Origin of the sequence: Flagellimonas amoyensis (assembly GCF_003058265.1) — a bacterium.
In the GTDB taxonomy this organism is placed as follows: domain Bacteria; phylum Bacteroidota; class Bacteroidia; order Flavobacteriales; family Flavobacteriaceae; genus Flagellimonas; species Flagellimonas amoyensis.
Genome location: NZ_QBUK01000005.1, coordinates 230,687 through 288,357, shown reverse-complemented (window position 1 = coordinate 288,357; position 57,671 = coordinate 230,687). Strand labels below are relative to the sequence as shown.

The 57,671-nt window shown below is 44.6% G+C and carries 54 protein-coding genes, 1 tRNA gene and 1 riboswitch (2 of these 56 running past the window's edge); of the genes, 23 read left to right on the top strand and 32 right to left on the bottom strand.

Annotated elements, in window-relative coordinates; all coding sequences use genetic code 11:
- From DB398_RS09225 to DB398_RS09200, 6 genes are all read left to right on the top strand, one after another.
- Nucleotides 1-314: the end of a PorP/SprF family type IX secretion system membrane protein gene (locus DB398_RS09225; RefSeq protein WP_108424103.1), read on the top strand. Its footprint begins 637 nt before the window's first position; only the last 314 of its 951 coding nucleotides appear in the window; its start codon lies off the left edge, out of view; its stop codon occupies nucleotides 312-314.
- 11 nt (nucleotides 315-325) lie between these two features.
- Nucleotides 326-1,339 (top strand): dienelactone hydrolase family protein, encoded by a 1,014-nt coding sequence (locus DB398_RS09220; protein WP_159076381.1) that lies wholly within the window; start codon nucleotides 326-328, stop codon nucleotides 1,337-1,339.
- Between the two features lie 189 nt (nucleotides 1,340-1,528).
- Nucleotides 1,529-1,915, top strand: a complete 387-nt coding sequence (locus DB398_RS09215; protein WP_108424101.1) for a hypothetical protein — start codon at nucleotides 1,529-1,531, stop codon at nucleotides 1,913-1,915.
- 284 nt (nucleotides 1,916-2,199) lie between these two features.
- The gene (locus tag DB398_RS09210; RefSeq protein ID WP_108424100.1) at nucleotides 2,200-2,877 is read left to right on the top strand and encodes a hypothetical protein; all 678 of its coding nucleotides are present in this window, start codon (nucleotides 2,200-2,202) and stop codon (nucleotides 2,875-2,877) included.
- Between the two features lie 1,069 nt (nucleotides 2,878-3,946).
- A complete protein-coding gene (locus DB398_RS09205; RefSeq protein ID WP_159076380.1) occupies nucleotides 3,947-5,731 on the top strand; it encodes a sensor histidine kinase in 1,785 nt (594 codons plus the stop codon).
- A 10-nt stretch (nucleotides 5,732-5,741) separates the two neighbouring features.
- Nucleotides 5,742-6,494 (top strand): LytR/AlgR family response regulator transcription factor, encoded by a 753-nt coding sequence (locus tag DB398_RS09200; RefSeq protein ID WP_108424098.1) that lies wholly within the window; start codon nucleotides 5,742-5,744, stop codon nucleotides 6,492-6,494.
- Between the two features lie 14 nt (nucleotides 6,495-6,508).
- Here the strand turns inward: DB398_RS09200 and DB398_RS09195 are convergent, their stop codons facing one another.
- From DB398_RS09195 to DB398_RS09150, 12 genes are all read right to left on the bottom strand, one after another.
- Nucleotides 6,509-7,090 carry a precorrin-2 dehydrogenase/sirohydrochlorin ferrochelatase family protein gene (locus tag DB398_RS09195; RefSeq protein WP_108424097.1) on the bottom strand — a complete coding sequence of 194 codons (582 nt, stop codon included), beginning with the start codon at nucleotides 7,088-7,090 and terminating at the stop codon, nucleotides 6,509-6,511.
- A gap of 66 nt (nucleotides 7,091-7,156) precedes the next feature.
- Nucleotides 7,157-8,089, bottom strand: a complete 933-nt coding sequence (locus DB398_RS09190) for a PorP/SprF family type IX secretion system membrane protein (protein WP_108424096.1) — start codon at nucleotides 8,087-8,089, stop codon at nucleotides 7,157-7,159.
- 7 nt (nucleotides 8,090-8,096) lie between these two features.
- Nucleotides 8,097-12,200 (bottom strand): T9SS type B sorting domain-containing protein, encoded by a 4,104-nt coding sequence (locus DB398_RS09185; protein ID WP_159076379.1) that lies wholly within the window; start codon nucleotides 12,198-12,200, stop codon nucleotides 8,097-8,099.
- 438 nt (nucleotides 12,201-12,638) lie between these two features.
- Complete coding sequence (locus DB398_RS09180; RefSeq protein ID WP_108424094.1) at nucleotides 12,639-13,013, bottom strand: Ig-like domain-containing protein; 375 nt, start codon at nucleotides 13,011-13,013, stop codon at nucleotides 12,639-12,641.
- 192 nt (nucleotides 13,014-13,205) lie between these two features.
- On the bottom strand, nucleotides 13,206-14,030 hold the full coding sequence (locus DB398_RS09175) for a hypothetical protein (RefSeq protein ID WP_159076378.1): 825 nt from the start codon (nucleotides 14,028-14,030) through the stop codon (nucleotides 13,206-13,208).
- Nucleotides 14,031-14,077: 47 nt separating this feature from the next.
- Complete coding sequence (locus DB398_RS09170) at nucleotides 14,078-15,280, bottom strand: ammonium transporter (RefSeq protein ID WP_108424092.1); 1,203 nt, start codon at nucleotides 15,278-15,280, stop codon at nucleotides 14,078-14,080.
- 86 nt (nucleotides 15,281-15,366) lie between these two features.
- The gene (locus DB398_RS18735) at nucleotides 15,367-15,552 is read right to left on the bottom strand and encodes an ankyrin repeat domain-containing protein (RefSeq protein WP_417935548.1); all 186 of its coding nucleotides are present in this window, start codon (nucleotides 15,550-15,552) and stop codon (nucleotides 15,367-15,369) included.
- A complete protein-coding gene (locus DB398_RS18320; RefSeq protein ID WP_159076377.1) occupies nucleotides 15,515-15,730 on the bottom strand; it encodes a hypothetical protein in 216 nt (71 codons plus the stop codon). The genes DB398_RS18735 and DB398_RS18320 overlap by 38 nt, the downstream gene beginning before the upstream one ends.
- A 63-nt stretch (nucleotides 15,731-15,793) precedes the next feature.
- Nucleotides 15,794-15,934, bottom strand: coding sequence for a hypothetical protein (locus tag DB398_RS18315; protein WP_159076376.1), 141 nt, complete (start codon nucleotides 15,932-15,934; stop codon nucleotides 15,794-15,796).
- A 194-nt stretch (nucleotides 15,935-16,128) separates the two neighbouring features.
- Entirely contained in the window at nucleotides 16,129-16,362 is a 234-nt protein-coding gene (locus DB398_RS09160) for a hypothetical protein (protein ID WP_108424091.1), read from the bottom strand.
- Nucleotides 16,363-16,579: 217 nt separating this feature from the next.
- The gene (locus tag DB398_RS09155; protein ID WP_108424090.1) at nucleotides 16,580-18,250 is read right to left on the bottom strand and encodes an alpha/beta fold hydrolase; all 1,671 of its coding nucleotides are present in this window, start codon (nucleotides 18,248-18,250) and stop codon (nucleotides 16,580-16,582) included.
- Between the two features lie 172 nt (nucleotides 18,251-18,422).
- Nucleotides 18,423-18,800 carry a Fur family transcriptional regulator gene (locus tag DB398_RS09150; protein ID WP_108424089.1) on the bottom strand — a complete coding sequence of 126 codons (378 nt, stop codon included), beginning with the start codon at nucleotides 18,798-18,800 and terminating at the stop codon, nucleotides 18,423-18,425.
- Between the two features lie 78 nt (nucleotides 18,801-18,878).
- On the opposite strand from DB398_RS09150, the gene DB398_RS09145 reads away from it, so the two are divergent.
- The 5 genes from DB398_RS09145 (at nucleotide 18,879) to DB398_RS09125 (ending at nucleotide 24,233) form a co-directional block, all read left to right on the top strand.
- Nucleotides 18,879-19,790, top strand: coding sequence for an NAD(P)/FAD-dependent oxidoreductase (locus tag DB398_RS09145; RefSeq protein WP_108424088.1), 912 nt, complete (start codon nucleotides 18,879-18,881; stop codon nucleotides 19,788-19,790).
- A gap of 96 nt (nucleotides 19,791-19,886) precedes the next feature.
- Nucleotides 19,887-20,192 (top strand): hypothetical protein, encoded by a 306-nt coding sequence (locus tag DB398_RS09140; RefSeq protein WP_108424087.1) that lies wholly within the window; start codon nucleotides 19,887-19,889, stop codon nucleotides 20,190-20,192.
- Nucleotides 20,193-20,406: 214 nt separating this feature from the next.
- Complete coding sequence (locus DB398_RS09135) at nucleotides 20,407-22,764, top strand: TonB-dependent receptor (RefSeq protein ID WP_108424137.1); 2,358 nt, start codon at nucleotides 20,407-20,409, stop codon at nucleotides 22,762-22,764.
- Between the two features lie 42 nt (nucleotides 22,765-22,806).
- Nucleotides 22,807-23,586 carry a DUF4625 domain-containing protein gene (locus tag DB398_RS09130; RefSeq protein WP_108424136.1) on the top strand — a complete coding sequence of 260 codons (780 nt, stop codon included), beginning with the start codon at nucleotides 22,807-22,809 and terminating at the stop codon, nucleotides 23,584-23,586.
- 170 nt (nucleotides 23,587-23,756) lie between these two features.
- A complete protein-coding gene (locus DB398_RS09125) occupies nucleotides 23,757-24,233 on the top strand; it encodes a DUF4625 domain-containing protein (RefSeq protein ID WP_108424086.1) in 477 nt (158 codons plus the stop codon).
- Nucleotides 24,234-24,312: 79 nt separating this feature from the next.
- On the opposite strand, the gene DB398_RS09120 is transcribed toward DB398_RS09125, so the two are convergent.
- On the bottom strand, nucleotides 24,313-26,103 hold the full coding sequence (locus DB398_RS09120) for a ribonucleoside-diphosphate reductase subunit alpha (RefSeq protein WP_108424085.1): 1,791 nt from the start codon (nucleotides 26,101-26,103) through the stop codon (nucleotides 24,313-24,315).
- Between the two features lie 3 nt (nucleotides 26,104-26,106).
- A complete protein-coding gene (locus DB398_RS09115; protein ID WP_108424135.1) occupies nucleotides 26,107-27,381 on the bottom strand; it encodes a ribonucleotide-diphosphate reductase subunit beta in 1,275 nt (424 codons plus the stop codon).
- A 275-nt stretch (nucleotides 27,382-27,656) separates the two neighbouring features.
- Nucleotides 27,657-27,855: riboswitch (cobalamin riboswitch) on the top strand.
- A 162-nt stretch (nucleotides 27,856-28,017) separates the two neighbouring features.
- On the opposite strand from DB398_RS09115, the gene metE reads away from it, so the two are divergent.
- From metE to DB398_RS09085, 6 genes are all read left to right on the top strand, one after another.
- A complete protein-coding gene (metE, locus tag DB398_RS09110; RefSeq protein ID WP_108424084.1) occupies nucleotides 28,018-30,339 on the top strand; it encodes a 5-methyltetrahydropteroyltriglutamate--homocysteine S-methyltransferase in 2,322 nt (773 codons plus the stop codon).
- Between the two features lie 54 nt (nucleotides 30,340-30,393).
- Nucleotides 30,394-30,885, top strand: coding sequence for a PAS domain-containing protein (locus DB398_RS09105; RefSeq protein WP_108424083.1), 492 nt, complete (start codon nucleotides 30,394-30,396; stop codon nucleotides 30,883-30,885).
- A gap of 101 nt (nucleotides 30,886-30,986) precedes the next feature.
- Nucleotides 30,987-31,355, top strand: coding sequence for a hypothetical protein (locus DB398_RS18535; RefSeq protein ID WP_234416169.1), 369 nt, complete (start codon nucleotides 30,987-30,989; stop codon nucleotides 31,353-31,355).
- Nucleotides 31,356-31,536: 181 nt separating this feature from the next.
- Nucleotides 31,537-32,337: an MbnP family protein gene (locus DB398_RS09095; protein WP_108424082.1), complete on the top strand. Its 801-nt coding sequence runs from the start codon at nucleotides 31,537-31,539 to the stop codon at nucleotides 32,335-32,337.
- 60 nt (nucleotides 32,338-32,397) lie between these two features.
- Complete coding sequence (locus tag DB398_RS09090; RefSeq protein WP_108424081.1) at nucleotides 32,398-33,444, top strand: cytochrome-c peroxidase; 1,047 nt, start codon at nucleotides 32,398-32,400, stop codon at nucleotides 33,442-33,444.
- Between the two features lie 26 nt (nucleotides 33,445-33,470).
- Nucleotides 33,471-34,451, top strand: coding sequence for a transporter family protein (locus tag DB398_RS09085; protein ID WP_159076375.1), 981 nt, complete (start codon nucleotides 33,471-33,473; stop codon nucleotides 34,449-34,451).
- 141 nt (nucleotides 34,452-34,592) lie between these two features.
- Here DB398_RS09085 and DB398_RS09080 read toward each other — a convergent pair whose 3' ends face one another.
- The 4 genes from DB398_RS09080 to DB398_RS09065 all read right to left on the bottom strand — a co-directional run bounded on the left by DB398_RS09080 (nucleotide 34,593) and on the right by DB398_RS09065 (nucleotide 38,830).
- Nucleotides 34,593-35,459, bottom strand: coding sequence for a sigma-70 family RNA polymerase sigma factor (locus DB398_RS09080; protein WP_108424079.1), 867 nt, complete (start codon nucleotides 35,457-35,459; stop codon nucleotides 34,593-34,595).
- 11 nt (nucleotides 35,460-35,470) lie between these two features.
- Entirely contained in the window at nucleotides 35,471-36,208 is a 738-nt protein-coding gene (locus tag DB398_RS09075; RefSeq protein ID WP_108424078.1) for an NYN domain-containing protein, read from the bottom strand.
- A 4-nt stretch (nucleotides 36,209-36,212) separates the two neighbouring features.
- Entirely contained in the window at nucleotides 36,213-36,407 is a 195-nt protein-coding gene (locus DB398_RS09070) for a small ribosomal subunit protein bS21 (RefSeq protein WP_108424077.1), read from the bottom strand.
- A 530-nt stretch (nucleotides 36,408-36,937) separates the two neighbouring features.
- On the bottom strand, nucleotides 36,938-38,830 hold the full coding sequence (locus DB398_RS09065) for a hypothetical protein (RefSeq protein WP_159076374.1): 1,893 nt from the start codon (nucleotides 38,828-38,830) through the stop codon (nucleotides 36,938-36,940).
- 901 nt (nucleotides 38,831-39,731) lie between these two features.
- On the opposite strand from DB398_RS09065, the gene DB398_RS09060 reads away from it, so the two are divergent.
- The gene (locus DB398_RS09060) at nucleotides 39,732-40,796 is read left to right on the top strand and encodes a site-specific integrase (RefSeq protein WP_108424075.1); all 1,065 of its coding nucleotides are present in this window, start codon (nucleotides 39,732-39,734) and stop codon (nucleotides 40,794-40,796) included.
- Nucleotides 40,797-40,829: 33 nt separating this feature from the next.
- On the opposite strand, the gene DB398_RS09055 is transcribed toward DB398_RS09060, so the two are convergent.
- The 5 genes from DB398_RS09055 to DB398_RS09035 all read right to left on the bottom strand — a co-directional run bounded on the left by DB398_RS09055 (nucleotide 40,830) and on the right by DB398_RS09035 (nucleotide 45,880).
- The gene (locus DB398_RS09055; RefSeq protein WP_159076373.1) at nucleotides 40,830-42,077 is read right to left on the bottom strand and encodes a hypothetical protein; all 1,248 of its coding nucleotides are present in this window, start codon (nucleotides 42,075-42,077) and stop codon (nucleotides 40,830-40,832) included.
- Between the two features lie 4 nt (nucleotides 42,078-42,081).
- Entirely contained in the window at nucleotides 42,082-43,269 is a 1,188-nt protein-coding gene (locus DB398_RS09050; protein ID WP_159076372.1) for a hypothetical protein, read from the bottom strand.
- A 16-nt stretch (nucleotides 43,270-43,285) separates the two neighbouring features.
- On the bottom strand, nucleotides 43,286-44,254 hold the full coding sequence (locus tag DB398_RS09045; protein ID WP_108424072.1) for a hypothetical protein: 969 nt from the start codon (nucleotides 44,252-44,254) through the stop codon (nucleotides 43,286-43,288).
- Nucleotides 44,255-44,320: 66 nt separating this feature from the next.
- The gene (locus tag DB398_RS09040; protein ID WP_159076371.1) at nucleotides 44,321-45,331 is read right to left on the bottom strand and encodes a hypothetical protein; all 1,011 of its coding nucleotides are present in this window, start codon (nucleotides 45,329-45,331) and stop codon (nucleotides 44,321-44,323) included.
- Nucleotides 45,332-45,349: 18 nt separating this feature from the next.
- A complete protein-coding gene (locus DB398_RS09035) occupies nucleotides 45,350-45,880 on the bottom strand; it encodes a hypothetical protein (RefSeq protein WP_159076370.1) in 531 nt (176 codons plus the stop codon).
- 199 nt (nucleotides 45,881-46,079) lie between these two features.
- On the opposite strand from DB398_RS09035, the gene DB398_RS09030 reads away from it, so the two are divergent.
- Both DB398_RS09030 and DB398_RS09025 read left to right on the top strand, forming a co-directional pair.
- On the top strand, nucleotides 46,080-47,870 hold the full coding sequence (locus DB398_RS09030; RefSeq protein WP_108424069.1) for a tetratricopeptide repeat-containing sensor histidine kinase: 1,791 nt from the start codon (nucleotides 46,080-46,082) through the stop codon (nucleotides 47,868-47,870).
- A 7-nt stretch (nucleotides 47,871-47,877) separates the two neighbouring features.
- The gene (locus DB398_RS09025; protein ID WP_108424068.1) at nucleotides 47,878-48,630 is read left to right on the top strand and encodes a LytR/AlgR family response regulator transcription factor; all 753 of its coding nucleotides are present in this window, start codon (nucleotides 47,878-47,880) and stop codon (nucleotides 48,628-48,630) included.
- A gap of 139 nt (nucleotides 48,631-48,769) precedes the next feature.
- Here the strand turns inward: DB398_RS09025 and DB398_RS09020 are convergent, their stop codons facing one another.
- From DB398_RS09020 to DB398_RS08990, 7 genes are all read right to left on the bottom strand, one after another.
- On the bottom strand, nucleotides 48,770-49,225 hold the full coding sequence (locus DB398_RS09020) for a DUF6730 family protein (RefSeq protein ID WP_108424067.1): 456 nt from the start codon (nucleotides 49,223-49,225) through the stop codon (nucleotides 48,770-48,772).
- Between the two features lie 10 nt (nucleotides 49,226-49,235).
- Nucleotides 49,236-50,096, bottom strand: coding sequence for a relaxase/mobilization nuclease domain-containing protein (locus DB398_RS09015; protein WP_234416160.1), 861 nt, complete (start codon nucleotides 50,094-50,096; stop codon nucleotides 49,236-49,238).
- 5 nt (nucleotides 50,097-50,101) lie between these two features.
- Nucleotides 50,102-50,398: a mobilization protein MbpA gene (gene mbpA, locus DB398_RS09010; RefSeq protein WP_108424065.1), complete on the bottom strand. Its 297-nt coding sequence runs from the start codon at nucleotides 50,396-50,398 to the stop codon at nucleotides 50,102-50,104.
- A gap of 45 nt (nucleotides 50,399-50,443) precedes the next feature.
- A complete protein-coding gene (locus DB398_RS09005; protein ID WP_108424064.1) occupies nucleotides 50,444-51,355 on the bottom strand; it encodes a CHC2 zinc finger domain-containing protein in 912 nt (303 codons plus the stop codon).
- Between the two features lie 207 nt (nucleotides 51,356-51,562).
- Nucleotides 51,563-52,771, bottom strand: a complete 1,209-nt coding sequence (locus DB398_RS09000) for a virulence-associated E family protein (RefSeq protein WP_108424063.1) — start codon at nucleotides 52,769-52,771, stop codon at nucleotides 51,563-51,565.
- On the bottom strand, nucleotides 52,771-53,055 hold the full coding sequence (locus DB398_RS08995) for a helix-turn-helix domain-containing protein (protein WP_108424062.1): 285 nt from the start codon (nucleotides 53,053-53,055) through the stop codon (nucleotides 52,771-52,773). The genes DB398_RS09000 and DB398_RS08995 overlap by 1 nt, the downstream gene beginning before the upstream one ends.
- 484 nt (nucleotides 53,056-53,539) lie before the next feature.
- Nucleotides 53,540-53,621: transfer RNA gene (locus DB398_RS08990), tRNA-Leu, on the bottom strand.
- Nucleotides 53,622-53,780: 159 nt separating this feature from the next.
- Here DB398_RS08990 and DB398_RS08985 point away from each other — a divergent pair.
- From DB398_RS08985 to pth, 3 genes are all read left to right on the top strand, one after another.
- Nucleotides 53,781-54,722, top strand: coding sequence for a ribose-phosphate pyrophosphokinase (locus DB398_RS08985; protein WP_108424061.1), 942 nt, complete (start codon nucleotides 53,781-53,783; stop codon nucleotides 54,720-54,722).
- A gap of 79 nt (nucleotides 54,723-54,801) precedes the next feature.
- Nucleotides 54,802-55,446: a 50S ribosomal protein L25/general stress protein Ctc gene (locus DB398_RS08980; protein WP_108424060.1), complete on the top strand. Its 645-nt coding sequence runs from the start codon at nucleotides 54,802-54,804 to the stop codon at nucleotides 55,444-55,446.
- 265 nt (nucleotides 55,447-55,711) lie between these two features.
- Nucleotides 55,712-56,341, top strand: a complete 630-nt coding sequence (gene pth, locus DB398_RS08975) for an aminoacyl-tRNA hydrolase (RefSeq protein WP_108424059.1) — start codon at nucleotides 55,712-55,714, stop codon at nucleotides 56,339-56,341.
- A gap of 1 nt (nucleotide 56,342) precedes the next feature.
- Here the strand turns inward: pth and DB398_RS08970 are convergent, their stop codons facing one another.
- On the bottom strand, nucleotides 56,343-57,029 hold the full coding sequence (locus DB398_RS08970) for a hypothetical protein (RefSeq protein ID WP_108424058.1): 687 nt from the start codon (nucleotides 57,027-57,029) through the stop codon (nucleotides 56,343-56,345).
- A protein-coding gene (locus DB398_RS08965) for a zinc-dependent metalloprotease (RefSeq protein ID WP_234416159.1) crosses the window boundary here: on the bottom strand, nucleotides 57,026-57,671 show its final stretch. It continues 3,011 nt past the right edge of the window; 646 of the gene's 3,657 nt are visible here — the last part of the coding sequence; its start codon lies off the right edge, out of view — the gene reads right to left on this strand; its stop codon occupies nucleotides 57,026-57,028. Before DB398_RS08965 ends, DB398_RS08970 begins: the two co-directional genes overlap by 4 nt.

The following is a 57,671-nucleotide window of genomic DNA, read 5'->3' as shown; positions in this document are numbered from 1 at the left end:
AAGTGGAACCATCTGTTTTCTTCCAATATTTTGAAAATGATGGCAGATCGGTAACAGATGTGAACACCAAGTTCAAATGGTTTGATTTTGAAGACTATTACTACGCCGGTTTTACCTACAGGTTCCTGAACGATCAATTGGGTTCCCCTTTGTATGTAGCCCCTATCATGGGGCTAAAAAAGGGGGATTTCTACTTTGGATATTCCTACCAAGTCATCATGAATGAAATATTGGGCTATTCCAAAGGAACCCATGTGGTCACCTTGGGATTGGACCTTTTCCAAGGTATTTCGAATTGCACATGCACTTATTAAAAAGAGAAACTATGAAAACAATTTCCAAATCATTGCACAAAATCAACCTACTCCTTGCTTGTGGACTTTTATTCCTCTCCTATTCCTGTAGTGAAGACAAGGACTTCCTAGATCTGGTGGAAATAGACGAGATTGTTATCCCCAAGGGCACAAAGGATACCATTGTACATGTTGTTCTGGACCACGTGAAGGTTCCTGTATACCTTTCCATTCCCCAGGAATGTGGCAACTCCCCTTCCCTACCGGCAGTGGTGGTGCTACATGGATCGGATGGAATGTGGACCAACCACGACCCAAATACGGGAACCATGTCCGGACAGTTCAATGAATGGCGCGAACTGTTTGATGAGCATTGCATTATCGGCGCTTTTGTGGACAGTTATTCCGGGCGCGGGGTTTTAACACGGACAGGAAAATGGACCACGGCCCCCGATAATTTTAAGATAAGCTCACAATTTGTGCGCCCGCGTGATGCCAATGCAGCCTTAAAATTGCTCCAAAAACTAAAAAACAGCACTGGAAGGAACTTCGTTCGCCCCTCAGACATAGGTATTCTAGGGTTTTCGGATGGTGCCACTGCCGTTGCCTCCACATTATACGACACCGGTGCAACTCCAAATGATTGGGCTTGGACACAAACTTTCAATGGAAAGAAATATGACGAATCCTCTGGAGTTCTGGCTCCTGAACCAAGACCAAATATCGGCTTTGCAGCTGGAGTGTTTTACTATGGAGGCTCCGGAGGGTATGATTATTGGGGTTCCGCCATATGTGGCCCCAACGCCATGGGAGGTAACATCTATAGGGTATATGCTCCAATGCTGTACCATGTTGCCGGAACAGATGAGTTGACCGAAAATACATTGTGCATGTTCAACATTCTCAAGCAAAAAGGGGATTCCGTGGAACTCAACCTATATGAAGGAGCCGGACATGGATTCGATTTTGATGACAGTAATCAAAGTGCTTTGGCACGGGAAAGAACCATGACTTGGTTCAAGGAAAAACTGCATATGGAAAAATAAGTTTTTAGAACCATATCGACCTCTATAAACATGGCTCCTCAGGAGCGCATCATACCCTGAACACCAATACCCCATTCCCACTTTTGTCCCGGGAGGTTAACAGGAAACCAATTTTCATCCTCAAAAGCATTGAACCAAAAAACCCGGAAACGGGCCCAAATCAGAACACCTAAATAAAATTAATCGACGATGAAAGGAAATTTTCTTGAAAAATGGATTTTGGATCTTGTAAAATCTGAATATGAATATGGAAAGATCCCCAAACAGGCCACTTACAAACTTAGGGAAAGGATGGATGACTTCATAGAGGTCACCATAGAATGGATGGACCCTGAGAACAACAGTCACAAGATTGTTTATCATGCTAGATCGTATGGCAAAATGAAAGCGGACGAAAGTCTTGAAATTATGAAGGACCCCATTTTTGAGCTCGAAAACTACTATACCCTGGAAATCCACACCTATATCAACCATATCAAAAGGAATTATAGTACCCGGAAAATTGCAAACTATGATGTGATGGCGGTGATAGGCCAATTGGAAAACGTGAATGGAGGAAAAAAGACAAAGGCCTAAATGTTCCATTACCGATCAAAGTGAACCGATTTTTGGTCATTCAAGACCAAAATGTCTTCATAACCTAGGTCAAAAATGTGTGGCTAACTTGGATTTCCATGAAAAACAACACAAAATGAGGTTCAAACCGTGTTTTTCACCGATGAAAATTTGCACTTGGTCGTTCATTTTTCATCCGTCAATTGAGAGCCCACATCCGTCAATTGGACAACATTGGCGTCATTTTAATTTGTTATTTAGATCATGTTTAAAAGTTCCCAAATTTTAATCTAAACAAATCAATCATGCTGTCTTTGACCATTTTATGGACCCTTATCTGTGCCACTATCATCATTGGCTACCCCATTTACCTCTTCAATAAGTCCTCTTCCATAACGGATAGGGACTCGGACCTTAAGCATACCATGCCAACCAATACGGTGGAGTTATTGTCTTTTGATATTCGGGAACAGCTTCCGGGTTGGTCCTTCACTTTGGATGTTCCACAAATCACCGAGGAAGTACTGTATAACAATCCTATTTTGTTCTACTTGGAATCGGAGAACAGTTGTCTGAAACTACCCTTGAACAATTCCCAATTGGGATACAGGGCAAGTGTATATAAAAATGTAGGAAAGATCTATGTCACATTCAAGTCCCTTAGTGATGGTGTTTCCAACTTCTACGTGCCCGCTTGGCATTTGAGCAAACTCAAAATCCTGATCATAAAATCCAAGGACAAAAGAATATATGGGGACTGGACCGAAAAAACCAATGCATCCCCAATCCACAAGGGCTTGTCCAAAGCAGGAATAAACATCCATGACTATGAGGATATGCTAGGGTACTTCAGCAATATTGCGACGATAGACTTCAAAGGGCATTTTATAGCCAAAGGCAAGATCAAAAGGCCAAGAAAAGTTCACCAAAAAACATTATCCCCCGTATCCAGCCATGGCCATGAGCTCCGTTCCGTTGGATAAAACTTAATGTGTCTTTAGTGTTCATGTTAGTCAAAGTGGGATAAATCCCTTGTGGAAATCCCACTTTATGTTCTAATTTTTTGACCCTGAAAACATCATCCGTAAACCCAAAAGGGCCATCCGTAAACCCAAACCCCAGCTACGTCAAATGGTCCCCTAAATATTCATTGAACCAAAGTAGATTTAACACGGAATAAAGAAAAAGGGATTGGACTGCATACGGACCATAAGTCCACTTCTTCAGTTCTGGCTATGAAGATTGTGCAGTCCCATAGTTTTGGATTACAGATTCTGAATGGAATCATGAATCCTAGTTATTGAATAGAATACTCACCATGAGTAATTCCAAGAAAGCTGAGAGCTAGTATGGGGTTATGCTGCACACAGTTGTATAATGGGATAAAAGTGGTGAGTTAATTTAATGCATTAAAGACATTCACTTTGAATTTGTTCAAAGTGCAAAAAACTGAATTTATGATAACCCCATCCCACTGGCCCCGTTTTATCAGAAAACACTTCGAGCCAAATACATCAACAAACTTCCCCCCAAAAATAGATTATAACTCAATCCATCAAGGAACCAACCTTCTTCTTGAAGGTGATTCTATGGATTACCATCGGAATTTTGTGGATTACCATGGACAAAAATCAAATTGTTGATCTATGTCCAAAGAAAATGGTCATCTAGAAATTATACCATTTCCTTTGGGAAACATTGCAGGATTTCCAAGTGGGCGACTAAACAAAAATTGTTGACTTAAATCGACGACCTTATGAACTATTCTTGTTCTAGTTCAATGCGCTGTAGCGAAATTCCTTTACGAAAGGATATAGTTCCCCACTATGGAACAAATATATTAAATAATCATATTCTTTCAAATTTAATAAGAAAAATCCTTTAATAAGTTTCATTTCAATGATTATCGCTGCAATCATATCCATCCATGAAAACATACACTGTAGCCCATGTACTGGAAGATTGGCAAAAAAAAGTATCCCATCACCTTTCAAAGAAGTAGTAAAATCAACAAGGATACTTACCATTACAGCAAGTTGTATTCTGTTCTTTATGGGCATATCGGCATTACTGGCCCAAAATGTGGACACGGACAGGAGGACCAAGAAAATACCTTACTCAATCCTGAAAGTAAATGCCATTGACCTGGAAATCGATGAAATATTGAATGGTGACCAACAGTTCAGTGCCGATGAATCATTGAGGTTCAGTGACGTGAATGCCACATATTGGGTGAAACTGGATTTTGCCCATGAACTCGACACTCTGGACACTAGGGAATCCTGGCGTTTGCGTACCCTTAACTTCAGCAAGGCCACTCTTCACTATGCCAAGGAAGGCAGCTTTTGCGAAAAAAAATTTGGGCATTTTGAGCGGCGTGAGAAAAGTAACTCCTTTGTTTATCTTAGGGGTGTTGGTTTTAAAAAACAGGATTTGATCAACGGCAGATATTTGTTCCTTGAGGTACAGGTTATAGAGCGCTTTGCTAATGCTCCTAGGTTTGAATATGTCTCAGAACAGGCCAATCGTTTCTTTACGGATTACTATACCAATGACAATATTTACCCCATCATCTTGGACCACATATATTTGGGTGCCTGTCTCATCTTCTTTTTGACCTTTTTTATTATCTTTTGCTATACAAAAAAAGCTGAATTTTTATTTTATGCATTGTACATATTCTTTTCGGCCTTTTTCCTTGTCCGCTTGTTCATCCCTGAATACCGATCTTTCGTCGGTTCCCTCTTCGGATATTGGAGCGTGCTGGTCTCACAGATCCTCATCAACTTTTTTTACGTGCTTTTTGCCATGTATTATCTGAACACCAAAAAGGCATATCCCAAACTCCACTTTGCCATCATTGCAATTGTGATGCTCTTGGGGCTGATCATATTTTTGTTTTCCTATTCTTATTATAACTCCCATTTTTCGTTGAGCAACCTTTTCTTGAATTCCCAACGGTTGCTGATGACCCTTTTCGGTATCCTTTCCATGGGCTATCTTTTGTTCAGGGCAAAGGATAGACTTGCCATTTTCATAGTCACCGGTTCCTTTATCTACATGACTGGCGCTTTACTGTATATGTTCACCCTTTCCAAGTATTATATGATCATTGGGTCCACACTGGAAATCATCATCTTTTCCTTGGGCCTTGCCTACAAGATCAAACAGGAATATGAGTCCAGGCTGGTGCTCCAACAAGAGGTTTCAATGAAAGAGACCAATACACTCCGGGCCCAAATGAACCCGCATTTCATCTTCAATTCCTTGAACTCCATACAGCATTTGATACTTCAGGACAATAAGCTGTCCGCACTGAAATATCTTTCAAAATTTGGCAAGATTGCCCGGAACGTACTGGAAAGTTCCCATGAGGTATTGGTTACGCTGACCGAGGAAATAGAGCTGCTCCGCTCCTATTTGGAACTGGAATCCCTTCGATTCGACAACAGTTTTGAATACACCATCCATGTGGACAAGGAACTGGACACGGACCAAGTGGAAATTCCCTTGATGTTGATACAGCCCTTGGTGGAGAATGCCATAATCCATGGACTTTCGGGCAAAAAAGAGGGAAACAGAACCCTTTCGCTGCACTTTGAAAAGAAAGATGGGCTCTGTGTGATCGAAATTGAGGACAATGGCATTGGAAGACAAACCGCAGGGGCGACCAAGACCCACGGAAAATCCAGGGGCATGCAGATCACCGAAAAAAGATTGAACATGCACCATGCCCAAAGCGGAAAGAAGAACACTATGGAAATCATTGACAAATATGATTCGAGAAGCCATCCAACCGGAACCAAAATCATTATAAGACTAGTATCTAACCCCTAAAAATAACCCAATGGTCCTAAAAGCAGTAATAATCGAAGATGAAAAGCACAGCAGGGAAACACTCAAATCCATGCTCGAAGAATTTTGTAAAGACGTCAAGGTCATCGCCATGGCCAGTTCGGTGGAAGAAGGCGTCAAAGTGCTCTCCGTCTACAGTCCCGATGTCGTTTTTCTCGATATTGAACTCAAGTCTGGTGTAGGTTTTGACGTTCTCAACCAAATCAAGGACCCCGACTTTGAGGTCATCTTTACGACTGCTTTTGAGCAGTATGCCATCAAGGCCATAAAATTCAGTTCATTGGACTATTTGTTGAAACCGATAGACCTTGACGAACTGCAAGAGTCCGTAAAAAAAGCAAGGACCCGAAGGGACACCAACATATACCGGGAACAACTGGATACTTTGATGCAGAACATTTCGCGAGGGGACGTAAGGCCAGAGAAAATCTGCTTGGCAACCACCACCGGGATGGAATTCATCGCCATTGAAGATGTAGTGGCCTGCAAAGCGGACGGTTCCTACACCTGTTTTATCCTAAAGGACGGTAGTTCCCATTTGGTGAGCAAACACTTGAAGGAGTATGAGAACCTGCTCGGGGAACACCAGTTCATGAGGGTACACAACAGCTATGTGATCAATCTACGGGAGGTCAAAAAATACATGAAAGCCGATGGGGGTTATCTGATCATGAGCAATGATCTTGAGGTGAACATTTCGTCCCGCAAAAAAGATGAACTTTTCGAGGCCATGAAACGATTGTAAAAAATGTAGGCGGCCTACTCCTTTTTGTCGATCAATCCCTTGGTAAACTCATTGAGGGCCTCCACTTTTTCTTCAAAACTACCCTTTAAGGTCTTCCGGTATTCGTTGAGGTTCTTTACCAGCTCATCGATATCCTCCGGAAGGACATCCTCAAAAAACTGACGGAGCCTTTTGGCCGTTGTCGGGGATTTTCCATTGGTGGATATGGCCACCTTTACATTGCCCTTGGTCACGATCCCGCCCATATAAAAATCACAGAAAGGCGGGTTGTCCGCCACATTCACCAAAATACTCCTTTCCCTACAATCGTGATATACCTGTTCATTCACCTCAGGTTTGTCGGTACAGGCGATGACCATGTGCTTTCCTTCCAAAAATTTCTTGTCGTAGGCTTCTTGGACCATTTCCACATGGTGCTTTTGGGCCAATTCCACAGTTTCGGGCAAAAAATCCAGTGCCACCATCTGCACTTGGGCATTGGGGCTGGACTTGAGCAAAAACGTCAGTTTTTCCAGACCTACGTTTCCCCCACCTACAATAAGCACGTCCAATTGGGAAACCTTCAAGAAAATTGGGTACAGTTCATTTCTTTCCATAACACCTTTTTCAATCTTTCTGTATTGACACCCTAAAGATAATGACTATTCTGGATGGGGCTGACCCTAAAATGTAGGCCGTTGGAGTTGCTTTTGGGGCGATTTGAACTCATACCGAAGGAATATTTCATGTGAGCCCCCAGTATAGCTTGCCAAATTGGAAGACGTGAAATCATAGGCATAGCCCGCGCTTAGGTTGGGATTGATCTGCATTCCCAACAAGGTAGAAAACGAATCGTCCCACCGGTAGGCAAGCCCCACGGTAAAGGTCTCCTTGATCAAGGCAGTGGCCGATATGTCGGCAATCATGGGCGCACCGGGCACCCATTTGATAAAAAAGGCAGGTTTGAGCACCACATCTGGCGTAATGTCCATAAAAGTCCCTCCGATCCAATAATAGTGAAGGCGTTCGGCTGCAATTTCCTGTTCTTCCCCATCGTAATGTTTTTGCGAAAAGAAATTGGGCACGGCAAAGCCCAGATACCCTTTTTTGGTATGATAATAAAATCCAGCGCCTATTGTAGGGAAGAATTTGCTCTTCAGATTGTCCTGAAAGGCCATATCGGGATTTTCTGTGAGTCCTTTGGAAAAATCAACATCAAAGATCCTACCTCCCAACTTCAACCCAAAGGACAGTTGCCTGTTGGTACTGTCCAACTGTATGGTATAGGACACGTTCCCGTCCACAAATATTTCTGAAGAAGGCCCCAAAGCATCATGGGCCAGCACACCCCCCACCCCGATCTTGTTCTCCAGCGGAGCGTCCACCGCCAAGACCTGTGTGTTGGGAGCCCCATTAATGCCCACCCATTGGGAACGGTGCATCAAAAGTGCCGTAAGATGTCCCTGCGAACCTGCATAAGCGGGGTTAACGCTCATCGTATTGTACATGTATTGCGTGAACTGTGGATCTTGTTGGGCCGAAACGAAGATGGTTCCCAAAAGTGCCATACTGCACAGACACCTCAATACTGTTATCCTATTTTTTTTCCTTCCCATTCCCTTCCTATCTGTTTATGTAGAGCCAATCGGTTCGTGGTTGCGACCCATCCCCCAAATCAAGGAGGTAATAATACGTGCCCACGGGCAGTTGGTCTTCTTTTTGGATAATGGCGCGCCCGTTGGGGGTGCCATCCCAATCATTTTTGTAGGACCGCGTCTCAAACACAATATTTCCCCATCGGTTGTACACTTGGAGTACGTTGTTGGGGTATTGGGAGATACAATCGATCGTGAAAAAATCGTTTACCCCGTCCCCATTGGGAGAAAATTCATTGTAGACCACCAAACAGCTCGGTGTCACAAAAGCTTCTGCACTATCGTTGGAACCATCCCTGTCGAATTGGTCCACATAGGACAATAGTGCCCGGTTCACATGATCATTGGTGTCCAACACCTCAACGGTCAATTCCAAAGTGGCCGATTCCAATACCTGAAGCGCTTCAATTTCCCAAAATCCTGAAGATGCCTCAAAAGTCCCCAATGAGGTTTCTGCACTTACAAACCCATATCCCGAGGGCAATTGTTCCTCAATACCGATGTTGGATGCCAAACCGGGACCCAAATTGGTGATGGTGATGGTAAACACGACCTCATCCCCCATGTTCGGAAATGGATGGTCCACTTCTTTTGAAATGGAAATGTCAGTGGTCTGTGGCACCACAAAGGCACTCGCCTCATCATCATCTTCCAGACCGTCCGAAAGGTCATCTTGGTCAATGTCCTGAAGGGGATTGCTGTCCGGGTCGGCCAACAGACTGGCCGATATGTAGGCGATGTTCAGATATTCGTCAGCCAAGGCAGTTGGTGCATTCACTCGGGCAAGGAGTTCCAAACTTTCGGTGTTCTGGTCAAAAATGGTCCTGTTCACCCTCCAAACACCCGTTCCGGAAGTATAGACCCCCGCCGTGGAACCATGGGACTGGTAGGTGTAACCACTGGGCAGCAGGTTGGTGACCTCGACCCCAAGGGCATCTGAAGGACCATTATTGGTGACACTGATCACAAACCGCACCACATCCCCCACATTGGGTGTGGGATTGTCCACGGTCATGGTCAAGGAAAGGTCGGCCAAGGCACCCGGAACCGGCAATACGGTATCTTGGTCATCCTCAGACCCTAAATTGTTGTTCGGTGTGGAGTCCGGGTCATAAGTGTCCAAGGCAATCAGTTCGGCCGTGTTCCTATAATTCCCTTCGGGAAGGACCGCTACCGTGATCTGCAATGCCTGCGTACTTCCACTGGACAGGTCGGGTAAGTCCCACGAACCGGATGCCTCATCATAGATTCCGGCAGTTGTTTGGGCCGAAATAAACCGATATCCCGTTGGTAGTTTGTCCTCTATCACCAAGCCAGTGGCATCATTGGGTCCTGCATTGCTTGCTTGAACGGTGAACACAATAGTGTCCCCCACATCCGGGTTCATATCGTCCACGGTCTTTGAAATGGAAATATCCGTCACATGTCTCGGCACGGTGGCAAGTTCCGCTTGATCGTCCTCCGATGGCACATGATTGCCCGGCGTGGAATCCGGATCATGGAATCTGGAGGTGACCACTTCCGTTTTAAAATGGTAATCGCCCGTTGGGTTCACTTCGGCAACCATCTGAAATTCCATGCTGGTGTCCGCTTCAATGTTCCCGATGTTCCACAGACCATTGATAGGATTATACAATCCACTTGCTCCATCGGACACATAGGTGTAGCCAGAAGGCAAAAGGGCCTCTACAATGACCCCTAGGGCCTCACTAGGGCCTTCATTGGTCAACTTGACCTTGAAGGTAACCTGCGAACCCACATCCGGGAACCCATTGTCCACCATCAGTTCCAACATCAGATCGGCGGCTGGGATGGGGGTCGTGCCTGCACTGTCCAAGTCGTTCTCAAAGACATTGTTGTTGTTCGGTGTTGAATTGGGGTCATAGTTGTTCGAAGCGATCACTTCGGCCACATTGAAATGTTCCCCGGTAGCATTGACCGTGGCCACAATGTTCAAGGTTTCTGTATTCTGGTCCACCAGAATGCCATTCAATGCCCAAATCCCTGAAATGGGATCATATACTCCTGCAGTCCTGCTATTGGAGACGTAGGTATAACCCGTAGGCAATATATCCATGATTTCAACTCCGGTCACATCACTGGGTCCAAAATTGGTCACACTGATCGTGAATATGACCTCTTGGCCCACATAAGGGCTCAACACGTTCACGGATTTGCGCAAAAGAAGGTCGGATACGGGTTGTGGTACCGGTTCCACGGTTTGCTGGTCGTCCTCAGCACTGTTGTTGTTGCCTGGGGTCGAATCCACATCGTCCTCTGTCACCTGTGTCACTTCGGCCGTATTGATATAGCTTCCCGCAGGAAGCACTTCCACAGTAATATCCAAAGTTTCCACAGCACCATTGTCCAGATTTCCCACCGACCATGAACCACTTGTCTCCGCATACGTTCCGGTGGATGGCACTGCGTTGATGAACGAGTAGCCTGAAGCCAAAAGGTCGGTAACCACCACATTGGTGGCATCACTGGGACCATCGTTCCATACCGTGATGGTAAAAACAATTTCCTCCCCAACGTCTGGAATAAGATTATCGACTGTTTTGGTCAAGGCAACATCCACAACTGGGGTGGGTATGATCGTAACTTCATCTTGATCATCCTCGCCTGGAGCCCCATTGTCTGGGGTCGAGTCCAAATCGATTTGGTCATGTCCCGTAATCTCGGCAATATTGGTATAATCTCCCGAAGGGTTTACCGTGGCCAGAATGTTCAAACTTTCCGAAACCCCACTGGCCAATGCACCTACATTCCAAATACCATTGGCATCGTTGTAGGCACCGCCCCCATTATCGGAGACATAGGTATATCCTGAAGGCAGCAGGTCGGTCACCTCTACCGAAGTGGCCAGACTGGGTCCTGCATTGCTCACTGTAAGGGTAAACATGACATTATCGCTCACCAATGGTGGCGATTTGTTGATTTCTTTGGTCAAGGACAGGTCTATGACATCCACCGGGACCACTTCGACCTCATCTTGGTCGTCCTCGGTATCGTTATTGTTTCCCGGCGTCGAATCCATATCAAAAGTATCCGAGGCAATGACCTCTGCGGTATTGGTATAATCTCCCGAAGGGTTCACCCGAACGGTAATGACCAAGGTCTCTGTATCCCCATTGGCTATTGCCCCCACTTGCCACAAGCCGGTTGTCGCATTGTACGATCCCGATGTTGCGGCATAGGAAACAAAACTGAAGCCGGATGGCAAACTATCTTCCACCCCTACATTGGTGGCTATGTGGGGTCCATCATTGGCAACGGACACTTCAAAACTGATCTGTTCGCCCACATTGGGTGTGAGGTTGTTTCCCACAACCGATTTGGCCAGGGAAAGGTCTGCTTGCAACGGGGCTACGGTCAATGCAGCCTCGTCGTCTTCGCTCTGGTCCCCATCGTCGTTGTTGGGTGAACTGTCCAGATCAAATTGGTCGCTTGAAACCACTTCGGCAATATGGGTATATTCCCCTGAAGTCCCTGTTGGTGTCAATACCGTGGCATTGAAGGTCAAAGCTACCGTGTTGCTGCCCATGGGGACATCAAGTCCTGACCAGGTTACATTTCGGGTCAAAAAATTGAACGTGCCGCCATTATTGATGACACTTACGATCCCATATCCTTCCGGGACAAAATTTTCAAGGGAAACTCCTGTGGCCTCCATATCCCCCAAATTGCTAAGATTGATGGTAAACGTGACCACATCACCAATATCGGGCATGGTATCACTGGCTGACAAAACCACTTCCAGATCCACTCCTACAATAGAGATCCCTACGGTATCCGAAGCTGTATCACAACTTACATCCGAAACGGTCCATTCAAAAAAATAGGTTCCCGGGATGGTCCCCAACACTTCGGTCTGTGGGTTGGTGACCTCATCAAAAGTGACCAATGATGGGCCCGATAGCTGTGTCCACATGCCGGTTCCCACTACGGGGGTATCGGCATTCAAAAAGATAGGGGCCATTTGGGTAATGATCTGGTCGGCTCCGGCATTCACCGCACATTGTTGTGAATATCCCATCTGTATGGAAACGAACAGCAGAAGAAAAGACAATAGGAAATGACTTGGTTTTTTCCGAGGTTGGGGTCTGATCATAGTTGGGTCGATGAGGCTACTCTTGCAAAGCAAGACCATCCAAACATATCAACTCCCAAGGAAAAAAGGGAAGTTATGTTGTATTGCATCCATCATTTGTTGTGAAACATAGTATAACTGATGAAAGATTTATCTCTCAAATACCCTGTTTTAAGAGTGTAAAATCAAGAACAATGAAGGCTTCGGCACATAAACCACAAACCATAAGCAAGTTACGGTAGGTGCCAAACAAAAAGAGCTGGCAGCATGCACTACCAACTCTTTTGCGGCCAAAGAAACACTCGAAAGCATGTCAATGGAAGAATCCAAAGCGATACATTTCGGGTCCTTCGGCCCAGACACTACTTAACCAACACTAAATAAAACTCAATTTTTATAAAATCTTCCTTTCAAAATTCAAGGGATTTCTTGCACCTCTATTTCCATAACATCCGAAATACGCAGGTCTGCCTCGGAAATTACCGTAATGGTCGTTTTCCCCTGAGCCAAAGCAGTGACCAACCCAGATTCATCAACAGTGGCCACGGTCTTGTTTGTGCTTCCCCACAACAGGTTCCTATCCGTAGTAGTGGTCGGACTTATCTTCACGTTCATCTGAAGGGTCTCGTTCACCAGAACATGGTCTTGTTCCACTGTGATTTCCAGGCTTTCCATCTCCACTTCCTGTGGTCCTGAATCCTCACCGTCCGTGGAGCATCCGAACAAAAGCCCCAAAAGGATAATGCAATACGTAATTTTATTTTTCTTTTTCAAAAGCTGTTCTTTTCCCATTTTTTTATGTGTTATGACTGACCTTGTTTTGATGTGCTTAAGAAAGGCCGGCGGGGTTTCCCACCGGCCTTCTCATAACCAAAAACTACAGTCAGTACACTGGCCCTTGCAGAGAAGTAAACCAAACCAACCATGCCTTGCAAGGGTACCAGTGATTCTTAATGTTTTTATATATCGTTGTTGATTGTCAGTCTACAAGACGGGTTCCACAACAAAAAAGGTCTTATTGGGACCGCCTTCCTGCCCTAGGACACTGCCCCTGTTCCCTTCATCCTGTGAGAAGAAATAAACCGGGCTTCCCTCAAAGGAAAGTTGTGGACCCAAATCGTCTTCACGATCAACAGTTCCAAAATCGTAGGTGGCCATGGATGAGGGAAGTACCAAGGCTGTGTCCTTGAAAGGAGGCCAAACTCCAGCACATCCGCCTGCACAATTGCTCTTATTTTCTTCATCCCCGGTATTCAAATAAAGGCTAACTCCTTTGTCATCCACCAAATAAACTACGGGATCTCCTCCCTCGGTGAGTGGTTGTCTTCCCAACAGCAGGGTGTAATCTGGTTTGGCAATATGGAATGTTCCATTTTTTCCATCGCCCTCAGTAGCTCCTGAAGGCTCCAACTGCCCATCCCCATTCGTGGAGAAATAGTACAACGGCCATCCTTTGTAGGTGATTTGTTTCAATCCATTTTCAATGGCTATGGTGGCAAAATCCGCAACATCAAGATTGGCCCCAAGTTCCAGTTCATAGAGTTCCCCGGTCACCGGAGGCCATACACTGGCACAGTTTCCGGCACAGTTCCGCTGCCCGTTCACATCATTGGCGAAAAAGTACATGGATTGGTTGTCCTGATTGACCAGAATTTTTCCAAACGTGCTGTTCGTGGCAATTTCTATCCTAAAACCAGTTTCTTCTTCAACGCCTTCCTTTTCACCGTCATCATCGGAGCAATTGCTAAAAAAGACCAAGATCAATGTGGCCAAACCGAATAATTTCAAATTCTTTACATAATTTTTCATTGCGTTCATTTTGATTTATGATTGTTATTAATTGATTTATGTTTCACTTATGAAAAGCTTTTCTCCTCGTGATATGTGGCATCTATCCCTTTGATTTCCATATCGGTATCCACTCGCGTGCCCCTGGTCAACAGTTTTGTGACCTTGTAGATGGCGAAAGTGCCCACAAGGGAGAAAAGAATCGTGATCAATACCGCCACCAATTGCACGATCACCTGCTGTGGGTTGCCATAAAAAAGACCGGCTTCCCCATTGATCTCCGGATCGGCAAAAAGTCCTGTGGCTATGGAACCCCAAATACCGACTAGACCATGGATCCCAAAGGCATCCAAAGTGTCGTCATATTTGAAGGCCTTTTTGAGATGCACCACACCGTAATAGCCCACAATACCGGATACCAAGCCTATGATCAAGGCACCATCGGCCCCAACATAACCGGCTGCAGGGGTAATGCCCACCAATCCGGAGATGGCACCAGAAGCAAGACCAAGAATGGAGGGCTTCCTTTTTTTGAACCATTCAAAGGCCATCCAGGCCAATGCTCCTGAGCAAGCCGCCACATTGGTCACCAAAAGTGCGTTGGCCGCAATACCATCCGCTGCCAGTTCACTTCCGGCATTGAACCCAAACCACCCAAACCACAATAATGCGGATCCCAATACCGTAAGTTTCGTGGAAGAGGGGTCGATCTCTTTGGATTCCTTTCGTTTACCCAAGATCAAGGCAAGGACCAAGCCTGCCACTCCTGCATTCACATGGATGACGGTACCGCCGGCAAAATCCAGCTCCCCAAGGTAATCGAGCAGCCCATCTCCCCATATCATCCGTACCAAAGGAGCATACACCACCAATACCCAGAGTGCACTGAATATGATCCAACTATTGAACTTGAGCCTACCAATGACCGAACCCGAAATAATGGCCACAGCAATGGCCGCAAACACCCCTTGAAAGGCCACAAAAGCCAGCTCTGGAATGGACCCGGTCAACACTTCCGGGGTGATACCGTTGAGGAAAAAGGCCTCCAACGAACCAAAAATCGGGTTCCCGTTTGGCCCAAAGGCGATGCTGTATCCTGCCACGATCCAGACCAAAGTGGCCACACAAAATGCCACATAGCTCATCCCGACCGTGTTGATCACATTTTTCTTATTGGACAAACCTCCATAGAACAGGGCCAATCCGGCCGGTGTCATCAACATGACCAATGCCGTGGCAATCAACACCCATGCTGTATCTCCTGTATTCATACCATTCGTTTTTAAATGTTTTTGTTACGCTAGAACCTTGGCCCTGTCATTGACCTTTGTTTTTCCGGCATGCTCCAGCAATTGTTTTATTTCCTTGTTGCCAAATCGTGTGGCATCGTCCAAGGGGGTGTTCCCCCATCGGTCTTTGGAAAAAGATGGACCCCTTGGCCGATGAGGTGTTTGACAACATCCAACTGATTTTCACATGCGGCCAAGTGCAGTGGGGTGCGTCCATCATAATCTGCTGTATTGGGGCTGACACCTTCGTTCACTTTCCTTCTGCTCAAAAATTTTCAGAAGTTCCTGTATCCTTGGGTCATCGGACAAGATTCCTTTTCGGGCCAATTGGCCTATGAAGAGGTCGGACTCTATGGTTTTTTTCTTTCCTTGGTCCAACATGCGAAAAAGGGAATCCGACGCATGGTTGTCCATCTGAGTAGCTGTAAGCATAATTTGGGGTATTGATATAAAATGAACTACAAGGGCCATCTTTGATGGCCCTTGACCAACTAACTAATTCAAGAAATCAAAGTTTCCTATGGAATTGCCTTGCGTATTTTGAAGTGACCAGATAGGAATAAGCGTAGGGTGCAGGTCTTCCATACTCCAAATATCCTTTCCAGCGGTATATGCATTCGCACAGATATGTTTCATACTAATGGTTTGTTGTTTAGTTAATTTTTGCTTGTGCTTAAAGGCTGAATATGGGCCTCACGTTGGGGCGATGCCTTCTTTTTGCGCTCCAGCCATAGCCAACTGGTGAGTTGGTCATCGGCTTAAACAGGTTCCTTTTTGATGTTCTCATGATTTGCGTTCGTTTTTTGATGATTTTTTGATTGAATAAACTCTTACCGCTCCACTTTCTCCCAATATGCGTCTTCCTCGGGGCGGGTATTCTTGGCCATGGGCCCTGTAATAGGCGTATGCGCATGGTCCTTGAACATAATTTGGGATTGGGGCCTTGGATTTTTCCATGGCTTTCTGTTTTTTGCCATTGGACCCGTAGTTCCATCCTGTTGGGCACTCACTTGGTATGTAGCCAACAGTACAAATGCGGTTAGCATACACTTGTTGATTTTCATAACGATTACTATTTCAATGTTTTAGCGGTGCAAAAATAGAAAAGCAGGAAGCCATGGTGTTAGCACAAATCCGATAAATTCATGCACATTTCCGACAGTAGCGATGTATATTTCCGACAGACTATCACTTTTCCGACAAAAATGAGCGGGAAAATCATAAAAGCATCTTAATTGCCCTTATATAGCTGTGTGTAAGAAACTTAGAGAAGAAACAAAATCAGCTGTGCTTCTGGAGAAAATCAGAAGGGCTTAGACCAAACTCCTTTTTGAAGGATTTTGAAAAATAGGAAGGATTGGAGAACCCCATCTGGTATGCGACCTCTGCCACATTGCCCTTGTTCTCCAAAATAAGCTGTTTGGCCTTGTGCAAACGTACCGAAGAGATCAACTGGATAGGGGATTTATTGGTGACCGCTTTCAGCTTGCGCTGCAACTGTCTTTCACCAATGCCAATTTCCGTACAGAGCATCTCCACTCCAAAAAGCTCGTCCCCCAAATGGGTTTCAATGCTTTGCAGGACATTCTCAAGAAAGGAATCGTTTTTGGGAAGTTGGAGCTCCACCAAAGAATCCCGTTGGTCTCTTGGCTCGGAGTCGTCGTTTACGGAAAAAAGCAAATGGGGCTCGCCGGACTTTGTGTCAAAGATAGGTTTGTGTTGGGCAAAGCTCAGTCCCGCTCCGGACAATAGGTACTTGACGGTCTGGGTGACCAAAATCTGATCGGGTTTTGCTTGGCCAAGGATCGATTCGACAAATCTTTCGGTTTCAGCGCTCACAAAGTGGGCCTCGTCCACTGCGGCTTCCTTGATGTGGATGCCCACCGCCAATTGGGCGTCCATGCTCCTGACGGTTTCAAAGAGGTCCATGTAGCAATGGACAGCCTTGCTAGGGCCTTCAAAAGTGGCAAAAAAGGTGCGCCCATCACACTGGATGACCTTTCCCCTATATTGCTCCACAAACCTTGCGATGAGTTCCTGCTGGTGGGGTTTTGCCCGTTCTGCGGCAAAAAGGCGCGCAGCCGCAATGGTGAACAGTTTCTGTCCATAGCTTTCCTTGGGCTTTACCTCGGTGACGAATTTCTTTATCTCATCGAGCACCTCCTTGGTGTTTCCTGCCCAAAACAAGTGATCACTTCCCTCAAGCTCCACAAACTTGGCTTCGGGCATATGCTCGGCAATAAACTTCCCCTCCTCGATTTTGACATCGATATCGTGGGTGCGCTGTAGAATGAGTGCGGGCACCTTTATGGAGCCCAAAATGTTGATGATGTCCACCTCCGTATTCATCTTGGTAAGCACCAAAGCGGCACTGGGACTTGCCCCAGACCGAAAATAATTGGCCAGCCAATCCATGAATGTTTTGTCGTTGGCCTTGGATGGCGCCAACGATTCCAGGTTCATTTCGCCACCGCCCCAACTGTTCTCGATCATATCATAGACCTTCTGCCGTTCTTCGTCCGTAGGGGCCCAAGGATAGTTCTCCGCATATTTGCGCTTGGCAAAGATTCCAAAGGTGATCAAGGAAATGGTCCTGTTGGGATAGGTGGCCGCAAACAAAGCAGATACGGACCCTCCTTCCGAATGGCCGAACAATATGGCCTTTTCCGACCCAACGGCATCCATCACGGCCCGGATATCGTCCATGCGTTCTTCGAGCGTGGAAAGCTCCACCAACCGATCCGACAGTCCGGTGCCCCTCTTATCGAACAGGATGACACGGGCCATTTTCCCCAATTCTTGCAGAAAGCCCACAAGTTCTGGACATGCCCACATCAAATCAATATTGGAGACCCACCCAGGAATATAAACAAGGTCGATAGAGCCTGATCCAAACACTTGGTAGGCAATGTTCATGCGTCCACTCTTGGTATATTGCGTAGTAGGTTTCATCGGCACATAGAGGTTATTGACATTGTCCGTTGCAAATCGGTCTTAAAACTCCAGATAGGGAAAAGGGGGATTCCCATCTCTGTTAGGAAACTTCAAAAAGTGGTACAAAAATAACAACTGTTTTGTTTTTACCTACACCTGAGCGGTTTTCAGTAAAAAAATGACGTCAGCTTTATTGTGAACATTTCACACAGGTTCCCGTCAATAGGCAGTTCACATTTTCCACCTCGTAACCTTTAGGGACTGAAAAATGAACCGATTCCCCCAAACATTCGATGGTATGGCAGTTGGTGCAACGAAAGTGGAAATGATGGTCTGGCATGCTATTTCCTTCACATTTCATGCAGATCGCAAAATATTGCTTCCCATCCTCGGCCACTACCTTGTGCACAATCCCATCCTCACAAAATTGGTTCAACACCCGATATATGGTTGCCCTGTTGGCATCCACATCGATCTCTTGCTCAATGGCGTCATGGCTCATGGCCTTCTGGGTCCGGGAAAGCAAGTTGAGAACAGCCTCTTTTGTGGGTGTGTTTCTTCGTTTCATAAAATATTAATGCGACTTTATTGCAATAATAGAATTTATTTCTAATTTTGGCAACTCCATCCCAATATAAAACCACCTATGGAAAAAGACAAAATTTTTGATGTGATCATCATTGGCGGAAGTTATGCAGGCTTGTCGGCCGCCATGTCCTTGGGACGATCTTTGAAGCAGACCTTGGTCATTGACAGTGGTAACCCCTGTAACCAGAAAACGCCCCATTCCCATAATTTTTTGACCCAGGATGGGAATACGCCCAAGCAAATTTCATCATTGGCAAAACACCAAGTGGAACAGTATGCGTCTGTTCACTTTTTTGAAGGTTTTGCTTCAGAAGGGGTAAAAAAGGGCAGCCAATTTGAGATCAGAACCCTATCTGGGCAGTCTTTTCTGGGTAAAAAATTGATTTTTGCCTCTGGCATCAAGGATATAGTTCCCGACATCAAGGGGTTTTCCGATTGCTGGGGCAAAACCGTCATACATTGCCCCTACTGCCATGGGTATGAGTTCAAAGGCAAGAAAACAGGAATCTTTGCGCAGGGAGATAGGGCATTTCATTTGGCCTCATTGGTGAACAATCTTACCAATGAACTGACCGTCCTGACGTCTGGGCCCACTTTATTTTCAACTGAACAGTCCCGCACGTTGAAAAAGCACAATATCTCTGTTGATGAAAGGGAGATTGTTGAAATCGAGCATCAAAATGGCCAAATGCAAAAGGTGGTCTTCCAAAATGGTGAAAAACTGAATCTGGACGCTCTGTACGCAGCCGTTCCCTTTGAACAACATTCGCAAATCCCGGTGCACCTCGGTTGTGAACTCAATGAACAAGGGTACATCAAAACGGATATATTCCAGCGAACCACCGTGGAAGGGGTTTATGCCTGTGGCGACAACTCCAGTCCCATGCGGTCTGTGGCCAATGCGGTCCATTTTGGCAATTTTACCGGAGCTGTGGTCAACAAGGAGCTGACCGAGGCTTCTTTTGTTTAAAATCGAATTTTGAAAATTTAGGATTTCACAAAAGTTCACTACAAGTGGATGGTTTACGGTTAGAAAACGCCGTTTTTTTAATATGTTTGTGACCATATGATGGCAAATCGTCTCAAAAATAGCATCTCCTTTATCTTTCTTGCCCTTTTTCTGGCAACGAAACTTATTGGTCTTCACGTGCTTACCCACGACGACGATACCGACTATGTGGACCATTGTGCCATTTGCCACAACATTGCCACAGACAACCACACTCCGGCTTTACTGAACGACCCCGGGGAACCATTGTCCCAAAATGTCGAATTTGTCCTTCATCATAAAGTAGAAGCTGGGTACGATTTTCAAATTTCTTGCAACGCTGACCCCAGCCTTCTTTTTTCAAGGCCCCCTCCTTCTGCCTAACCCATCCCCTTTTTCTTTGTTCACGGTTTGAACGGTTCCAATACATAGTTGGTACTGTGCTACTTTGCTTGCATCCCTCAGGTTTGTAAAAAAGTAGCCAAACTAGCTGATGTACAACTTTTCCACAACAAAGACCTAGGGGAAAACCAACAGTGTTAAAGCCTCTTCCTGAGGCAATTGCAAGAATTTATCGTTTCCCAAAATGTTCAAAAACATGCTCGTGGCATGGCTGTTCATCAGTCTGTGCACACAAGCATCCGCACAAGAAACCCACTCCTTGAAGGGGGTCATTGTGGATGCCAACTCCCAAAAGCCCATTGCCGGTGCCAACATCATCGGCTTAAACCTCTATGCCGTTTCCTCCGAAAATGGGGCGTTCGTCATAGGCAAAATCCCCAAGGGCAGTCACCATTTTGAAATCAACCATATCGGTTATGTCACGGAACAGCTTACTGTAGACGTACAGGGCAATGTGGAGAATGTGGTGGTCCAGCTCAAAGAGTCGGTCACCAACCTTGATGGTGTGGAGCTGATGGGCAAAACCGAACAGCGAAAAGCTCAGGAACTCTCCACCATAACCGTGGGGGTTTCCAAGGAATTTTTGGAAAACAACAGGGAAAACAGCCTTATGCAGACCTTGCGAAAAATCCCTGGGGTGAGCACGATCACCATCGGCTCGGGACAGTCCAAACCTGTGATCCGTGGGCTGGGTTTCAACAGGGTGAGCGTGGTACAGAACGGCATCAAGCACGAAGCGCAACAATGGGGCAACGACCATGGCCTGGAGATAGACCAGTATGGAATCGAGGATATCCTGATCATCAAAGGCCCGGCCTCGTTACTGTATGGCTCCGACGCCATTGCAGGGGTCGTGGACATCCAGCCCCAAAAAATTCCTGCACCAAACTCTTTCGGAGGGGAAGTAAACCTGTTGGGAGAGACCAACAATGACCTTTTTGGTGTTTCAACAGGTGTACAGGCGCGGAAGGAAAAGTGGTTCTACAGAGGAAGACTGACCTACCGCGACTATGGCGACTACAAAGTGCCCACGGATCGGATCAACTACGAAAACTACATTTTTGAACTGCATGAAAATCACCTGAGAAACACGGCAGGTAGGGAAGCCAATGCAAGTTTCAGCGTCGGTTTTGTGTCCGATCACATCAAGTCCGAAACCTTTTTCAGCAATGTGAACGCCAAGAACGGTTTTTTTGCCAATGCCCATGGACTGGAGGTCCGGAATTCATCCATCGATTACGACAGTTCCAGCAGGGATGTGGACCTGCCCTTTCACCAAGTGAACCATTTCAAGATCACCAACAACACCACATTTTACAAAGGGGAACATACCCTTCAATTGGATCTCGGCTACCAGAACAATCAAAGGGAGGAACATTCGGAACCTGTGCCACATGGGTATATGCCCACTCCTCCCGACAGCAGGGAACGGATCTTTACCAAGAACACCTATTCCTTGAACCTAAAGGACACGTATCGGCCTGTTCCCGAACATGACCTGGTCTTTGGCATCAATGCCGAATATCAGGACAACAATATTGGCGGTTGGGGTTTTTTGATACCCGAGTATGATCGTTTGACCGTAGGTGTCTTTGTTTTTGACCATTTCAGGATACACGAAAACCTACATTTTCAAGGGGGGCTCCGGTACGATGTGGGCCTTGTGGACACCCAATCGCATTTTGATTGGTTCCAAACTCCCATCGACAATGCCGACGGCACCACCTCCCGCGTTTACTTGCAACGGGCGCGTGAGAGAAGCTTGGATTTTGGCAATTTCAGTGGCTCTGTCGGTCTGAGCTACCTCAACAGGAACACCACCTATAAAATCAACTTGGGTAAAAGTTTTAGGATGCCCTTGGCCAACGAACTGGCTTCAGACGGGGTGAACTATCACATGTACCGATACGAACGTGGAAACATTGACCTAGACCCGGAACAATCTTACCAATTGGACCTTGATGTGGTACAAGCCACTGAAAAATTCACTTTGGGGATAAGTCCCTTTATCAACTTTTTTGAAAATTTCATCTACCTGAACCCGACCCCCAATTATTATGAGACCCTACAGATCTATGAATACACACAGAGCAAGGTGATCAGGTACGGGGGCGAGGCATGGGTCGGCAGCAATGTGACCGATGCCCTTCGCTTGGATGCTTCTGTAGAGTACGTGTATTCCAGACAGACCAGTGGCCCAAAAAAGGATTTTACATTGCCCTTTTCACCACCCTTGTCCGGATTGTTCTCTGCAAGTTATCAATTCAAGGACATGGCCTTTTTTCAATCACCACGATTGATGGCCGACCTAAGGGTAACGGCCGCCCAAAACGAAATCGTCCCGCCCGAGGAAAAAACGGAGGGCTATCAAGCATTGAACATTTCGGCAACTGCGGGGATCCCTCTTTTTGGAAAAGGGAAACCAGCGGAATTGCGCATCAAACTGAACAATGTATTCAACACCGAATATTACGACCATACCAGTTTTTATAGGTTCATTGATGTTCCCGAAGCTGGCAGGAACCTATCCGTTTCAATGACCTTTCCATTTTAGTAATTAAATCAAATGAAGTATAACACCAAAAACAAAAGAAGAATGAAAACAAATCTTAAACCTTTAGCGATTATTGCCTTTATTGGGATCCTGTTGCAATCTTGTAGCAGTGATGACGAGGGCACACCCCCAGTAGCGGCACCGGTCATTTCCAACTTTGAATATGGAGAGGGCAGCAGTCACTCCGAAGACCAAGTGGCCTACAAGGGCTCCGACATCCATTTGGAGGCAGATATCACCGCTCCTGGCACGGTGAGCAGTATTTCCCTTGCCATCCACGCCCATGATCTGGAACCCGGCGAAGGGGAAGTGGAATGGGACTTTGAACAGACCTTTACCGATGCCAGTTATTTGGTCATCAACCCCACCTTTCATGAGCATGTGGATATCCCTTCCAACATTCCTGCTGGGGAGTACCATGTGCTGTTGACCGTGACGGATGAATTGGGCAATAGTACAGAGGCAGAAGGCCACCTCCAAATTTTGGACCCGATCACATTGAGCGAGATTTCCATCAGCGAGACCGTTGTCAGAGGTACCGATATGCACACCGAGTTCATAGTCCATGCTGTAAACGGAATCCACCAAATCACTGTGGATATCCACGCTCACGGGATTGAAGTGGGTGAAGGCGAAGTGGAATGGGATTTTGAAAATATCTATTCCGAAGGATACCATGAGCTGACCGAAGCGGAGTTCCATGAGCACATTGATGTTCCTGCAACGGCTCCTGCCGGGGAATACCACATCACCTTCACTATTGAGGACGAGGATGGGAGCATTCTGGAATATGAAACCCATATCGATGTGACCGCATCGTAACGATCATGAGAGGTTGTCTAAAAAGTGTCATTCTGAATGAAATGAAGAATCTTTCAAGAATTCAACTATCTGATATTAAAATAGTAGAGATTTTTCGACTGCGCTCAAAATGACAATTTAAACCTTTTTAGACAGCCTCTTTATCTTCAAACGATTAAAAAAAATCAAATATGAAATTGATTCTTAAACATCTGTTCTGTGCTGTTTTCGTTTTGATGTTTTCCGCCTGCTCGAATAGTAGTGACAGCACCATTGACGAAGAGAGACCCACCATCAGTATCAACTATGCGGAGGGGTTTCCACAGACCTGCGAAACCTTGGAAAGGGGGCAGACCTATTCGTTCAGGGCTCGCGTAACGGACAATGCGGCATTGGCTTCCTATAGTTTGAACATCCACCATAACTTTGATCACCACACCCATGATGACCAAGGGGCACAATGTGACTTGGGGACCATCAAAGATGCTGTGAACCCCTTGCTATTTATCGGGAACCACACCATTGAAAATGGGCAGACTTCCTATGAAATCAATATATCCGTGACCATTCCAGATGATATTGATACCGGGGATTACCACTGTTCCTTCTCCGTGACCGACCAGACCGGATGGCAGAGCAGGACTTCAGTGGACATCAAGATCATGTGATCCATTTCTAGTTAGTTTCAACAAAAAAGGAGGTCCGAAAACTATCGAAACCTCCTTTTTTAATTGTAGTAGGATGTTGTTATGCCTCGCAGCTAGAGCACTCTTTCTTTTGCTTGAACTTTTGAGCGGCATTCATACTGTGCTGATAATACAAAGACTTCAGTCCCAGTTTCCATGCCGTTACGTGGATTTTGTTGATGTCCTTCGTGGGCATGTCGGGATGCACGATGATGTTCACCGATTGTCCTTGGTCTATATGGTTCTGTCTGTTGGCCGCTTGGTACACGATGTCCAACTGGTCCAACTCGGAATAGGTCTTGAACACCGCCTTCTCCTCTTCGGTCAAAAACTCCAGATGCTGCACGGAACCGTCCATATCGCGAATACTCTTCCATACCTCAGCATTATTTTGCCCTTTCTCCTCCAATAGGTCCATCAGATAAGGATTCTTGATGGTCACCTTGATCTTTGCAATATCCTTTACGTAACAATTGCTCCAAATAGGCTCGATTCCCTGGGACACTTGGCCCAAGATAAAGGCTGAGGAAGTGGTCGGCGCAATGGCGTTCAAGGTCGTGTTCCTTCTACCATACCCTTTAAGCACCTCAGGTTCGCCAAAACGTTCGGCCAATTCTTCGGATGCCTTGTAGGAACGATCCTTGATGGCCTTGAAGATTTCATTGTTGAGATTGTAAGCTTCTTGGCTATCAAAAGCCAAGCGTTTTGACTGCAACAAGGAGTGCCAGCCCAAGGCCCCTAGACCCAAAGCACGGTTTTCCTTGGCAAAGTTATAGGCCCTTTCCATGAAGAGGAAAGTCTGCCTGTCATCACGGTCGGAAGAATCCCTATAGGCCTCCAACTTTTCGATGAATTCGGTGATCACTGCATCCAAGAAATAGACCATGGTCTCTACGGCATCGGTATTTTTCCATTTGTCGTAGTGCAACAGGTTGATACTGGAAAGCACGCAGACAAAGGACCAATTGTCGTTGGACGGCAACATGATCTCCGTACAAAGGTTACTGGCATAGATACGATGGTCTTTGTCCCTGTACACATCCACGGCGCCATCGTTGGCATTGTCGGAGAAGAATACATAGGGATATCCCATTTCTCCCCTTCTTTGGAGCACTTTTGCCCAAACGACCCGCTTATCTTCATCGCCGGCTATCATCTCCTCCATCCATTGGTTGGTCACGGTGACGCCATGGGTCAATTGTTGGATCGGGTTTCCTTCGGTCCCTATTTCCAAAAACTCCATGATGTCCTTATGATCTATGGGCAGGTAGGGCGAAAAACGGCCGCGACGCACAGAGCCTTGGCTCACCACATCCACCATGGACTCGAACAATTGCATGATATGGACCGCTCCAGAAGCTTGCCCGTTGTTCTTCACCGAAGCGCCCCTGTGCCTGATCTTCCCAAAATAGCCAGATGTTCCCCCGCCCAACTTGGACATCATGCCCACTTCGGACTGAGTGTAGAGGATGTTCCCCATATCGTCATCGATGTGGGACCCAAAACAGCTGATGGGCAATCCCCTTCTTTTCCCAAAATTGGACCAAACGGGCGATGCCAAGGAGAAAAACCCTTCGGACATGTAGTTATAGAACTTGTCCGCATAGCCTGGTATCTGCAATATGTCTTCTGCCCTCTCCGCAATTTCCCGGATGCGCCCTTCGGGGGTTGCCCCTTCGGTAAGATAGCCCGAGCCCAAAAAGCTTCGGCTATACTCATTGAGCCATTCAAAGCCCTTGTCCTCCTCTGTGGTCTTGAGTTTGGCCAAGGCATCCTTTCTTGCATTTACAAGATCTAGGGTCTTGTTGTCTTTTACTTCTTCCGTGATCTGAGGGGCTGTCTTGTTCTCCATAAGTTAAAAAAGGTCGTCGCTGGTTATACTTTGTGTTCTCTTGCTATAGTTGATGGATCTTTTTACAAAAAAGTCTCCGTGTTTTGTTCCTATGATCTCGTCATCGAACCATTCGGTCTGTGCCAATAGTTTTTGATCGACATCGAATATTTTGGCAATGCCTATGCTCTCCAAGGAATTGTTGAATCGATTTTTGATGAACTCGTTCACCACAGCCTTCGGCAAAAAGTCGAGTTCCCCTTCCTCAAAGATCCAATCCACGATCTTGCTCTCCGATTGGAAAGCTTCTTCGCATATTTCTTGGATCATGGCCTTGTACTCCTCATCGAACCATTCTGGCCGTTCCTTTTTGATGATATTGATCACATCGATCCCAAAATCGCCATGGATCTGCTCTTCCTTTGAAGTGGCCTCGACCACATTGGAAATTCCCTTGAGCATGTTCTTATGCTTGTTGAACGCCATGATGATCAAGAACTGGGAGAAGAGGGAAACGTGCTCAATGAACAGGGAGAAAAGCAAAATGGACTCTGCATACTCCTTGTTGTTCTCGCTTTTGGCATTTTTAAGGGCCGTTTCCAAATACTGCACCCGTTTCATGATGACAGGTTTTTTCTTGAGGTTCTCAAACTCGTTGTTCAGACCCAATATCTCCAACAAATGCGAATAGGCATCGTGGTGCCTTACCTCACTCTCGGCAAAAGTGGCACCCACCGAACCTATTTCCGGCTTGGGCAAACGGTGGTATATGTCGCCCCAAAAACTCTTCACCGCCACTTCGATCTGGGAAATGGCCAACATGGTGTTCTTGATGGCACTTTTTTCCACTTCGTTCAGTCCAGATTTGAAATCTTGGATGTCGCTGGTAAAGTTGAACTCGGTATGGATCCAATATGAGTGTCTGATCGCAGGTACATATTCGTACAATTGTGGGTACTCGTAAGGCTTTAGGTTGATGCGCTTTTCAAAAATGTCCGTTTGGCGCATTTGGGCCCTCTTGTTCCTATATATAATGTATGCTTTGGCCACGTCGTGGAACTCACTGTTCATAAGTTCGTTCTCCACCACATCTTGCACCTCTTCCACGGTGGGCACATACTGCTCGTCCTTGCTCTTTCGTTCCAACAAGGTGCGCTGAACGTTGTCCGCGATGGCCTGCGCATCACCGATCTGCCCATGGTCCACGGCAGTCATGGCTTTCAGAATCGCATTGGTAATCTTGTGTAAATCAAATGTTTGTGTGCTAAAATCTCTTTTAGTGATTTGGATAATATGCATTTGGAAAACTTTTTGGAGTTGCACGAAATAGCTCGATTGTAAAATTCATATTTTCTTTACTTGGATTTCACATTGGCCCTCTTAGGTTCTCAACACTGTTATCAACATTCCCTTTTTTTAGGCCCAAAAATCGATGGAACAAACTTAAAAAGTGCGCTTTGCGGAAAAGCTGATAAGTGTCATACGGCCATAAGATTTTCTCCACAAACAATCCCATCCATCCAATTCAGCAGAATATTGTCTACTTTTACACCCATAAGTTCTTTACTTAATTTCTTTATCAAAACGATAAGGGTTTCCGACACAGGTCGGGATTAATAGGGAATCGTGTGTAAATCACGAGCTGACGCGCAACTGTAAGTCCGATCCCATTTTGGGATAGCATGTTTTTGCCATAAGAGCCATTGTCCGAAAGGATGAGAAGGCGGTAAAAATCGGATAAGCCAGGATACCTGCCCATATCGTTCCCATGTTTTGGGATTTTGACGGTGCCTTCGCGTATAGGGCAGGTCGGACGTTTGAACCTTACCGGGAACACCCTGGCAATTTCCTTCTGCGTTCTTCTTGTTTTAAGGCATTGCGAAGTTGAGCTAAGGAGCTTTTATCTAATTGTTCAATTTTATAAAAGCTTTAGCAATGAAAACAAGCAATTTGGGCTACCCAAGAATTGGGGCCCACCGTGAGCTGAAAAGGGCTTGCGAAAAGTATTGGTCCGGAAAAATCTCCTTGGAGGACCTACTCGAGACCGGAAAGAACATCCGAACGGAAAACTGGAAACTCCAACAGAAAAAGGACATCGACCTGATCCCTTCCAACGATTTTTCATTTTATGACCAAGTTCTGGACACCACGCTGATGGTGGGGGCAATTCCGAAACGCTATTCCGACATGAAGGAATCCCAAAAACATCTTTTGGACCTTTATTTTGCCATGGCACGAGGTTTCCAGAAAAATGGAGTGGATGTCATCGCCATGGAAATGACCAAATGGTTCGACACCAACTACCATTACATGGTCCCAGAATTTGAAAAGGATCAACAATTCGAAATACTTTCCACAAAGATCATCGATGAGTTCAACGAGTCCAAAGCGCTGGGCATCCACACCAAACCCGTGCTTCTGGGCCCTGTCACCTATTTAATGTTGGGCAAGGAAAAGGAAGAAGGGTTCCATAGGCTCGACCTCTTGCCCAAACTCCTCCCTGTTTACCATATCCTTCTGAAAAAATTAGTGGAAGCCGGGGCCACTTGGGTCCAAATGGACGAACCCGTTCTTGCTACAGATTTGACGGACAGGGAACAGCAGGCCATTGAGAAAGTATATCAGGGCATCGCCGAGAAGTTTCCCTCATTAAAAATTCAGTTGACCAGTTATTTTGGAAGCTTTGGGGACAATCTTGACACCGTTTTGTCCCTGCCTGTATGCGCTCTACACCTGGACCTGAAACGAAGCCCCTATCTATTGGACGAAGTTTTGGAATCTGGCAAGCTTGGCGAAAAAACATCCCTGTCCTTGGGCGTGGTGGACGGCCGCAATGTGTGGAAAAATGATTTTGCCGCATCATTGGAATACATCCGCAGGGCAAAAAAACAACTGGGCGAAGACCGAGTGATCATCTCCCCGTCCTGTTCGCTATTGCACGTCCCCAATGATCTGGATTTGGAGACCAATGAAAAGACACTTCCAAAGGAAGTGAAGGACTGGATGGCCTTTGCCAAGCAAAAACTGGAGGAGCTCCAAAGCCTCAAAACCCTTTCAGAAACCCCTGAACACATCTCCCACCCACTCTTTAAAGACAATTTGGCCTCAACGGAGAAAAGGAAAAACGCTGCATTGATCCATAAACCCGATGTAAAGAAACGGGTGGAACATCTCAGCGAGAGTGACTTCCGAAGGTCATCCCCTTTTGAAAAGAGAAAAGTGCTTCAGGCAGCACATCTAAAACTGCCGCTCTTCCCCACAACGACCATTGGCTCCTTCCCGCAGACCCCAGAAGTGAGGCAGGCCCGATCGCTGTTCAAGAAAGGGGAACTCCACGAACAGAAATACACCGATTTTCTAAAAACAGAGACCGCAAAGGCCATTACCTTTCAAGAAGAGATTGGCCTTGATGTGCCCGTACATGGCGAATTTGAGCGCAACGACATGGTGGAATATTTTGGCGAACAGTTGGAAGGATTTGCCTTTACCCAAAATGGGTGGGTTCAGAGTTATGGCTCCCGCTGCGTAAAACCCCCCATCATTTTTGGGGATGTGTCCAGACCCAAGCCCATGACAGTATTCTGGACCGCCTTTGCGCAATCGTTGACGGAAAAACCGGTAAAAGGCATGCTCACAGGGCCGGTCACCATTCTGCAATGGTCGTTTGTACGGGACGACCAAGCCCTTTCCACAACCTGCAACCAGATTGCCCTCGCCATTCGTGATGAGGTGGTAGATCTTGAAAGAGCAGGCATAAAAATCATACAGGTGGACGAGCCTGCCATACGCGAAGGTCTGCCCTTGCGCAAAAAGGCCCGGAAAACCTATTTGGACTGGGCCATTGGAGCATTCAAACTGTCCACAAGCAGCGTGGAAGATTCCACTCAGATCCACACGCACATGTGTTATTCCGAGTTCAACGATATCATCAAAAGTATTGCTGACATGGATGCCGATGTGATCACCATCGAATGCTCCCGTTCACAGATGGAGCTCTTGGATGCCTTTTCCGAGTTCGATTATCCAAATGATATTGGACCGGGAGTTTATGACATCCACTCTCCAAGAATACCATCCTCCCAAGAGATCTTGGAACTTTTGCGAAAGGCACAAAATGTGCTTCCCGCCTCCAAACTCTGGGTAAACCCGGATTGCGGATTGAAGACTCGGGGATGGGAAGAAACCAAGGAAGCCCTAAAAATCATGGTTTCTGCGGCCCAACAGATCAGGGATGCGGTAGCACATCCATCACATTAACATCAACAGGGGGCCGATGAGTGCATCGGCCCCAAATTCAAATGTCATACACCCATGAATGTAGAAGGTCAAAAATTCATCTCCCCCCTGCTTTGCTTCGATATTTATTCGGAGTACTACCACAAACTGATCCAACAATTCAGAAAAGCTGCCGATGCCAGGCAAGTCAGATCCATCCTCAAAGGCCAAGCCAATAACGCCATTGAAGAGTTGATACAACTCGAAACCTATGATGCATTGGTCATTACCGACCCTCATCAAAACATTGTTTGGGTAAGCGACGGTTTCCCGGAAATGACAGGATATCCCAAAAAACAAGTTTTGGGGAAAAGACCATCCTTTCTTCAGGGAGTACAAACCTCAGAGGATACAAAACAGAAAATTCGGGAGCAACTAAAGACCGTGCACAGCTTTACAGGTTCGGTCTTGAATTACCGAAAAAATGGAGAACCCTATCTGTGCCAGATCAAAATAGTGCCCATCTATGATTCCAAAAGGGTGTTGGTGAATTTTTTGGCCCTGGAAAAGGAGTTGCTTGTGGCTTGATTTACCTCTTGACGAAAAAAAGATTCATTCATCTGAAATACAAACGATGGGCGGTTGGTCACTCGTTCTTGCCTATCTTTGCAAAACAAACCTTTTGACGCTTGAAAAGTCGCGGTCTTCCCATTTTTTTCACACTCCTGTACATGGTGGCCATGCTAAAGCCTGTGCTTCCCGTATTTGAGTATGTGGTGAACCAAGACTACATTGCCGAATACCTCTGTATCAACAAGGACAAGCCAATGATGAACTGTAACGGAAAGTGTTATTTGGCCAAAATGCTCCAAGAAGAACAGAACGAAAAAAAGCAGAATCTTCCTGCAATAGACCTTAAAGAGTACCCCATAGGTTTTGTGGACATCCTGCTTTTTGATTTTAATGGACTGGAAACAAACAAAAATGTATTGCCCGTCCTTATTCCCAGTGGACCCAGGCAGTTTGTCGGTTCCATTTTCCACCCACCCAATTGTTGATTTTCACTATTTCACTGACCTAAAGACTTCTTGCATTCACGCATGAAGCAATATGGCTGTGCACATCAGTTCCAGATATCGCACTATGGATGCGGCCATCTGTAATCCATTCATCATTTTGTTTAACTGGAAACCTATGCCTTGGAAGCATGGGTTTTGAAACGCTTAATTATTGAAAATCATGAAATTATCCTATAAACTATCCATTATACTATTGTTCTCCGCTCTTGTTTTCTCTTGTAGTAGCGATGACAATGCCACAGATCTTACCGGGAACGGTACCGTACACATCGAATTTGACAACAGCGTGGCTGGGGATGACCTTCTCTTGAGCACTTCGAGCTATACCAATTCCCAGAATGAGACCCTGACCATCAACCGGCTTACCTATATTGTGGGCAATTTTAGGCTGACCGATGAAAACGGTACTGTCTTTACCTATCCAAAAGATGAGGGCTACTTCATTGTGAACGAGGAAACCGGCAACACCGAAGTGGCCCTTACCAATGTCCCCGCCGGAAGGTATACCTCTCTCACTTTTGGCATTGGCGTAGACCAAGAAAAATACCTTCAAGGTGCCGAGGGACAGGGAAATCTGCTGACCGAGGCCGAGAACACCAATATGGTGTGGTCCTGGCAGGCAGGGTATAAATTCCTCAATTTTGAAGGTACTTTTACTTCCCCGACCATAACTGATGCCACAGACTTCGTGATCCACATGGGGAGCCATGGGTCCAGCTTGGACAACTATAAAGAAACGACCTTGGACCTTGGCTCCGAAGCATTGGTGAGCAGCGACATGAACCCCATCATTCACCTTGTCGTGGATGCAGGCAACATCCTTGACGGGGAGAACAAAATCGCCTTGAGTGAACAGGCTGTTATCATGATCAGTGAGGAAAAATCGCCCCAAATAGCAACGAATGCTTCAGGAATGTTCACCGTGGACCACGTACACAACGGAAGCGGAGAATCCCATTAAAAGAAAACATGGGATGGGCCGTCTCTTCGGACGGCCCTTTCATTCAAAAACTACAAGCACATGAAACATCTTTTATGGGTTTCCCTTTTGCTGGCAATGATGGCCTGCCATACGGATTCCGGCGAATATGTCGATGTGGAAGAGGACAGGGCCCTGTCCGTTATGGTTCCTTCCAACTTTCCGCCGATGGCCTATAATCTGGAGGAGAACCCTCCCACCCAATTTGGTTTTGAATTGGGTAAAAAATTGTTCTATGACGGAAAACTGTCTGCCAACGGATTCATTTCCTGCGGTTTTTGTCATGAGCAACGGTTTTCCTTTACACACCACGGACACCAGTTCAGTCACGGCATCGATGACAAAGAAGGGACACGGAACACCCCTTCCATTGCCAACATGGCCTTTTTTTCGGAATTCGCCTGGGACGGCGCCACGAACCATCTGGACCTGTTTCCCATTATTCCCATTACCAATGAAGTGGAGATGGGCGAGACCATGACCGGGGTCCTTCAGAAGCTTCAGGCGGACAGTGAATACCAAAAAGCGTTCAATGCCGCTTTTGAGGAAGGTGGGGTCAACCATGAAAACTTTCTGAAGGCCATGGCCCAGTTTATGGTCATGATGGTCTCCTACAATTCCAAGTATGACAAATATGTTCGGAATGAGGACGGGGTTTCCTTGACTGACCATGAACTCCAAGGATTGTCCATCTTTCAACAAAAATGTGCCAGTTGCCACACCACCGACCTGTTTTCCGATGGCAGTTTCCGGAACAATGGCCTACCGCCCAATCCCAAGCTGAACGACCTAGGGCGCGCAGAAGTCAGCGGAAGCGCCAGTGACAACTACAAGTTCAAAGTACCCAGCCTAAGGAACGTTTCGCTCACGGCCCCCTATATGCACGATGGAAGGTTCGGCAGTCTGGAATCCGTCTTGAACTTCTACCAAAATGGCGTACAAGATTCCCCCACATTGGACCCCTTGCTGAAAACAGAGGCAGGATTGGGGATTTCCTTGGACGGTGCCGAAAAGGAGGCGCTGATCGCCTTTTTGGGAACCCTTACCGATACTGAATTTATTGCTGACAAACGCTTTGCAGAATATTGATCTACAAAATGAATAAAAAAGAACAAATGAAAACACATATCTTATCCATACTCGCATTGACATGGGGCATTTCCGTACTTCAGGGAAACACAATGCCCAAACTCCCTTGCCCTTCCGGCAATTTACCGACACTTATGCTCTACAACGATTTTTGCGACACCTGCGGTTGTGGTGGAAATGGAGGCAGCATGGGCTTTGGGACCGGACTCAACAACAATTTTCTGGGCCTACGGTATATTGGCCAAAAATACCGTTCCAGGGATGGCATTTTTGCCAACTCGCCTTGGATTGATGAAGATTTCAATACCGTTCAACTGTGGACACAATTGCCCATGGGGGAAAAATTCATTTTGAATGCCGTGCTCCCCTACCAATTCCACACCAGAACATTTTCCGACCAATCCGAACAGCACATCAACGGCTTGGGGGATGCCACCGTCCTCGGGTTTTATCAAGTTCTGAAACAGACCCCGGACAGCATCATCTCCATAAGACCCGAACATACACTGCAAGTTGGCGGAGGGGTCAAAATACCAACAGGAACCTTTGACGAGGAAAATCTGGAAGGCAGTGTAAACCCAAGTTTTCAATTGGGCACGGGCAGTTGGGACTTTTTGGTCGGGGCCAATTACGGCATGACCTATCGAAATTGGGGCATTTCCCTTATGGCCAACTATACCTTCAAAACGGAAAACGACAAGTACTATAGATTTGGCAACCAATTGAACTACGCCATCAACACCTACAAGACCTATTACTTCGGAAATGATTTTGCCCTCACCCCTCAGCTTGGACTTGGAGGGGAGCATTTTGAGGAAAATGAAGAATTTGGATTGGCCGTGAACGATACGGGCGGAAATGCTTTTTTTGGAAAAGGTGGCATTGAGGTCAATTACAGGACTTATGCCTTGGGGGTTTCGACCATGTTGCCCATTTCCCAAAACCTCAACAATGGCAAGGTGGAAGTAAAGAACAGGTTATCGGTCTATGTGAACATCAATATTTAATAAATTAACCAAGTAAAAATACTTCACAAACGACAAATCCATAATGTCAGATCGAACATTATGGATTTGTCAGTTCAAACAAACATTCAATCCCAAGACTGGGACTCTTGTACCATATAGCGGAAACCTCTAAAAAATATCCTATTCCAAATATTCCTTTAAAAAAGAAATCCTGGAAGAGGTCCTTAAGCGGTTTAAGGCCCTTATTTTAATTTGTCTGACCCTTTCTGTTGTGAGGTCTAAATGAAAAGCGATTTCCTCTATTCCCATAGAATCATCTGTTCCTATGCCAAAGCACATTTTGATCACAAAGGCTTCTCTGTATGAAAGAATTTCTAAAATATCATCGATTTCCAATTGCAATGAATCCTTGATCAATTTTTCTTCAGGACGACCAAACTCATGGGAAGACATTGTGTCATAGAGGTTCTGGTCACCATCTCCAGCAATCAATGGTTCATCCATTGAAATGGCCCAGGAGGAAAGGTTCAAGCATATCTCAATTTCTGATAGGGAAAAATCGATGAGTTCAGAGATTTCTTCTGCGGTGGGTGCTCTTTCATTATTTTGTTCAAATTGGGAAGAGGCATTGTTGATCTTATTGATCACATTTATTTTGTTCAAGGGCAATCTGACCATTCTCGACTTTTCAGCAAGTGCTTGGATTATCCCTTGACGAATCCACCATACGGCATAGGAAATAAACTTGAAGCCACGTGTTTCGTCAAATTTTGAAGCGGCCCTGACCAACCCGACGTTTCCTTCGTTGATAAGGTCGTGTAGATTGAGCCCTCGGGACTGATACTGTTTCGCTACGGACACAACAAACCGTAAATTGGCCGACACCAATCTTTCCAATGCCTTGGTATCTCCTTGCTTGATACGCACCGCCAACTCAACCTCTTCGTTTTCAGTGATCATCGGAATACGGCTTATGTCATTAAGGTACATGCCAAGGGAAGGAGACTCCCTTTTTGTGATCTGTTTCGATATTGATAATGGCCTCATAGAATTTACTTTTAATTGGGTACCGCCCTTACATAAATAAGGTTCCCATTGCCTTTAGGATTTTTTCTGGAGCCAGTTTCAATTTGGGCAATGGACTTGACCAAAGGGGTCAACTTTTTGAAACCATAATTCCTTGCATCAAAATTGGGTTGTTTCTTTTGCAACAATGTCCCCACCTCTCCCAAAAAGGCCCAACCTTCCTCATCCTCCACATCGGCAATGGTGGAAAGAATAAGATCGATGACCTTTGGAGTAATCTTATCAATTTTGCTTTTCTCATTTTTCTCTGGGGCGTTGGATTCTCCTATCTGAGTCTTATGAAGTATCTCAAGGTATATGAACTTGTCGCACGAAACGATGAAAGGGTCTGGGGTCTTTCGCTCTCCAATACCAAAAACGGTCATCCCTGCCTCTCTTAGCCGTATGGCTAGCCGCGTGAAATCACTGTCACTGGAGACCAGGGAAAAACCATTCACTTTTCCGGAATACAGTATATCCATTGCATCAATGATCATTGCACTGTCCGTTGCATTCTTGCCCGTAGTATACCCATATTGTTGAACAGGGGTAATGGCATTTTTCAGCAGGACATCCTTCCATTTCGCCAAACTTGGTTTTGTCCAATCCCCATAAATCCTTTTGATGCTTGGATTTCCATATTTGGCAATTTCTTCCAACATTTCCTTCACATATTTGGATGGGATGTTGTCACCATCTATCAGGACGGCTAGGTTTAAATCCTTGTCCATAAAATCACACCTCGTTCATTTTCAAATATTCCTTCCTATGGATTGCTTTTTTCATACTCTCCCTTTTTTCCTTGGATTTTTTGGTAAACTCTTGGTTGTCCCTGATGCGCTTCAGCTGTTGGGTATTCCTTACTTTGTTCCTATATCTTTTCAAGGCCCTATCTATATTTTCGCCAGGGATCATCTTAATTATCAGCATATCGTTCTAGTTATAACTATTATTTAAAAGCATACCATCAAGGAACAATATTTTAAACATTGACCTCTTTTTCAGGGATATGTCGGATTCCCTGGCATATGTAAAATTTTAGACTTTGACCTGTTTGGTCTGGTCGTCAAAACGTGAATATTGATTCAAGCAAAAAATAACTAAGAAGGGACCCTTTGTGAATTGTAAAAGGAAAAAAGGAGAGGGCTCTCTTTTTATTTAAGGATTGGAGCAATCATCGTCCATAACCCGTGATGCGATGTAAAGGAAAGCATTTAAATCGGAACCCAACCGATTTGGCCTGTTTATTTTAGAATGAGCGAAGAATAACCAAATCAATATTTGCTTCCAATGGACCTCTATTTTCATTTTGTGGGAAGATTCGTTGGTCTTGTTTAAAGTATTGAAAACAAATGGAAAAATATCAATGATGGTCGTTTACTAACACCTAGAAGCATAACCTGGGAACTATTCAACATTAAAATTCCTATTATTTATTCCCTAAATGTGGATGATTGAACCTAGTTTGCGGAATAATTGTTTTCAAAAGGGGTGCAGATTTGTTCAGTGTGATACAAAATACCATTGGCAGACATCCCCTCAATAATGATCAGTACTCTTTTTTGCTCGTTTAGAGGTATGGTGATCGTGTGTGGTATTTCGGAGTTGACCTCAAGTTGACTTTCCCACCAAATGGCACCATATCTCTTGTACATAAATGAGGTATAATCTGGATAATTCGGGTTAAAATAGCTTTGCGTTCGACTGAATCCTTTTGGAACGGCAATGCCCATAAACCGTTCCCTACCGTACAGTTCATCATAATCATATCGCACTGACAAGGAAATAAAAGGTCCTTGATGTGGGGTTACATACCTATTATAGACCATCGATTTCACCACTGAAAGGGGCATGGACATAAGTTGTCCTGGATTGACCGGAACTCCTTCAATTAAAACGGGCACACGGGCCAAATAAGGTGGATCGGAAACATAAACACCTACACCCCCATCTTTGTCATTGTGCCGAATCTGAAAGCCCAATCTTTGAATGTAACTTATAAGACTAGGATACCGGCTTAAGGTCCCGTTATCAATGATTCTACCTTCAATTTCAGTAGTTATTTGAAATTTGTTCGCCTGCTTTGCTCTCTCCGTAACCACAACCTCGTCAAGTAATATGGTCCTTTCCGCTAGGTCCAGGTCTTCATCAATTTCTAAAAGCATTGCTTCTGGTTCAACCTGGCTTATATCCGCCAACCATTTTGCATACTCAAAAGAGTATCCATTGTAATCATCAAAATATAGTTCCGCTTTAGGCTTTCTGAGTTTTCCTTTTTCGTCCAAAATACTTACCAATATAGAGTCCCCCTCAAATAAGGGAAGGTTCCCTTTGAAGTTCTTATCTTTTGAAAGGTCAAAAAGATTGATGGTCCCCAATGTTTGCGACATTACGGAAACCTGTTTTTCACTTTTGAGGTCGGCATCCAAAATCTTGCCAATAAAGGCAATGTTTTTCTCCATTTCATATAGAGTGTTTTGGATATCCATTGACCTAAACTTGTTAAACTTTTCCGTTCCTTCCATGAGCAACCTAGTGTCCATTTGATAGTCCTTTGAACGGTGGGTTCCATCGAAAAAATAGGACCCCTTAACAAGTTGGTTCTCGAGGTAAGGCTGTACCAAGAAGGACGAAGCTATAGAATTGTTGGGTAAATACGCACTTGAATTGGCAGGGAGCACCGACATACTCAAGTTGGCCATTTTGTGACCTTCGGGAAGTATTACATCCAATTGCAGGGAATCTTGTTCTTTGGTCAGACAATAATTGGCCTCTACCGAATGTACCTTTTTGCTTGTTGTCCGTCCATTGAAAAACATCCGTTGCGAAATGGGCTGCATTTCTTCATCCAAAATCACTGCCATATTGATTCCGCTGGGAATTTGATAACGGTCTATGGAGATGGAAATACTATCCCCTTCGATTTCATGACGATAAACGAACGAACGGCTGACATGGTTAAAAATTGCCATTGAAAATCTTGTTCCCTTTCTTGAGTTCAAATCGGGTTTTGACCATTTTGGGGTTAGGACAACCACTTCTTTTGCCGTATTGTCCACACTGATCCCTATTCCCTGATGAAACTTGTTTTCCAGCTTTTTGGTAACCCACACACCATTCGAATCTTTGATTTTTATGGAATATGATTTTGTGGGATCGGCAAAAAAAACAAACCTACCTTGCCCCAACTCGTTGGTCTGAATGTTTGATTGAACTTGATCACCATCTCCGGTCACCAACTGTATTCCATTGGTTTCCAAAGGATTTTGAGCCCTATCAAAAACCATCAGTCCTACGCTATTAAATGTACCAGCTACAATTTGCTGGCCCTCTGGATGAACCAAAATGGTCATTCCGCTTTCTGTTTGTAATTTTGGTTTATTGGCAGGGCCGACTATTGTTATCTTTTGAAGAAATGGCGTGGCAGTCTCAAAATTCTTCATGTAGTTGGTCCAGGCCATAAGAGTATATGAACCCTCGACAAAAGTCGAATCAATTTTGAAATCACCGTAAGAGTTGCCATTGTTGACGAAGAACATTTTTTTTATTAGGACCTTCCCATCCTTTGAAAAAATACCAACATGTAAATTGGTGGTTGTTGAAGATGGCAATTGTTGGTCTTGATTTTGAACATATGCCTTGAACCAAAGGTGCTCCCCTTTGAAAAAAACCGTTTTGTTCAGATGTAAGTGTATGTTCTCAAGCAATGGGGCTTTTTCTGTATCCATTGTTGCAGCATCTTGTCCAAGAGCACCAAAGAACAGTGTGAAGAAAAATAGGAAAGTGGTAATTTTTTTAATACGGAACACTTTGAATAAAGATAGAATTTTATCAGTGCAAATCAAATCAGCCTTTTAATATCAGCCAATTACCCTCTTTTAAGAGTATGTTTAAGAAACACTTTGCCCAACTTGCAACACAAGTTATCGGGTGTTGGATATTAAATGTTTGAAATGGATAGAAAATAAATAATGTATCTAACCCCAATTTTTAGTGAAGCTATTTTGCCTACAATTGGCTGGTCCCAAGAAAAACCATCGCCTTTACGTTATTCCCAAAAAGACAAACCCCTGACAGTCAATTGACTGTCAGGGGTTTTTGGTACCTTGGGTGTGAATCCTCAAATAATATTATTTGACACAAATTGCTTTTATTTGACTGTATATCAAACACTTGAACCATTTTCTTTACTTGTAAGTTTTCCCTTCATTTCGTATTTTTAGACAAAAACCGTCACTTTTACGTCACTTTTTTATGTCAGTACAACTTCGAAGCAGAACATTAAAATCAGGAGCAAAAAGCCTCTATTTGGACATCCATCACAACGGTGAAAGATGGAGAGAATTTCTTAAAATAAAAATACTGCCCAAGGATCCATCCAAAATTGAAAAGAAAAGAATTGCCGAAAGAATTCGGGTCAACAGGGAATTGGAAGTTTTATCAGATGAAACAGGACATATTCCACAACACCTAAAGAAGATCAATTTTTTTGTTTTTGCTGAAAAATACATTCAAGATTATAAAAATAAGGACGTACGCATTATTGCAAGCTCTGTGGAGAAATTTAAAGAAGCTGTCAACAATCCGAGGTTAACCATTACGGGAATTGGTCCTAAAACCATGACATTATACAAAGATTATTTAATACATGATGCAGGTCTGGCCGGCGAAACGGCACATAACTATTTCACAAGGTTCAAAAAAGTTTTAAAAGCCGCAAAAATTCAAGGTTACCTAAATGAAATGCCAACAGCCGAGATAAGATTTACAAATCCCAACAAAGACGATACATTAAAAAAACAAGTATTAGATAAGGATGAACTTCAAATACTTGCCAATACCGAATGTGGAAATACTTCCGTAAAAAGAGCCTTTCTATTTGCTTGCTTTACTTCCCTTGGCCTTGCGGAAATCCGAAAGCTCAAATGGAAAAATATAAACAAAGGCCGATTGATAACCACTAGAAACAAAACTGGGGAACTGATTAATAACAGACTCAATCAAACAGCTCTTGATATCTTGGGCAAACCAGGGGAAAAAGATTCCTTTATTTTCAATATCCAATCTTTAAGTGATAATGGGGCCAACAAAGCAATACGCTACTGGGTCAATAGGGCTCAAATTGAAAAGCACATCACCTTTTATTGTGCCCGTCATACTTTTGCCTGTCAATTACTTATCAATGGGGCCAACCTCAAAACTGTTGCCGATGCCATGGGTCATAGCTCAACCAGAAGTACTTTGAAATACCTTAATCATGTTCAGCAATTGCAGGATGAAGCAATTGATAAATTGCCCAGTATTAAATTTTACCACTAAAATAGCTTGACATTTTCATGTAAATAAATAACATTAGTTGGGCTCTTTATATACCAATTTGTTCAAATCGACCTCACCTATCTTCTTTGTTAGTTGGGCATCCGAAAACAGCTCCAGAATTGGATCAAGAAAATGGTAAGTATAATTGGCGCTATAGACAAATGGGTTGGCTGTGTCAAATCCTTTGAAAACAGACCTAACCTTCATGGTCATCTGTAGTAGCACAGTTTTGTCATTGATTAAGGATTCGGCTTTATCGGGACTCATTTTGAACAATACATCCCCATTGATGTAATCCACTTGTTCGGTCTTGTTGTAAAACTGTTGTCCATATGGCGTATTAGGTAAAAATTCACCAAAATACTCCACAGAGGAAACTCCCAATGGGGGTCTTTTGATAGGTAACCGTATCCAAAAACCTCCTTTGTCAAAATCATATTGGCCTTGGAATTTTATCGCATGGACCAATTGAAAATCCTCAGTTCCATCGGTGTAAAAACTTTCGCTCCATTTTAAAATGATATCCAAATACTTCTCCACAAAAGATACATATCGCTCATTCTCCGTAAAATCATCCGCCTGGTGACCTCCCCATTTACGGACCAAGGCACTCTTACCGGTTCCGCTCCAATCGTTCATAAAGTATTCCTTTTTTAGGACATCGTTTCCCATATCAAATGCAAATTCCTTCAATACTTTTTGGGCCAAGCTCGACTTTGCTTCTTCCTCAATGATCTTTCCTTTTGTCTGCTGCGTTAGGGCAGTCCTGTCCATCACCTTAAAATGTTCCTTCAAACTATGGATACGCACCAAATGGGCAAACCCAGCATACCCGGTACCCGTCAGATTCCTTTTTTCACCGGCTGCCTTGGAAAGGTCCACTTTTTTGGGATTGTCCTGCATCATATAGGAATCTATGGCCCCAAATCGGGGAAGGCCCTTGAATTTCTGAACCACAATATCCTTAAAGGCTTGGTTAGGGGATTTATAAACCAGGTAATCATCCTCATTGTAAGCTACGGTGGTATTTTGTTGTGTAGCTTTTTGCTCTGTTTTTTGGGCCTCGGGTTGTGTTGTGGTCTCGGTTTGGGTACTCGTTCCATTTCCTGAATCTTGTTTCCCATCCAAAATATCACCCACTTTCTTATCGGCCTTTTTAATGATTTTTTCCTCGGCCTGCTGCTTCAATTTTTTAAAAAACTGACCGTTCATGTCCTGGGGCAATGTCATCAGCAATACCCCTACAATCCATAAAACTTGTTTCGTACGATTACATTTCATTTGATCAATCTTTAAATTTAGCGGTCCTCATATCCACTTCCCCCATCTTTTTGGTTAGGGGGGCATCCTTATAAAACTCCATTGCTGTACTTTCCAACTCAAACTCCCAATCCACATGGGTAGTATTAGTAATACGAGGTGTCACCTTAACCTTGAACACCACAAACACGGGTGATCTGGATTGAAGGTTAAATTCTTTGGCCTCTGTTGGGTCTACGGACAAAAAAACCCTTTTTGATGTGTTCTTTAAGGTTTTTTCATTCTCAGTGAAGGCCAAAAAATTGGAATTATGAAGTATAAAGTCCCCGCCTATAGAGAATATGTTGCCGATCCAATAGCCTTTATCCTTAAAATCATATTTTTCAGCTACCGCTCCCCTAGCCACGAAGTAGGCGACTTGGCTTCCATTTTCATAGAATGTTTCACTCCAATCCCGAAGTGCCTCATAATGATTTTTGATAAACTTTGAATAACTGCGATTTTGGGCAAATTCATTGTTCCGTGTCCCTCCCCAGCTAGGTACAATGGTTCGTTCACCCACGGCATTGGTAAAATTACAGGGGGCCTTTGCTTCGGGGTCACAAAAGTATTCTTGCATGTTTTCATCCGAAAAAATATCCTTTACGAGCATCAACAAATGATGTTGGGCCTTATTGGAGTTCTTTGCCTTTAGGTCATTATCCGCATAATTGTATGAAGTGAGTTTTGACCGATCCATATCCTTGAAAAGGTCTTCCATAAATTTAAGCTCCAAGAGTGCCCGATAGGCTTTACTATGGGTATGGGCCGTAACCCCCCTATAATAATAAACATCCCCATATCGGGGAAGTCCCTTGTGCGATTGTATGACCACATCCATAAAATCCTTGTTGGGGGCCTTATAGGTGATGATATTATCGTCCTTAATTTCAGGCGATTTATTCTGGGTTTGATTTCCTATCGGTATACTGTTTGGGGATGTTTTGTTTGTTGATGCAGGCCCAGTCTTTGGACTTGGTTTCTCTTTTTCTGGAGCCGATGTCTTTTCCCCTTCCCCATTCAATAACTCATCGGTTTTTTCACTGGCCTTATTTACGATTTTATCCTCCACATTCTTTTTCAGTTTTTTTAAAAACTGTCCTTGGACCGAGATTGGCGCCAACAGACCAAGAACCGCAACAAGCAATATGGATTTGGTTTTTATATCTTTCATTTTCATAGCTTAGATTTTATCTGGTTTTGAATACCATGGTATTGATGTCTATTTCCCCCACTTTTTGGGTAAGGCCATCATCCGAGTACAGTTCTATGATGGGACTGTTCAAACTGAAGGTGGTCTTGAGCTGGTCTGCGCGATAATTTTCCACTCCATTCATGTATCCGGTTACATCCAACACCAAATAGAGGTATTGGTGTTTTTCAGAAAAATGCTCTGCCTCCTCCGGCGGCATTTTGAAGAGAATGGAGGTGCCATTGGGATGCATCAAATTTCTTTCGGCGGAGTTGGATGGTTGGAGTCCATACCAATGTAACAAAAAGCCTCTGTTGTAAAACTGATGGGTATTGAACCAATAACCCCCTTCCTTAAAATCGTAGGTGTCCAAATTGGTCCGTGCCACATAGTACCCCTCTAAAATATCGTCAGGATAAAGGGATTTTCCCCACTTTTCCACCATCGGAAATTTTTCCCCCACAAAAGCGGTATACGCACGCAATTTCTGAAACTCCGATGCTCCCCTGCCTCCCCATGGCCTTTGGTTCCTTGGTTCGTTGTAATAGCCTTCTTGGGGAAACCCTGGAACACAATCCTCTTCTTTTGGGTTGCAGAAAAACCGAATCAACTGCTGTGTGTTGCACAATGCATTTGCCAAGGCCAGTACATGCTGCTGGGCGGTAAGGGATTTCAACTCTTCCTCATACATATTTTGCTTTCGTTCGGTAAAAAGATCTTTGTCCATTACCGCAAACATGTCTTCCTTAAACCTCATCTTCAAAAGCTCCATAAAGGCGTGCTTACTGGCCATATGGTGGCTGGACCGTTTGTCCATTTCAAAATACCCTTCTTCCCTAGAGCTTATATAGGTGCCATCGGCCTTCACAAAATATTCATCCTGTACCCCAAAGCGGAGCTTCCCTTTGTGGGTCTGTAACGATAGGGAAATAAAATCGGCACTGGGTGGATCAAGAACCTTTTCCATTGGTTGGCCCCACCCTACTCCTTGGCATACAATTATTATGATTACAAAAAGTAAATTCTTCATAGATCAATTGGTTTTTAATATGAGGTTTGCAAGCGAAAGCGTCATAAAATGTTTTGTAAGGGCTTCGTCCTCATAAACTTTCACATCGCTGTCCACGTGGGAATAGTTAAACTCCACAGGGTCATAAGGAAAGGCCATTGATTTGCCCGAACGTTTCAATTTTATCTTTTTCACCAAATACAAACGGTTGATGCCTTCCTTCAAGAACCGTTCGGCGCTCTGTTCGTCGATTTTGAGAAAAAATTGAAGATTGTTCTTTCCATTGATTTTCTTCAAAAGTTCATTCTCATAGGCCGCAACAGGCTCAAAGACCACTCTTTTGGCCCCACCTTGCTTTGGGGTAAAAACATCGTTCAGATTAAGATAATGTCCTACCCAATACCCTAATTTGTCAAAGTCATACCCCCTTCCAACATGAAGTGTGGATACATGGTATCCTACCATTTCATCATTTTTGAAAAACGATTGGCCCCACCTTTGAAGTGGCTCTAAACATACCTCAACAAAAGAGGTATAATTGCGAAGCCTCTCAAACTCGTTTTTTCCCTGATTAGTTTGGTTGCAGGCATTGTCCAAACAAAGATTCGGACCTACTTGTGTCCGTAAAAACTGCTGTAGATATGCGGAATTCCGTTGTTCCTGTGATGTATTGGAACTGACCACGGTCAAACGTTCGCGGTCCAGGTCATTCATAAAGGGTTCCAAATATTTCAACCCCACCAAAATGGAAAAATTCAAGAGACCGTTTCTTTCCTTTTTGTTCTGTTCCATCACATGAGCCCCATCATTTCCCCGTGCGGGTCTCATCGCGGGCGTGGCACCCGTATTCTTAACCATATGGCTGTTAAATGCCCCAAACCGAGGAAGGCCCTTATGGGCCTGTAGTTTAACAGGAGCAAACTTTTCGGAAGGTGGATCGAACACAATCAGATTGTTGGCACTTGGGGCCTGTGCCTCTAATTCAAGTAAACCCAAGATAGCCAACAAAACCCCCAAACTTATCTTATGTATCATTTTCTTCAACATGAATCGTTACTCCCACGTTATCACTCCGTCCATAGTCAAAATCTTGTCATCATCGGTATTGATTACCGTGGTACCTTCAAAAGTGACTTTTTTGGCTTCGAAATCAACTTCAAACCCATCTCCACAGGCCGTAAAGAATCCTTGATAGGGGGAGGAACATGCATGTGGATATTCTTCACCGTTCTTTACAATTGTCATGGAAATGGTCTTGTCGATATCGGGTGACCCCCCAGTGGAAAAATCCGCAACTACGATCACAAAACCGTTCTGGTCATTACTATAGACCAGTTCGTTATCTACCACTGTAATGTTATCGGAAAGTAATATGACGGATTTGTCCGTTCCCGTCAATGACGCATTGGCGACCTCGATGTTCCCTACTGTCAAAGAAGTCCCCAAAACCCCAGTCTCCTCCCCGGACAACTGGATGGTTCCCTCAACCTTTCCGGATTTCCCATCCTCTGGTTCATCGCCATCGTCAGAATTACAATTTGTGAACATGGTAAGTGTAAAAATGGAAAGGAAAAACAACTGCATTTTTTTCATAGTATAAAATGGTTATGGTGCGTAGAAAACACCAAGCTATATATTCCCCATAGCCTATGCCACGACCACTTATTCACCGTTGTAAATATGAACATGAGCGTTGTCTTTTGTTGAATTACCGCAATACACCATGAACGGGACAGCATATTGAGTCAAAACCTTTAAATTTGGTTTTGACCAATCACCCGCCATGCCAGATTCCTTTAAAAAGATTTTTTTAGTCCTATTGCTCTTTCCCCTTTGGGGAATTTCCCAACAAAGCGTATTGGATTCGTTACAACAGGAATTGGCCTCCCATTCGGCAAAAGATTCTGTCCGCGTTTCTTTATTGATAAAAACTGCTGGGGAAATGACCTATTCCAATCCCAAGGAAGCTTTTCCTTTGGTAGATGAGGCCATTGCCATATCCTCCGAAACAGATTGGATCAAGGGGGAGAGTTACGCATTGAGACAGAAGGGAAACCTGCATTATGTTATGGGAGATGACCTAGCCGCACTGGATGTCTATCAAAAAGCGCAACATCTTGCCCAATCCATAGGGGACAGGTCACTTGAAGCGTCGTTGTTGAGCAATATCGGAAACATTTTTGCCGATTTAAAACAGTACGATAGGGCCTTGGAAAATTATGAAGCCTATTTGACCTCTGCACAAACGTTGGGCAATGTCCCTGATGAAATAAAAGCACTGTCAAACATTGCAATCATCTACAACGACACTAAAAAATATGAAGAAGGAGTGGCCAATCTTGAAAAGGCCCTAAAATTGTCCAAACAGGAAGAAAATGACCTCTTTGTGGCCGCCATTACCAATAACTTGGCCCTAGCTTACAAAAAACTCGAAGATTACCCAAAGGCACTCTTGTATTATCAGGAGGCGGCGGATCTTGCCCACCAGATCGGGAACAAATACATTGAAGCTTCTGCCCTGAACAGCATAGGAATGGTCAATATCATATTGAAAAACTATGACTTGGCTGCCTTAAATGGGAGGAAAGCCCTTGACCTATCCCAAGAGATCGAAGCCGTGGAATGGCAAGCGGATTCCTGGAAAGTATTGAGTGAGGTATACGAACATGAAGGAGAAATGGCAGAAGCCCTCCATGCTTACAAAGAGCATGTACGTCTTCAGGACAGTGTGTTGAGCGAGGAAAAAAAATCTGAGCTGACCCGGAAGGAAATGCAGTTCAAAATGGAGAGGCAACAGGCCAAGGCCGAGGAGGAAATCAAACGGCAACATCTCGTCAAGAATGGTTATTTGGCTGGGGCCATCCTTCTGGCACTGATCTCAATTGCAAGTTATTTTCTATATAAACGCAGACGTGATGCCTTGGAAAAAAGAAAGGTGGTCGAATTCAATGCCAAGGTAGCCGAGACAGAACTCAAGGCCTTACGCTCACAAATGAATCCCCATTTTATTTTCAACTCCTTGAACTCCATTAGCGATTTTATTTCAAGGAATGATATAAAACAGGCCGATGAATACTTGGTGAAATTCTCCAAACTTACCCGTGCCATCCTTGAAAATTCTGAAAAGAAATGGATTACCCTCGAAGAAGACCTGGAACTCATGGAGCTTTACATGCAACTGGAAGCCATTCGACTGGAAAACCATCTGGAATACAGCATAACCGTAGACGAGGACATTGAGCCGGACAACACCTTGGTTCCCCCGATGATCCTACAGCCCTTTATTGAAAATAGTATATGGCATGGTATTGCCCCCAAAGGGAACACTGGGAAAATTGATATCCAAATCAAGAAAAAGGGAGATATGCTGTTATGCGTTGTGGAGGATAATGGAATCGGTCGGGCCACCGCTTCTATGGATACAAAGGAGAAAAGCTCTTTGGGCGTAAAGATCACCACCAACCGTATTGAGATCATCAACCATATTAAAAACACGGAAGGTTCCATCGACTTGATAGACAAGAAAGAAGGCCTGCGTGTGGAAATAAACCTACCTTTGGAACTTCAATTCTGACCTCGCCATGTTAAAAGCCATTATCGTTGATGACGAACAGCACTGCATTTCCCGATTGACGGGTCTTCTGCAGGAAGTTGGCCCGGATATCCAAATACTGGCGAGTTGTAATACCATTTCAGAGGGTAAAATGCATATAGAAAAATACAATCCTGATGTGCTTTTTTTGGATGTCCAGCTCGGGAGTACTACCGGGTTTGATTTACTGTCCCAACTAAACCATCTTGATTTTGAACTGATCTTCACCACTTCTTTTGACACTTATGCCCTAAAGGCCATCAAATTTTCTGCCTTGGATTATTTGTTGAAGCCCATTGCCAAAGAAGACCTCCATGAAGCACTACAAAAAGTGAGGGAGAACAGAAACCTCAAAGAGACCACAAAAAAAATTGATGTGCTTTTCCATAATTTTAAGGATGGGTCAGGACATTCCAAACGAATTGCCATCCCAACAGTGGATGGATTTGTTATGGTGGACACCAATGACATGGTCCGACTACAGTCCGATGCCAATTATACCCACATCCATACCTTATCGAACAAAAAAATCACGGCTTCCAAAACCTTAAAATATTTTGAGGGCATTCTTGATGACAGCAACTTTTTTAGGGTACACAAGTCCCATTTGATCAACCTTTCCTTTGTGGAGCATTATCTAAAAGGAAAAGGAGGCTATATTACCTTGACCGATGGGGCCAAAATAGAAGTGGCTGTAAGACGTAGAGACGAACTCATAAAAAAACTTATTCCAAATTCCTGATACAAAATTTAGGTATCGTGATTATCAATACACCAAACTCTGCCCCAAATCTTACCTCGACTTCAGCGCATGGATCCTGGCCTATTTTTGTAGCGTTCGGGAAGATAAGCGTTGAACAAAAATAGGATAGGGCGCTGTCCTACTTTTTGCCATTTTCCTCCAGCCATTTTTGGTACAGTTCCTTTGCCTGTGGGCTCTCATCAAGGAATGCCCCATAATGTCCCATCGCACTGTCCCGTCCTTTGATATATGCTGCCTCTTCTTTCTTTGATATCCTTGATACCTGATAGATTGAAAAACCAAGGACCAATACGACACAGACCAACAATCCCCAGGACAGTTTTATGGCCCAACTTGGCAACAGAATTGATTTCTCTACTTTGCCAAGGATCCTTCGCATCAATTTTTGCTGTTCCTCAATGTTGGTTTTTTGGCTGTTGCCATATTCTTTCAGAAGAACATTAATTTCATTGGTGTCGGGCCTCAATGGAAGGTTCTGCAAATTTTCATGTACCTTTTCCAATCGGCCGATGCTCTTCTCAAAGCCGTTGATCTCCTCGGTCAACAGTTCCGCTATTTCATCCAGTTTTGCCATGATGTTCTATTTAAATTCCTATTCCAGTGTCCCTGATCACTTTTATGGCCAGCTTGATGGTTTTCTTTATGATGGTCTTGGTGAAACTCATTGGGACATTCACTGTCCTACCCAAAAGTTCCATGCTTTTGTCCTTGGCAATCCGCTGTGCCCTTTCCTTTTCAAAATTCATTTGGCCCGCTATCCTACCCATGGACATGGAACGATGCACCTCGCTTCCCTTTAGGTTGGCTCCCTTATACTCGAACCGGAAGCCCTGTAACTGGTTCTGTCTGTTGATGCTCGGGATGACCTTTATATTGTTTTGCGTCATCAATTTTATGTACTGGTCAAAATCCCTTGGCCGGTCCCTGGCCATAACCTTTTCATGGACTTTTTGTATTTCAGACCGGAGCTCCTGCATCCGGTACAGTTTTTCCTGCTGTGCCTCCCTTACCGTGGTAAGTTCCATTTGTCTGGCCACCCGCTCGGCCATCTGTTGGCTTCGCTTTCCGATGAAACTGTCATTGTAGGCCTTGCCTTCAAAACTTATACGGTTCGCATACAGGTGGACATGTAGATGCTCCTTGTCCCTATGGACAAATGCAACGGCCTGATGTTCCCTCAGCCTCATTTCCTTAAGGAATCGTTCGGTCATTTCCTTGAGCTGTTCGCTTTCCAATTTTTTGCCGTCCTCAATGGTGGGGCTTAGTACAAAGCTGAGTGTGTTCTTTTTACAAAGTTCGTTCTGTTCTTGGATCACACGGAACTCCTCGGTGATCTCCCTTGGGGTCTCCCCAGCTAGATATTGGCTGTGGATGATCTCGGCTTCCTTCTCCTCGTTCATCCCGTAGCTCATGGAAGCAGCTGTATGCGATATGGATTTTCCCATTCCTATCATTTCTTGAAATTTAAAAGGTGTTGCCGTATCTCCTTGGCCAGTTGGGCAGTTTCCTCTGCCAACTTTGGGTTCCGCTTCCGGAACATGTTGGTGATCAGTTTAAAGTTTCGCTGGTATTTGACCAATAGCTTATAGGCCTCGATCTGTTCGTCCGTCATCCGCTCCACGATTCGGTCTTCGAAGGCGGCACGTCGACAGTACTCGCTGATGGAAAGACCGCTCTTCCGGGCCTTGACCTTCAGCAGTTTCTTCTCGTAGACCGAGCATCGGAACTGGACGAATTCCTTCTTCATTTTTACATCATCTTTTGCGACCTTCGGGAGCAAAAGCAAGATTTGTCATGACAATGACACATCTTGAATTCGTTGCCGAACTTCATCCATAGCGCTTTTTACCATCCATTCGTTCATATCCTTGAAACCTTCATAGAGAAAGGACATATCCCTGCTGTTCGGGCACTTTTCCAATAAAAGTTCCGTCACTCCCAATCCTGTTCCATCCCTATCTAGAAATAGCTTTACATCCTCGTATTCCACTATTTCGGGGATCATCCTTTTTACAAAGGCCGTGGTGTTCAATATCAAAACGTCATGGCCGTTCCCGATTTCTGGCATCAGCTCCAATAGGGTAAGCATATCGAACATGCCTTCCGTAATGGCCAATTTCTTAAAGCTGTTCCCTATGATCGAAACATCCTTTGGCGATGTGGACCCTTTCCAATATCTGTTCCGCAGCTCCCAGCCTCCCGACCTGTTCAGGAGTCCTATGGCAAAATATTTCCGCCCTCCTATTCGATAATGGATTTCCTTGCAAAGTTTTCTTGCGGTCTTGGTCGATATCTTTCTGGAGCTAAGATAGGTTTGAATGGCCCGGTGTTCGATTTCCTTTTCCTGGATGATTTCAATCGGATTGGCCCTGTGTTCCTTCTTGGTTGGATTCGGCCGCCGGTGAAAAGAAAAATGATCCATAGGACCCGACAATCTTTCCAATGCCTCCTTTACAGAACAGTTCTCCATTTTCATGACCAAATCTATAGTACTGCCCCCCTCGAAGGTCCCGAAGTCTATCCAGTAGTTTTTCTTCAATGATACTTTGAAAGAGGCTTGGGTCTCGGTCCGGAACGGGCTGAGGAACCAAGCTTCTTTTTCCGTTTCCCGGACTGGAAAGTGCCCCGACTTGGCCAGCGTGGATACGAGGTCAATGTTGCGGGCTTTTTCGCAGTCCATCATATATGTAGTTTTTCTTTTCATTGTCTCAAATTTTGTTATTTCTCCTACCTATCTACCTAACCCAATGATGACGCGGGTTTTCAAGCTAGGTCAGATATTTTCTCAACTTACCTATCTTACCCATTAGGTAGGTTAGGTAACCTCTAGGTAAGATGGAAGTTATATATCCTACCTAAAATTTTGTCCATGCTCTTTGGCTTTAGACTTCTTTAGGTAATTAGGTAGGTACTATTCTTCTTTCTTTGCAAATTCCATTTCCCAGGGGCTTCCCTCAAAGAGGGGTCGGGACAAATAGCCATAAACCTGTCGTTTGGGATGCTTTACCTTTTGAAAACCAAACCCAGCGAGTGCTCTCCCAATATTTATATGGTTCAATCGAAGGTTGAGACATGCAATCTCTACCATGATATCCGATGCCGTCCTGAAGTCTTTCATATCATTGGATTTTTGATAGTATTTGGCAACTACTTCTTGTTCGGAGGTCAATTTGGTATACTTCCTGTTCCGTTCTTCATTCTCCTGAATATCCTCAATGGAAAGTTCGGAATCAAAGTTGGGGTCCGAATAGGCCAAATGATAGGCCTGTGACCATACCTTGTTGATATCGACCTCTTTTGAATACGAAAAATCGATTTTTCCCTTGAGCTCAAAACAGAGCCAACGCACTGAACCCGTCTCATCGTTAAGAAACGAGGACATATTTGTGGAGCCCACAAAGGAGCATATCCGGGACAGGGTCGTGTTTTTCCTATCGTATGGCAAGCGCTCGTTTATAAAGGTCTTGGAAAAAAATGACTTTAGGGCATTCACATCCTTTTTGGAAAGCACGGCCAGTTCGTCCAGATTGTACAAAAAATTCCGGCACAGCTGTATCCGTGCATCCTTGTCATTACTGATGTCCTCAGCCATATATTCAGCAAGTTCTGGCGGGCACAGAAATCTGCACCATGTGGACTTGCCCGAGTTTTGACCTTGGTGGGACAGCACAAAAGCCTGCTTATTGAAATAATTAGGTTCCAGGGCACATCTAATGGCACGGACCATCCACTTCTTGAAGTGATATTTGAAAGCTTTTTTCTCATACGTTGGCACATAGGAGGCCAACTTTAGGATATGTTCACCTCCGTCCCATTTTGGAAGGTTGTTGAAGTACTCTTTAATGGGATTGCACTTGGGAATCCACTCCGACCGTATCAGTATTTCCAATTTTCCGGTAGGAATATCCACCCCCGCCTTGGCCAGTTCTATGATAAGGGAATTCAGGTTTAGATATTGCCACTCTTTGGTACCTTTAAAGGCTATCTGGAAATCATGGGATATCTCATTGTACATGATATCGTACTTGGCCTCCAAATATTCCATGGTATAGTCATAGACCGTTTTCTTCTTTGAATCCTTGACAAAGTACAGATTGCCATTATGTTTGGGCAAAACCATTACTTTCGATTTTTGAATGAGTGCTGCAAAGCCTTCCCGTTGATCTCGTCATGGGACAACCGACTATTTTGGAGAAGCCAATCATTGAGTTTCTTCCTTTCAAAGAATATCATTTTTCCATTGGGCTTGGAATGTGGTATGTTTCCGGAAGAAGTCAGTTTATACAGATAGCTTCTCGAAATTCCGGTATAGTCACAGGTTTCTTCAAAGGTCAGCACCTCTTTGTTGGCTATCATGAGCCGTTCCAAACGATCTAGCCGTTCAAGTATCAATAAATTGTCCATTTGTTTCCTTTTTGGATTAAAAAATGAACAAAAGCGCTTTTGTTTTCTCTTCTAGAATTCTTGGAATAAAGGTAGAAACAAAAGAAGGCTATATTTGGGCCAAATGGATATTAGTTATCCACAAAACACTGATAAACAAATACTTGAAATAATCCAGTTTAAATAGCACTAAATGTAATTTGACAAATTACATGTGTTTAGAAATCGAACCTTTTGGGATTAACCAGAATTTTGAGAAATTGAAAGAATTTGAGTTTTCAACAGTGGAAAAATGGTTTAATGATGGATGGATTATCAATCTGTGTCAATTTGGGATTCGGAGATGAGGATGTCAAATGATAATTTTTGATAGAAATTAAAACAAAATCTAACCTTTATTTTCAGTTAAGCTAAATTGCTCATCCTTGATAAAAAAACCGTCACTTTTACGTCACTACAAAAAACACAAAACCCTGAAAATCAATCGATTATCAGGGTTTTTCAGTACCTTGGGTGGGAATCGAACCCACACGTCCGAGGACACAGGATTTTGAATCCAGCGCGTCTACCAATTCCGCCACCAAGGCATGCTGGCATTTTCAGAAATGCGACTGCAAAGCTAAACAAATAATTTTATTTACAACCAAAAAATACTTCCATTTATCCTTTAGCAACCCGAATTAATTTTTAAATTTGCACCTCTTTGCAAAAAAGTACTTTAAAAAGCTAGTTAACAAGAGTTTGTAATGGCCTATCAAGTTCCCGAACCCAAAATTTTTGCCTGCACCCAAAGTATTGAGTTGGGCAAGAAAATAGCCGCTTCCTATGGGGCGGAACTGGGAAACATCCAATTCTCCAGATATAGCGATGGTGAATTTCAACCTTCGTTCGAGGAATCCATTCGTGGAACACGGATCTTTATCATTGGCTCTACCAACCCAAGCTCTGAAAACTTGATGGAAATGCTGCTGATGCTGGACGCCGCCAAAAGGGCTTCCGCTAGGCACATTACGGCCGTTATGCCTTATTTTGGGTGGGCCAGACAAGATAGAAAAGACAAGCCCCGTGTGCCCATCGCGGCCAAATTGGTGGCCAAAATGTTGGAAACCGCCGGAGCTACCCGTATCATCACCATGGACCTGCATGCAGACCAGATACAGGGGTTCTTTGAAAAACCTGTGGACCATCTTTTTGCATCGACCATGTTCCTTCCCTATTTGAAGGGATTGAATTTGGACAACCTTTGCATTGCATCACCCGATATGGGAGGTTCCAAAAGGGCCTATGCCTATTCCAAGGCACTCGAATGCGATGTGGTCATCTGTTACAAACAGCGGGCCAAGGCCAATGTCATTTCCCACATGGAACTGATCGGTGATGTCCAGGGCAAAAATGTGATTCTGGTGGACGACATGGTAGATACCGCCGGAACGTTGACCAAGGCTGCCGACCTGATGATGGAAAGAGGGGCCGAAAGCGTGCGTGCCGTGACCACTCACGGTCTGCTTTCTGGAAACGCTTACGAAAAAATAGAGAAATCAAAATTGACGGAATTGATCATCACCGATTCCATTCCGATCGATCATAACCAAAGTAAAATAAAAGTATTGAGCTGTGCCGACCTTTTTGCGGACGTGATGCACAGGGTGCACCACAACACCTCGATATCATCGAAGTTTTTAATGTAGCCTTCGACTACGCTCAAGCTGACAAGACTTGGGCACTTCGAAAACAAATTTTAGCATAAATTAAATATTAATATAGATTATGAAGTCAATTACAATCAAAGGATCCCAAAGAGAAAGCGTGGGCAAGGTAGCTACCAAGTCCCTACGTAATGCTGGTAAGGTCCCTTGCGTACTGTACGGAGGGGAAAAACCATTGCACTTTTCAGCTGAAGAGCTGGAATTCAGAGATTTGGTCTACACTCCAAACGCACACACCGCTGTGATTGAGTTGGAAGATGGCCAAAAGTTGGATGCTGTACTGCAGGACATCCAATTCCACCCAGTGAGCGACAAAATCCTTCACGTGGATTTCTACCAATTGTTCAAGGACAAGCCCGTTACCATGGACATCCCTGTTCGTTTGGAAGGAAACTCTCCAGGGGTACGTAACGGTGGACGTTTGCTTTTCAGAAAGCGAAAACTTTCCATCAAGGCCCTACCTGAACTTCTTCCCGATTTTATCACCGTGGATATTTCCAAGTTGAGGATCGGAGGAACCATTGCTGTGGAAACCGTGCTGAGCGATGACTACACCATTCTTCACCCGGACAGCACCGCCATTGTGCAGGTGAAAGCTTCCAGAACATCGATTGCCGATACGGAAGACGAGGAAGAAGAAGGAGCTGAGGGAGCTGAAGCTGCTGCTGAAGGTGGCGAAGCCACTCCAGCCGAGGCCGCTGAATAGCCCAGATAACCTTTTCAAGAGCATCCCTGTTTTTATTTCGATAAAATTTGGGATGCTTTTGTATTTTTAACCCGTTGCATATTTTGATTGAAATTTGTCAGTTCGAGTGATTTTTCGAGAGAAAAATTGTATCGAGAACCAGAATTTCAAGCCCAAAACCGATTCTCGATACAAAATTCCGCTGGAATTTCACTCGAATTGACGGTTTTGGCATAAAACCTTCAAAATGCACAAAGGATATTTTTAAGAAAATTCCATTCACCGAGTGTTCAATTTCATCAACAAGCTTTTTGGTACACCAAAGCAGCTATTGCAAGAAACAGACCCCATGAAAAAATTTCTCGTCGTAGGCCTGGGCAACATTGGCCCCAAGTATGTGGAAACACGCCACAACATCGGGTTCAAGGTCCTGGATTTCTTGGCAGAACAGGAAGATTTCACCTTTGAGGATGCCAAACTGGGTGCAGTGGCCACCTTCAAGCACAAGGGAAAAAGCATCATCTGCCTTAAACCCTCCACCTATATGAACCTTAGCGGGAAAGCGGTAAAATATTGGATGGACAAAGAGGGCATCCCCCTCGACAACATCCTTGTCATCACTGACGATATCAATCTCCCCTTTGGCACCATACGGCTCAAGACTAAAGGAAGTGATGGGGGCCACAATGGCCTTAAGGACATCCAAAATGTATTGCAGACGGTCCAGTACAACCGCTTCAGATTTGGCGTAGGGGCCGATTTTGGCAAAGGAAAACAGGTGGATTATGTATTGGGCGAATGGAACGAGGAAGAAACGAAGACCATGCCCGAACGCTTAAAAATAGCTACTGAACTTGTCCGTTCCTTTGTTTTTGCCGGTGTAAAGAACACGATGAACCAGTTCAACGGCAAATAGCCTAGTATACCTTAAACTCAAACACCCCGGAATCTGAAGTATTGCCTTCTTGATCGGTGGTGATGACCTTCCAATAATATACCGTAGCCGATTCCACGCTCACTGGCAGTTCCATTGTTCTGGCAGTGGTGGTGCCCACAAAACTTTCCGGAGGATTGCTTGTCGAGAAGAACACATCGAACGAGGCCACATCATTGTCCGCATCTGCACCTTGCCATTCCAGGACCACTTCGTTGGCAATGTTTTTCAATACCGTAGATCCTGAAAGTGGGTTTACCAATTGGGCAGGAAAGGGAGGATATGTGGTCTGCGACCCCGCGTTGTAAAAAAGCCATGTCTCGCTTGAGGCCACCTGATCGGACCGGGAACTTCGGGAAGTGACCGACCACGCAAAAGGGGTGCCCTTGGCAATGGAAAGGCTGGCCGAAGTAGACGATGTTGAAATGGTCTGAGGCACATTGGTGTCAAGATTGACCACACTCAAGGTATAATTTTCCGTATTTCTGGAAGCCCTCCATTGAAAAGTGACCTGACTCAACGTTTCATTGACGCTGACACCGGTGGTACACTCGGAATTTTCATCCGGAAACACCAATTCTGCGCCTTCGGGTGCAGGCGGCGGACCATCATCACCCCCACATGAAACCAACAAAGCCAATATGGACAGTCCTAAAATCTTCCGAATCATCTTTTTATGAATTTAAACATTTCCCTTGCCCCATTTTTATCCAGACCTAGGTAATAGATTCCTTTGGGCAGCATGGATAGGTCCAGTTGAAGGTTCTCCCCTGTCGCTTTTTTATCATCGGTATAAACCAATCGTCCGTTTACGGAAAAAATCTCTACCCCTACATCCCCCACAAAACCGCCCAAATAAACTTCGGTAACGGCATCTACTGGATTAGGGGAAAGTATCGGCTTAGAGGAATAGAAAAAAGTCTTTTCAAAAACGCCTTGGCAGGGCAAATTGGAATAGACCCTTAGTGTATTGACGCCCTCTTTCAGGGTCATTTGTGTTTTGGACAACTCCGTTTGGGTGACCAGACCGTTAAGCTCCACATTGTACAAGGTAGCCCCGCTCAAGGTAAGGTCCAAGACATTTGAGTTCAAAATGGCTGAAATATCCAGTTCATCAGGTTGGGTGATGATCGCCGTGAAACACACCTCTTGATAGGTGATCATGCCATTGGTCCCCGTGATACAAACGGAATATTCGCCTGCACTAAGGTTTCCAAACGTATGGGAGTTGGTAAAATCAACATTCACCGGAGCCCCTCCACCTTCCAAAACAGCACTATAGGCGATGGACGTGTTTTCCGGGACAATGGTG

Excerpts from the sequence above, each read along its gene's own strand:
- DB398_RS09220 (WP_159076381.1), top strand. The coding sequence starts at position 326 with ATGAAAACAATTTCCAAATCATTGCACAAAATCAACCTACTCCTTGCT.
- DB398_RS09215 (WP_108424101.1), top strand. The coding sequence starts at position 1,529 with ATGAAAGGAAATTTTCTTGAAAAATGGATTTTGGATCTTGTAAAATCT.
- DB398_RS09210 (WP_108424100.1), top strand. The coding sequence starts at position 2,200 with ATGCTGTCTTTGACCATTTTATGGACCCTTATCTGTGCCACTATCATC.
- DB398_RS09205 (WP_159076380.1), top strand. The coding sequence starts at position 3,947 with ATGGGCATATCGGCATTACTGGCCCAAAATGTGGACACGGACAGGAGG.
- DB398_RS09200 (WP_108424098.1), top strand. The coding sequence starts at position 5,742 with ATGGTCCTAAAAGCAGTAATAATCGAAGATGAAAAGCACAGCAGGGAA.
- DB398_RS09195 (WP_108424097.1), bottom strand. The coding sequence starts at position 7,090 with ATGGAAAGAAATGAACTGTACCCAATTTTCTTGAAGGTTTCCCAATTG.
- DB398_RS09190 (WP_108424096.1), bottom strand. The coding sequence starts at position 8,089 with ATGGGAAGGAAAAAAAATAGGATAACAGTATTGAGGTGTCTGTGCAGT.
- DB398_RS09180 (WP_108424094.1), bottom strand. The coding sequence starts at position 13,013 with ATGGGAAAAGAACAGCTTTTGAAAAAGAAAAATAAAATTACGTATTGC.
- DB398_RS09175 (WP_159076378.1), bottom strand. The coding sequence starts at position 14,030 with ATGAAAAATTATGTAAAGAATTTGAAATTATTCGGTTTGGCCACATTG.
- DB398_RS09170 (WP_108424092.1), bottom strand. The coding sequence starts at position 15,280 with ATGAATACAGGAGATACAGCATGGGTGTTGATTGCCACGGCATTGGTC.
- DB398_RS18320 (WP_159076377.1), bottom strand. The coding sequence starts at position 15,730 with ATGCTTACAGCTACTCAGATGGACAACCATGCGTCGGATTCCCTTTTT.
- DB398_RS18315 (WP_159076376.1), bottom strand. The coding sequence starts at position 15,934 with ATGAAACATATCTGTGCGAATGCATATACCGCTGGAAAGGATATTTGG.
- DB398_RS09160 (WP_108424091.1), bottom strand. The coding sequence starts at position 16,362 with ATGAAAATCAACAAGTGTATGCTAACCGCATTTGTACTGTTGGCTACA.
- DB398_RS09155 (WP_108424090.1), bottom strand. The coding sequence starts at position 18,250 with ATGAAACCTACTACGCAATATACCAAGAGTGGACGCATGAACATTGCC.
- DB398_RS09150 (WP_108424089.1), bottom strand. The coding sequence starts at position 18,800 with ATGAAACGAAGAAACACACCCACAAAAGAGGCTGTTCTCAACTTGCTT.
- DB398_RS09145 (WP_108424088.1), top strand. The coding sequence starts at position 18,879 with ATGGAAAAAGACAAAATTTTTGATGTGATCATCATTGGCGGAAGTTAT.
- DB398_RS09140 (WP_108424087.1), top strand. The coding sequence starts at position 19,887 with ATGATGGCAAATCGTCTCAAAAATAGCATCTCCTTTATCTTTCTTGCC.
- DB398_RS09135 (WP_108424137.1), top strand. The coding sequence starts at position 20,407 with ATGCTCGTGGCATGGCTGTTCATCAGTCTGTGCACACAAGCATCCGCA.
- DB398_RS09130 (WP_108424136.1), top strand. The coding sequence starts at position 22,807 with ATGAAAACAAATCTTAAACCTTTAGCGATTATTGCCTTTATTGGGATC.
- DB398_RS09125 (WP_108424086.1), top strand. The coding sequence starts at position 23,757 with ATGAAATTGATTCTTAAACATCTGTTCTGTGCTGTTTTCGTTTTGATG.
- DB398_RS09120 (WP_108424085.1), bottom strand. The coding sequence starts at position 26,103 with ATGGAGAACAAGACAGCCCCTCAGATCACGGAAGAAGTAAAAGACAAC.
- DB398_RS09115 (WP_108424135.1), bottom strand. The coding sequence starts at position 27,381 with ATGCATATTATCCAAATCACTAAAAGAGATTTTAGCACACAAACATTT.
- metE (WP_108424084.1), top strand. The coding sequence starts at position 28,018 with ATGAAAACAAGCAATTTGGGCTACCCAAGAATTGGGGCCCACCGTGAG.
- DB398_RS09105 (WP_108424083.1), top strand. The coding sequence starts at position 30,394 with ATGAATGTAGAAGGTCAAAAATTCATCTCCCCCCTGCTTTGCTTCGAT.
- DB398_RS09095 (WP_108424082.1), top strand. The coding sequence starts at position 31,537 with ATGAAATTATCCTATAAACTATCCATTATACTATTGTTCTCCGCTCTT.
- DB398_RS09090 (WP_108424081.1), top strand. The coding sequence starts at position 32,398 with ATGAAACATCTTTTATGGGTTTCCCTTTTGCTGGCAATGATGGCCTGC.
- DB398_RS09085 (WP_159076375.1), top strand. The coding sequence starts at position 33,471 with ATGAAAACACATATCTTATCCATACTCGCATTGACATGGGGCATTTCC.
- DB398_RS09080 (WP_108424079.1), bottom strand. The coding sequence starts at position 35,459 with ATGAGGCCATTATCAATATCGAAACAGATCACAAAAAGGGAGTCTCCT.
- DB398_RS09075 (WP_108424078.1), bottom strand. The coding sequence starts at position 36,208 with ATGGACAAGGATTTAAACCTAGCCGTCCTGATAGATGGTGACAACATC.
- DB398_RS09070 (WP_108424077.1), bottom strand. The coding sequence starts at position 36,407 with ATGCTGATAATTAAGATGATCCCTGGCGAAAATATAGATAGGGCCTTG.
- DB398_RS09065 (WP_159076374.1), bottom strand. The coding sequence starts at position 38,830 with ATGACCATTTTGGTTCATCCAGAGGGCCAGCAAATTGTAGCTGGTACA.
- DB398_RS09060 (WP_108424075.1), top strand. The coding sequence starts at position 39,732 with ATGTCAGTACAACTTCGAAGCAGAACATTAAAATCAGGAGCAAAAAGC.
- DB398_RS09055 (WP_159076373.1), bottom strand. The coding sequence starts at position 42,077 with ATGAAATGTAATCGTACGAAACAAGTTTTATGGATTGTAGGGGTATTG.
- DB398_RS09050 (WP_159076372.1), bottom strand. The coding sequence starts at position 43,269 with ATGAAAGATATAAAAACCAAATCCATATTGCTTGTTGCGGTTCTTGGT.
- DB398_RS09045 (WP_108424072.1), bottom strand. The coding sequence starts at position 44,254 with ATGGAAAAGGTTCTTGATCCACCCAGTGCCGATTTTATTTCCCTATCG.
- DB398_RS09040 (WP_159076371.1), bottom strand. The coding sequence starts at position 45,331 with ATGATACATAAGATAAGTTTGGGGGTTTTGTTGGCTATCTTGGGTTTA.
- DB398_RS09035 (WP_159076370.1), bottom strand. The coding sequence starts at position 45,880 with ATGCAGTTGTTTTTCCTTTCCATTTTTACACTTACCATGTTCACAAAT.
- DB398_RS09030 (WP_108424069.1), top strand. The coding sequence starts at position 46,080 with ATGCCAGATTCCTTTAAAAAGATTTTTTTAGTCCTATTGCTCTTTCCC.
- DB398_RS09025 (WP_108424068.1), top strand. The coding sequence starts at position 47,878 with ATGTTAAAAGCCATTATCGTTGATGACGAACAGCACTGCATTTCCCGA.
- DB398_RS09020 (WP_108424067.1), bottom strand. The coding sequence starts at position 49,225 with ATGGCAAAACTGGATGAAATAGCGGAACTGTTGACCGAGGAGATCAAC.
- DB398_RS09015 (WP_234416160.1), bottom strand. The coding sequence starts at position 50,096 with ATGGGAAAATCCATATCGCATACAGCTGCTTCCATGAGCTACGGGATG.
- mbpA (WP_108424065.1), bottom strand. The coding sequence starts at position 50,398 with ATGAAGAAGGAATTCGTCCAGTTCCGATGCTCGGTCTACGAGAAGAAA.
- DB398_RS09005 (WP_108424064.1), bottom strand. The coding sequence starts at position 51,355 with ATGAAAAGAAAAACTACATATATGATGGACTGCGAAAAAGCCCGCAAC.
- DB398_RS09000 (WP_108424063.1), bottom strand. The coding sequence starts at position 52,771 with ATGGTTTTGCCCAAACATAATGGCAATCTGTACTTTGTCAAGGATTCA.
- DB398_RS08995 (WP_108424062.1), bottom strand. The coding sequence starts at position 53,055 with ATGGACAATTTATTGATACTTGAACGGCTAGATCGTTTGGAACGGCTC.
- DB398_RS08985 (WP_108424061.1), top strand. The coding sequence starts at position 53,781 with ATGGCCTATCAAGTTCCCGAACCCAAAATTTTTGCCTGCACCCAAAGT.
- DB398_RS08980 (WP_108424060.1), top strand. The coding sequence starts at position 54,802 with ATGAAGTCAATTACAATCAAAGGATCCCAAAGAGAAAGCGTGGGCAAG.
- DB398_RS08970 (WP_108424058.1), bottom strand. The coding sequence starts at position 57,029 with ATGATTCGGAAGATTTTAGGACTGTCCATATTGGCTTTGTTGGTTTCA.